At 38.2% G+C, this 44752-nt stretch carries 38 protein-coding genes (1 of these 38 running past the window's edge); 16 read left to right on the top strand and 22 right to left on the bottom strand.

Features of this window, described 5'->3' with window-relative positions; genetic code table 11:
- From ORI89_RS07465 to ORI89_RS07455, 3 genes are all read left to right on the top strand, one after another.
- Positions 1–2592, top strand: a 2592-nt coding sequence (locus tag ORI89_RS07465; protein WP_268229822.1) for a gliding motility-associated C-terminal domain-containing protein, incomplete at its 5' end; no start/stop codon positions are given.
- A 24-nt stretch (positions 2593–2616) separates the two neighbouring features.
- A complete protein-coding gene (locus tag ORI89_RS07460; RefSeq protein WP_268229821.1) occupies positions 2617–3624 on the top strand; it encodes a PorP/SprF family type IX secretion system membrane protein in 1008 nt (335 codons plus the stop codon).
- A gap of 40 nt (positions 3625–3664) precedes the next feature.
- Complete coding sequence (locus ORI89_RS07455; protein WP_268229820.1) at positions 3665–5617, top strand: OmpA family protein; 1953 nt, start codon at positions 3665–3667, stop codon at positions 5615–5617.
- A 269-nt stretch (positions 5618–5886) separates the two neighbouring features.
- Here the strand turns inward: ORI89_RS07455 and ORI89_RS07450 are convergent, their stop codons facing one another.
- The 8 genes from ORI89_RS07450 to ORI89_RS07415 form a co-directional block, all read right to left on the bottom strand.
- Positions 5887–7047 (bottom strand): MFS transporter, encoded by a 1161-nt coding sequence (locus ORI89_RS07450; RefSeq protein WP_268229819.1) that lies wholly within the window; start codon positions 7045–7047, stop codon positions 5887–5889.
- 62 nt (positions 7048–7109) lie between these two features.
- Positions 7110–7964, bottom strand: coding sequence for a helix-turn-helix domain-containing protein (locus ORI89_RS07445; RefSeq protein WP_268229818.1), 855 nt, complete (start codon positions 7962–7964; stop codon positions 7110–7112).
- 690 nt (positions 7965–8654) lie between these two features.
- On the bottom strand, positions 8655–9668 hold the full coding sequence (locus tag ORI89_RS07440) for an OmpA family protein (RefSeq protein WP_268229817.1): 1014 nt from the start codon (positions 9666–9668) through the stop codon (positions 8655–8657).
- A 162-nt stretch (positions 9669–9830) separates the two neighbouring features.
- Positions 9831–11900, bottom strand: a complete 2070-nt coding sequence (locus ORI89_RS07435; RefSeq protein ID WP_268229816.1) for a caspase family protein — start codon at positions 11898–11900, stop codon at positions 9831–9833.
- Between the two features lie 15 nt (positions 11901–11915).
- Entirely contained in the window at positions 11916–13331 is a 1416-nt protein-coding gene (locus ORI89_RS07430) for a C1 family peptidase (protein WP_268229815.1), read from the bottom strand.
- Positions 13332–13334: 3 nt separating this feature from the next.
- Positions 13335–13709 carry a hypothetical protein gene (locus tag ORI89_RS07425; protein ID WP_268229814.1) on the bottom strand — a complete coding sequence of 125 codons (375 nt, stop codon included), beginning with the start codon at positions 13707–13709 and terminating at the stop codon, positions 13335–13337.
- Positions 13710–13802: 93 nt separating this feature from the next.
- Entirely contained in the window at positions 13803–14318 is a 516-nt protein-coding gene (locus ORI89_RS07420) for an adenylate kinase (RefSeq protein ID WP_268229813.1), read from the bottom strand.
- Between the two features lie 17 nt (positions 14319–14335).
- Positions 14336–14701: a winged helix-turn-helix transcriptional regulator gene (locus ORI89_RS07415; RefSeq protein WP_268229812.1), complete on the bottom strand. Its 366-nt coding sequence runs from the start codon at positions 14699–14701 to the stop codon at positions 14336–14338.
- Positions 14702–14900: 199 nt separating this feature from the next.
- Between ORI89_RS07415 and ORI89_RS07410 the strand changes: the two genes are divergently transcribed.
- Positions 14901–15578 (top strand): YceI family protein, encoded by a 678-nt coding sequence (locus ORI89_RS07410; protein WP_268229811.1) that lies wholly within the window; start codon positions 14901–14903, stop codon positions 15576–15578.
- Between the two features lie 196 nt (positions 15579–15774).
- On the opposite strand, the gene ORI89_RS07405 is transcribed toward ORI89_RS07410, so the two are convergent.
- Complete coding sequence (locus ORI89_RS07405; RefSeq protein ID WP_268229810.1) at positions 15775–16155, bottom strand: MmpS family transport accessory protein; 381 nt, start codon at positions 16153–16155, stop codon at positions 15775–15777.
- 232 nt (positions 16156–16387) lie between these two features.
- Between ORI89_RS07405 and ORI89_RS07400 the strand changes: the two genes are divergently transcribed.
- Together ORI89_RS07400 and ORI89_RS07395 are read left to right on the top strand one after the other, a co-directional pair.
- Positions 16388–17422: a YncE family protein gene (locus ORI89_RS07400; RefSeq protein WP_268229809.1), complete on the top strand. Its 1035-nt coding sequence runs from the start codon at positions 16388–16390 to the stop codon at positions 17420–17422.
- Between the two features lie 237 nt (positions 17423–17659).
- Positions 17660–18463 carry a class I SAM-dependent methyltransferase gene (locus ORI89_RS07395; protein ID WP_268229808.1) on the top strand — a complete coding sequence of 268 codons (804 nt, stop codon included), beginning with the start codon at positions 17660–17662 and terminating at the stop codon, positions 18461–18463.
- Between the two features lie 242 nt (positions 18464–18705).
- Here ORI89_RS07395 and ORI89_RS07390 read toward each other — a convergent pair whose 3' ends face one another.
- From ORI89_RS07390 to ORI89_RS07355, 8 genes are all read right to left on the bottom strand, one after another.
- The gene (locus tag ORI89_RS07390; RefSeq protein WP_268229807.1) at positions 18706–21876 is read right to left on the bottom strand and encodes an efflux RND transporter permease subunit; all 3171 of its coding nucleotides are present in this window, start codon (positions 21874–21876) and stop codon (positions 18706–18708) included.
- 28 nt (positions 21877–21904) lie between these two features.
- Positions 21905–23029 carry an efflux RND transporter periplasmic adaptor subunit gene (locus tag ORI89_RS07385; protein ID WP_268229806.1) on the bottom strand — a complete coding sequence of 375 codons (1125 nt, stop codon included), beginning with the start codon at positions 23027–23029 and terminating at the stop codon, positions 21905–21907.
- Between the two features lie 37 nt (positions 23030–23066).
- Positions 23067–24401 (bottom strand): TolC family protein, encoded by a 1335-nt coding sequence (locus ORI89_RS07380; RefSeq protein ID WP_268229805.1) that lies wholly within the window; start codon positions 24399–24401, stop codon positions 23067–23069.
- A 1-nt stretch (position 24402) separates the two neighbouring features.
- Positions 24403–24981: a TetR/AcrR family transcriptional regulator gene (locus ORI89_RS07375; protein ID WP_268229804.1), complete on the bottom strand. Its 579-nt coding sequence runs from the start codon at positions 24979–24981 to the stop codon at positions 24403–24405.
- A 245-nt stretch (positions 24982–25226) separates the two neighbouring features.
- A complete protein-coding gene (locus ORI89_RS07370) occupies positions 25227–25655 on the bottom strand; it encodes a c-type cytochrome (RefSeq protein WP_268229803.1) in 429 nt (142 codons plus the stop codon).
- A 10-nt stretch (positions 25656–25665) separates the two neighbouring features.
- Positions 25666–26313, bottom strand: coding sequence for an SCO family protein (locus tag ORI89_RS07365; RefSeq protein ID WP_268229802.1), 648 nt, complete (start codon positions 26311–26313; stop codon positions 25666–25668).
- A gap of 2 nt (positions 26314–26315) precedes the next feature.
- Entirely contained in the window at positions 26316–26750 is a 435-nt protein-coding gene (locus tag ORI89_RS07360) for a transposase (RefSeq protein WP_268229801.1), read from the bottom strand.
- Between the two features lie 27 nt (positions 26751–26777).
- The gene (locus ORI89_RS07355) at positions 26778–27263 is read right to left on the bottom strand and encodes a DUF4442 domain-containing protein (protein WP_268229800.1); all 486 of its coding nucleotides are present in this window, start codon (positions 27261–27263) and stop codon (positions 26778–26780) included.
- Positions 27264–27363: 100 nt separating this feature from the next.
- Between ORI89_RS07355 and ORI89_RS07350 the strand changes: the two genes are divergently transcribed.
- Positions 27364–28587, top strand: a complete 1224-nt coding sequence (locus tag ORI89_RS07350; RefSeq protein ID WP_268229799.1) for an MFS transporter — start codon at positions 27364–27366, stop codon at positions 28585–28587.
- Positions 28588–28807: 220 nt separating this feature from the next.
- On the opposite strand, the gene ORI89_RS07345 is transcribed toward ORI89_RS07350, so the two are convergent.
- Genes ORI89_RS07345 through ORI89_RS07335 form a run of 3 tightly spaced genes read right to left on the bottom strand, consistent with a single transcriptional unit; the run spans position 28808 to position 31181 of the window.
- Entirely contained in the window at positions 28808–29464 is a 657-nt protein-coding gene (locus ORI89_RS07345; protein WP_268229798.1) for a uridine kinase family protein, read from the bottom strand.
- Positions 29465–29476: 12 nt separating this feature from the next.
- Positions 29477–30418 carry a LysM peptidoglycan-binding domain-containing protein gene (locus ORI89_RS07340; RefSeq protein ID WP_268229797.1) on the bottom strand — a complete coding sequence of 314 codons (942 nt, stop codon included), beginning with the start codon at positions 30416–30418 and terminating at the stop codon, positions 29477–29479.
- A 10-nt stretch (positions 30419–30428) separates the two neighbouring features.
- Positions 30429–31181 carry a hypothetical protein gene (locus ORI89_RS07335; RefSeq protein ID WP_268229796.1) on the bottom strand — a complete coding sequence of 251 codons (753 nt, stop codon included), beginning with the start codon at positions 31179–31181 and terminating at the stop codon, positions 30429–30431.
- Between ORI89_RS07335 and ORI89_RS07330 the strand changes: the two genes are divergently transcribed.
- A complete protein-coding gene (locus ORI89_RS07330; RefSeq protein WP_268229795.1) occupies positions 31165–32562 on the top strand; it encodes an NfeD family protein in 1398 nt (465 codons plus the stop codon). The two genes, ORI89_RS07335 and ORI89_RS07330, sit on opposite strands and share 17 nt — an antisense overlap.
- Positions 32563–32675: 113 nt before the next feature.
- Here the strand turns inward: ORI89_RS07330 and ORI89_RS07325 are convergent, their stop codons facing one another.
- Positions 32676–34235, bottom strand: a complete 1560-nt coding sequence (locus tag ORI89_RS07325) for an OmpP1/FadL family transporter (RefSeq protein WP_268229794.1) — start codon at positions 34233–34235, stop codon at positions 32676–32678.
- A 158-nt stretch (positions 34236–34393) separates the two neighbouring features.
- Positions 34394–35575 (bottom strand): hypothetical protein, encoded by a 1182-nt coding sequence (locus ORI89_RS07320; RefSeq protein WP_268229793.1) that lies wholly within the window; start codon positions 35573–35575, stop codon positions 34394–34396.
- A 184-nt stretch (positions 35576–35759) separates the two neighbouring features.
- Between ORI89_RS07320 and proS the strand changes: the two genes are divergently transcribed.
- The 8 genes from proS to ORI89_RS07280 form a co-directional block, all read left to right on the top strand.
- Entirely contained in the window at positions 35760–37232 is a 1473-nt protein-coding gene (gene proS / locus ORI89_RS07315) for a proline--tRNA ligase (protein WP_268229792.1), read from the top strand.
- An 18-nt stretch (positions 37233–37250) separates the two neighbouring features.
- Positions 37251–38024, top strand: a complete 774-nt coding sequence (locus ORI89_RS07310; protein ID WP_268229791.1) for an NAD-dependent epimerase/dehydratase family protein — start codon at positions 37251–37253, stop codon at positions 38022–38024.
- A gap of 95 nt (positions 38025–38119) precedes the next feature.
- Positions 38120–40030: a class II glutamine amidotransferase gene (locus ORI89_RS07305; RefSeq protein ID WP_268229790.1), complete on the top strand. Its 1911-nt coding sequence runs from the start codon at positions 38120–38122 to the stop codon at positions 40028–40030.
- 85 nt (positions 40031–40115) lie between these two features.
- Complete coding sequence (gene rplU / locus ORI89_RS07300) at positions 40116–40427, top strand: 50S ribosomal protein L21 (protein ID WP_172391566.1); 312 nt, start codon at positions 40116–40118, stop codon at positions 40425–40427.
- Between the two features lie 45 nt (positions 40428–40472).
- Entirely contained in the window at positions 40473–40736 is a 264-nt protein-coding gene (gene rpmA, locus ORI89_RS07295; RefSeq protein ID WP_268229789.1) for a 50S ribosomal protein L27, read from the top strand.
- Between the two features lie 474 nt (positions 40737–41210).
- Positions 41211–42290, top strand: coding sequence for a helix-turn-helix domain-containing protein (locus ORI89_RS07290; RefSeq protein ID WP_268229788.1), 1080 nt, complete (start codon positions 41211–41213; stop codon positions 42288–42290).
- Between the two features lies 1 nt (position 42291).
- Positions 42292–43761: a helix-turn-helix domain-containing protein gene (locus ORI89_RS07285; RefSeq protein ID WP_268229787.1), complete on the top strand. Its 1470-nt coding sequence runs from the start codon at positions 42292–42294 to the stop codon at positions 43759–43761.
- A gap of 95 nt (positions 43762–43856) precedes the next feature.
- Positions 43857–44752, top strand: partial view of a mechanosensitive ion channel domain-containing protein gene (locus tag ORI89_RS07280; protein ID WP_268229786.1) — the beginning only. Its footprint extends 901 nt past the window's final position; only the first 896 of its 1797 coding nucleotides appear in the window; its start codon is at positions 43857–43859; its stop codon lies beyond the right edge, outside the window.

The raw sequence follows: 44752 nt of genomic DNA, 5'->3' as shown, positions 1-44752 counted from the left end.
AAAGAAGTTCCTGTAACGTCTAAAGACCCTAATCCACTAGATCCTAGTGATCCGGATTACCCGGCAGAGGATCCAGACTATCCAGGCTGTACAGATTGTACGGTTACACCATTAGTGAAAGATGCTAGTATGGAAATTGTAAAAACAAGTCTTCCAGCAGCTGGATTCTTACACGCAGGTGATGTAATTAAATATGAAATAGAAGTTAAGAACACAGGTAATGTAACACTTTTTGATATTGTTGTTACGGATGAAAATGCAGATAATTTAAATGTTGGAACGATTGTAGAATTAGAAGTAGGGAAAGCAAAAGTGTTAGAAGCATTCCATACGATTACGCAAGCGGATATGGATGCAGGCTATGTTTCTAATATAGCGAAAGGTAAAGGTAAAGATCCGAAGGGTGAGCCTGTAGAAGCAGAGTCTAAATCAGGTAATCCTGTAGACCCTAATGATCCTACAGATCCGACTTGTGCTGATTGTACAATTACACCACTTCCATGGAGACCGATTACTGCAGATGATGATGCTGTTAGAGGTATAAATGGAAAAACAGGTAAAACAGATGTATTGAATGCTTTAGTGAACGATTTACTGGACGGGGTTCAGGTGTTGCCTAAAGATGTTGTAATAGCTGTAAACGGTGTGACAATTACTGATCCTGTTAAATTCTTAGATAAGAACGGAGCATTGATAGCTGGCGTTGTGTTCAACGCAAAAGGTGGTGTAGATGTTAAGCCAGGAACAGCAGCAGGTGATTATACTTTAACATATAGTATATGTGAAGTATTGAACCCGAGCAACTGTGCACAGGCTACAATAACTATTACAGTAGATGCAGCACCAATCGAAGCAGTTGTGGACACGCCACCGGCAATAAACGGTAAGGACGGTGGTAAAACACCAAGTGTAGTTGAGAACGACACGCTGAACGGTGACCCTATCGATCCGAAAGATATCGGTACGGAGGTTACGGTTACAGTTGAGACTCCGGCTACGCCACGTAATCCAGGCGAGCCTGTTCCTACACTTGATCCAAGTACAGGTATTGTAACTGTTGATCCGGCAACACCGGCAGGAGATTACGAGATTACGTATAAAATCTGTGAGGTATTGAACCCTGACAACTGTTCGACAACTACGGTTACTGTTACGGTGACACCGGCTCCAATCGAAGCTGTTGTTGACACGCCTCCGGCAATTAACGGTAAGGACGGTGGTAAAACACCAAGTGTTATAGATAATGACAGATTGAATAATAAGCCTGTTGACCCAAGTGAAGTGGTGTTGACATGGGGCAAAACTCCGAATAAAGGAATAACACCTAATCCTGATGGAACAATTACAGTATCTCCGGAAACTCCGGCAGGTGAGTATGAGGTGCCTTATCAGATATGTGAAGTGTTAAACCCAAGCAACTGTGCAACTACTACAATCACTATAGTGGTTGAAGAAGCAGAAATCAAGGCTGTAGATGATAAATTTGGGCCTTACAACGGTAAAGATGGAGATAGAACACCAAGTGTATTAGATAATGATGTATTAAATGGAAAACCGGTTGATGCGAAAGATATTAAGCTGACACCTGGAACTTCACCGCATAAAGGTATTGTGATGTATGCGGATGGAACCATTAATGTTGCACCTAATACACCGAAAGGGGAATATGTTTATACATATAGAATATGTGAATTGTTGAACCCGACAAATTGTGCAGATGCAATTGCGACTATTATAGTGGAAGCACCAGAAATCGACGCAGTTAATGACAAGTTTGTAGGTGTGGGCGGCGAGCAAGGAACGCAGACACCAAGCGTGTTGGACAATGATTTATTGAATAAAAAATCGCTTGTTCCGACAGATGTGAAGCTTACATGGTTGGATGATGCGCCAGAAGGATTGACGTTAAATATAGACGGTACGATCACGATAGCGCCAGGAACTAAAGCAGGAATACATACGATTTTCTATCAGATATGTGAGGTGCTGAATCCTTCGAATTGTGATAAAGCGACAGTAGAGCTGGAAGTATTGCCTACACCTATCAGAGCAAAAGATGATGAGCTGACAGTAGAGTGGAGTAGAGATAACAGTATTACAGCAAGTGTGTTGGATAATGACACATTTAATGAAGGAGCTGTAGATTTATCGAAAGTAACTTTACGTCCGGGAATACCGAGTGAGCCAAGCTTAACGATGAATCCTGATGGTACTATAAATGTACCAGCGTCAACCAGACCAGGTACATACGAATTCCCGTACACGATTTGCGAGGTATTAAACCCGAGCAACTGTAGTGAAGCTATGGCGCATGTGGTTATCAAATCGTCGGACTTATTTATTCCGAACGTATTTACACCAAACGGTGACGGCGTGAACGATGTGTTTGAAATTATCGGTATGGAAAACTTTGATCAGGTAGATGTATTAATCATTAACCGTTGGGGTAATGAGGTCTATAAGAGCACGAACTACCGTAACACCTGGGATGGTAAAGGTCTGAATGAAGGTACTTATTACTACATCATTACGACACACAAAGGTGGTAATTCGAATAAGATCAAAGGATGGGTATTGATTAAGACACGTTAATAAGTGATTGTTAAAAGAAACACAATGAAAAATAAGTTTAGATATTTTATTGTAGGCATGATGCTGTTGGGCGGGGTTAAAACCCACGCCCAGCAGAGCATCCAGTTTACGCAGTATATTTTCAACTCGATCAGCGTTAACCCTGCCTACACGGGTTATAAAGAGGAGTGGTTTGCCCAGACCGGTCTTCGTAGCCAATGGACAGGCTGGGAGGGAGCTCCAAAAACGGGTTCTGTATCTATTGACGGAGTTCTTGATGAGAACCGCCGGCATGGAGTTGGCCTACAGATTACGGGCGATAAATTAGGCGCGCAATCGGCTACCTCTATCTTTGCCAACTACGCGCTTCGTTTGCAGCTGGATGATGAAGATACGCAGCGGCTGTCATTAGGTGTTGCTGCTGGGGTAACGCAGTACGGCCTGGACGGCAATAAACTTCAGGCTGTTGAAACGGGGGATATTTCTATCCCTGCGGGCAAAATCAGCAACTGGCGCCCCGACATCCGCTTAGGTGTGTACTACTACAACCCTAAATGGTATGCAGGTCTGGCTGTTCAGGATCTTTTCTCCAATGCGAGTAACAACGACGAGTTTCGCTTCAACGAGAACTCGCTGGAAAGCCTTTACCGTAACGTCAGCGCTTACTTTATTGCGGGTGCACTTTTCGAGCTGGAAGAAGGCCTGAACCTGCGTCCCAGCATTTTAGTAAAAGACGACTTCAAAGGCCCAACTTCCCTGGATATTAACGCAATGTTTATTTTCAACGATAAATTCTGGATCGGCGGGGGCTACCGTACGCGTGCACGTTTGTTCAAACGTGACTACTTTGACAACTCGCCGATGAAACTTAGCGCAACGAACGCAATTACGGGCATTGCCCAGTTTTATGCTACTGATCGTTTCCGTATAGGTTACTCGTATGATCTGATGCTGAACAAAATGAGCGGTCTTCAGAACGGTACACACGAGATCACGCTCGGTATTACCTTCGGTCAGTCTCTGCGCCAGATCTTGAGTCCGCGTTATTTCTAAGTATCCCTTTAGGGTATAATTGTAAACAGAAAAGAAGAAGATGAACAAAAGATATTATACGACAGGTCTGCTCTCGATCGCCTTGCTTTTTAGCTTGGGCGATGCTGTTGGGCAGGAACAGCCGAGCTTGCGCAAGCGTGCCGAGCAGCAGTATGAGCGCTATGAATATGCACATGCGATAGATCTTTACAGCAAACTTGCCGATAGCAAGAAACCTCGTACAGCAGACTTCGAGCGTTTGGCTTCGAGCTACATGTATTTAAAGAACTATGAGCTTGCAGAAAACTGGTATGCCCGTGCTGTTCAGGCTAAGGACCATGAAGCTATTTCTTTATGGCACTATGCCGAGGTTCTGAAACAGAACGGTAAATACGCCGAGGCAAAAGAACAGTACAAGAAATATGCAGCCCAGTCGGGCAACAGTGCGGGCATCGAACTTGCTATTGCAGGCTGCGATTCAGCACAGCTTTGGATGGCTAACCCTACGAGCCACCGTATTGTCAACGAAAAAGAAGTGAACACTTCGCTTAACGAGTTTGGGCTATTCCCGACTAGCAGCGGAGCAGCTGTTTATGCTGGCGAGCCGCTTACAGTTTTTGGTAAGCGCAGCGGTATGACGGGACAGGCATACCTTAAGATCTACTCTACCGAGCGCTTAAGCCAGGAGGTGAGCCTGACCAAGCCTGTTATGATGCTGGACGTTTTCAACGAATCGGCCTACCACGTTGGCCCGATCAGTACAAACATGGCGGGTGATGTGCTGTATATCACACGTACCTACCCGGGCAGCGACACAGAGACCCATAAAGAACTTGGTCACCGTGCTAAGCGCCACAACCTGGAACTTAAGATCTACACCCGTCAGGGTGATAGCTGGGCCGAGGAAGACTTTGCTTATAACAATGTTAAAGAATATTCGCTTGGCCATGCCAGTTTAAGCCTGGACGGACAGACACTTTACTATGCTTCGAACATGCCGGGTGGCTATGGGGGTGTAGACATCTGGTATTCTGAATTACAGGCTGACGGCAGCTGGGGTGCACCCCAGAATGCGGGCAGCGAAGTAAACTCTGCCGGCGATGAAATGTTCCCTACAATCTTAGGCGAAGAACTTTACTATTCGAGCAACGGTTTTGCGGGTATGGGCGGTTTGGATATTTTCTGCGCGTATGGTGCAAAATCCTCCTTCAGCGGACGTCATAACCTACAGTTCCCGATCAACTCGGCGGGTGATGACTTCTCTTACTACGTTTCCGAAGACAACGAAGAGGGTATCTACGGTTACCTTTCTTCCAACCGTGTAGGTGGTGTTGGGGGCGATGATATCTACTCCTTCGGTTTTGTAAAGCCTAAGATCCAGATCCGTCTGGAAGGTTTGGTTTACGACAAGAAAACTGGCGATCTTATCCCGGGAGCGGGTGTTACGCTGTATACAGCAGAGCGTCAGATTGTCTCACGCAAGGTTGGTGGTGCGGATGGTTCGTTCGGGTTTGATCTGAACAAAGACACCTACTACCGTGTTCTGGCTAACAAAGAAGGCTACCATGCCGACTCTGTGTCTATAGCAGGTGTTAACCCTTTGCGTGATACTGTTATCCAGGTTGCGCTATACTTAGAGCCTGTGTTTACGGTTGGTGATAAATTTGTTCTGGAGAACATCTACTACGATTTTGATAAACACAACATCCGTAAGGATGCAGCTGTTATCCTGGACGAATTGGTTCGTACGATGCGTGATAACCCTACGCTGCGTATTGAGCTTTCGAGCCATACGGACAGCCGTGGTAGCGACAGCTACAACATGAAGCTTTCACAGCGCCGTGCCGACTCGGCAGTTGAATACCTGATCAGCCGTGGTATTGCCCGTGATCGTTTAGTAGCGAAAGGTTATGGCGAGAGCCGCTTGGTAAATAAGTGTAGTAATGGCGTTGCATGTACGATTGCAGAACACCAGGCTAACCGCCGTACGGAGGTTGAGGTTCTGGAATATTAATATATGTTTTCAACATACCGTTAAGGTATAAATTTTCATAGGTAGAGAAATAGGTGACCGCTTCCCAGGCGGCACCTATTCGTTTTTTAGAGCTATATGAAATATGGATATAAGACAGGTTTTTTAAATATGAACGACAGCGAAGCAGCATGTATACCAGTGGAAATAAAATCGTACATAACGATAATGCGGATATTCCATAGGGCAAAGAAGAGCCAAATTATATACATATGGACAAAAAAGATACAGTTGCTTGTAAAGACCTGTTTTTATTGTTTTGCTTTTATTATTAAAATAAGCATAGATATCAGCGCACTTATTGCCCCAAAAAAATAGATGGATTGATAACCATAAAGACCGGCTATTATCCCTGCAATGGGGCCGGCTATACCTAATGAAATATCAAAGAAGGCCGCATATGCGCCTAGAGCCGTTCCTCTCATTTGCGGACTGACTTTCTGTATAGCTAGGACACCAAGGGCAGGAAACACCAGCGAAAAGCCAATGCCTGTTAAACTACAACCTAGAATAGCCATAAATTCTGATGTTGCGAAAGCAATAAGTAATTGTCCTATGATTTCAATAATGAAAGACACAATGGCTACTCTATAGCCTCCGAATTTATCAGGTAAGGAAGCACAGAAAATACGGGTAAGTACATAGAAACTACCAAAAGTTAAAAATGCCCATGAGGGATTTAACCAACTTTTCTCTGTAAATAATAAAGCAATAAAAGAGGAGATACAGGCAAAGCCTATTGATGAAAATGCCAAGGCTAGTCCCTGATCTGATATTTTACTGATTACTTTGTAGAAAGGTGTACGTTGATAGGAGGGGTCAACCGCTAAATTTGGAAGACGAATTGTACATAACCAACTGATAGCTGATAGGACAATCATTAAACTAAATACATATATAGTACCCAATGTACTCGTTAAATAGATAGCTAAAGGTGCACCTAAGGCAATTCCGGCATACATGGCAATGCCATTCCAGGTCATGACTTTTCCTGATTTTTGCTGACCTACTAAACCTATGCCCCAAGTTAAGGCACCCGTTACGGCAAGGCTTTCTGATATACCGTGGGCTATTCGAGCAACGAATAATAGAAGTAAAGCTATTAAATGTAGATCTTTAAAATAATAACTTAAAATATAGATGACGCCACTTATTACGGACATAATTACTCCGTAATGTTTGGCTGTCTTAGCCCCTTGGGTATCGGCAATTTTTCCGGCGTAGGCTCTTGTTAATAAGGTCGCAATAAATTGTATGCTGATTACAGCTCCGACGATTAGTGCACTAAAATGGAGCTCGTTTTTTATTAATGTGGGAAGAGTCCCTAGCATGATACCTATACAGAGGTATATGGCAAATACCGATACAATAATCGGACTGATGGACCACATGGGTCTGTTCTGTTCTTTCATATCTGTAGAATTAATGATTTTACAGATGCAAAAATAGAAGCTATTACTAAGGCAATAATTGGCTATTGATGTTTATGATTGGACAAATCATGGTTTTTCTTTCTAAATAGACTAGCTGTAGTCCCGGTGTTTTTTTTGAAGAATCGAGAAAAATAAGTGTAGTCGTCGTATCCCAGAACAAATGCAATTTCTTTTACATCTAAATCGGTATGAAAAAGAAGACGTTGAGCTTCTAGTAATATTTCTTTTTGAATCCAATAACTTGCTATAAAACCTGTTATTTCTTTGCTCACTTCGTTTAGATATAAAGGGGTGATATTTAACTGCGAGGCATAGTCTTTTACTTGTTTTATTTCCTTAAACTGTTGTTTTATCAAGTTTCTAAAGGAATAGATTAATTGATATTTATGACTATTTGTATTTATATTGCTTTGTTGCGTGGTTATAAAAGACCGGGCGAAAAGACCCGTTAAAGCGTATACATATGAATGTATAATAGAAGAGTCAACAGTGGTTTCTTTATCGGAAATGAATTTATTTAAGATATGGCTTAAAGTATAAAGGGGGTGTTGAGGGCTGACTGTCTTGGTTTGTTGATGATGCATAAAGCTATCCAATAATAACCGGTGTTCGAGAAGGATCAGTTCGGACTCAACAAAAATAAGCCAGCCTTCTATATGTTTGTTTTTTAAGGATTGGTGGACTTGACCAGGCGCAACAAAACAAAAAGTACTGTCGACAAGCTCCCATTCTTTGAAATCAATAGTCCAAACAGATTGCCCTTTTTGCTGAAGTATAAACATGTAGTGATCATCTCGGTGAGGGATTCCCGGACCTATGGACAAATTTGTAAAAGGAACTACTTCAATACCGATGTCTCCGAGTTCTTTGTAATGTATAGGGATTTTTGTTTTCAAACTGTATGAATGTTAAACGAAACTTTTTTACGAAGCTTAAATTAACTAAAAACTACAGCTTATTTATGTTTTTTTGTCCCAAAAGTAAGTCTTTAAATTAAAGTGCCTTTTTGTTATGTACTTAAAATTAATTTGTTATCTTCGTTTATATTGAAATCAATGACCAGATTTTATTGATTTTTTTGCATTAAATTAAAAAGAGTCTCGTTCACAAACTCTGACAATAAAAACCCAAACGAGATCGATAGTTTAATGCCCGATGCGATATTTTTGTACCTTTGTACATACTATAGCACGGGCAACTATCGTTAGCCGTTTTGGGAGGGGTCAGAGCCTTGTGGAGCGGTTGATAGAAGCCCGTACTATAAACTTTCTCAACCACGTGACTCATATATAAAAAGATGATGAGTTATGAAATAAAACACATTTTCTACAACTTTTTTAGTCTATGTCGGCACTTTAAGTGGCTGAACATAAATGTAAAAGCCATCTTATCATGTTTGCTAACATAAATAAAATGGCTTTAAAAGAAATTTAAGATTCAAGCTGCTTGGCTTGTTGTTTAGTTATGCAATTTGCATTGCATGGTTGTTTAGTGGTTCAGAGTCCCGTGCCAGCGGGACTACTGGCCTAACAATATAGGAAGATATTCTTAAAATAGAAAAACTCGTGTTGATTACAATTTATAGATTAATTTGTTTTGATAAGCTCTACACGTCTGTTTTTAGCTTTACCTTCTTCGCTGTCATTCGCGACGAGAGGGCGCTCTGAACCAAATCCTTTTGCTGTTAATCGTGTATTATCAATACCGCCGCTTGTCAAAGCTTTTAAAACAGCTTCTGCTCTTTCGTTGGATAACTTTTTATTGCGGGTAGCGTCGCCTGTATTGTCAGTATGCCCTTCAATTGTGATATGAAGGGCGCTTTCTTTTTTGAGTGCTTCGATAATTTGCTGTACTACTTCTTTGCCATCATGGGTTATAACGGACTTGTCGGTGTCAAAATTGATATATAAAATAGACTTTCCTTGACTCGTAAGATCATGAACTATTTCATCAGCTGTTATTTTGGTGATAGTTTGTTCTAATATACCTTCTTTTAAAACATTTAATTTACCCCCAAAGTTGTTGGCTGTGAATTGAATGAAAATATTACCTTCTTTTTTATTTCGTATAACATAGAACTTAATGTTTTCATCAGCATAGCCTATGTCGCCCTCATCTCCTTTATTAGGGTCTTGTTTGTTGTAGCGCTCGTATTCTTCACGACCGATCTGGCCGTCGAAAACCTTAACAGCTCCAATAGAATTTAAGTATTCTTCTAAAGATCTTTCAAGATATATTTTAGAAAATTGTTCTCCTTGTTCTTCTGTAATGTTTATTTTATATAATTTTCCTTCAAATGGTGTCATGGTACCGTTGATCGGGAAAAAACAAACATCCAAATTTTTTAAGAAAGAACTGTTTATAGGCTTAAGTCCTTTTGGCAGTGTAAAGTAAGGAAAAGCACCAATGTCGGTATCGCTGACCGGTATGCTTTCTAAATCAAGTGTAGCGATGTCTTCTACCGTTTGGCTAGGAGAAGGCTGATTTTCTGATGTTGTTGTACTGCTGTTTTCGGGGTTATCACTTATTTCCTGTTTAGTTTCGTTCTGACAAGAAGAAAAAATAAGGAGAGCGACTAATAGTAATACTGTATATTTCATATGTAAATAATTATTGGTTTGTGTATATCTTTAACCGAACTCATGGATACTCCGTATTTATTTGATAAGCTCGGTTTGGTTTATCTAAAATGTTTAATTAGCCTTGCTTAATTGCGTTACTAATTTCAGTAAAACCTTGGTTATAGACAAGTTAAGTAATTATTAATTTTTTGTAAAAATAAAGTCACCACCCACGTGGCCGGCCTCTTCTAATGTCCCGTATCGAGGCTCGGTATTAGACTCGGTCATAACAGCTTCAATAATGTGGTTTACAAACATCTTTTGAGAACTTAACGACTTTTCATTATTGTTCTCTAATGCTTGAATGAGATACCGCATGAATACGGATTCATCCGGAACTTCGCTGTCGTTGCCGGAAGTGATGGCTACACGTGCTATTTTGTTGGATAGTGTCTCTGCAACTGTATTTTCTTTGTTTATACCACGGGTTCGGAATACACTGCCCGAAAAACAGGCATCTGTAATTAAAAGTGTATTTCGAGAGGTAATGTTGCCGATAAGGCTTAACATAGATTTGTTGGGAAACCAAGTGTTTTTATCGGCATAGCGTGCATCAGCCAACAACCAATAGCCTTTTTTATCCTGCTCAGACCATATACCGTGTCCGGCGTAAAAGATAACAAGATTATCATTTTCGCCTATTTCTTCAGATAACATGGTGAATACCTTCTTCAAGTCATTTTGTGATGGATTGAAAGAAGTGAATATGTTGTCGTCTTGAAAATTGTATTTCCTTTTTAGGATAAGCTTTAGTTTGATCGCATCGCCAATGGGTTTTTCTAGAGATGGAATACTGGTGTCTTCGTAGTTTTGTGAAGCGATTAGCAGACAATAGTTTTTGCCCTGCGGGGTGGTGGTTTTAGCTGTTTGAATTATTGATTCGGTTTTGGAGCTGTTGATGACTAACCATTTATCAGCGGTATTGCCTGCTAAATCTATCGCTGTTATTTTTACGGAATCGATATCTGCTTGAGGGAGGTAGTTTCCCCAAAATTCACCTGTTTCTTTAGAATAGATAGTTTTTCCGTCTATGCTGACAGACTGTATGCCCGAATCATCTTTTGCGATTCCTTTTATCATGATCTCGGTTTTGGCAGTTACAATTTCCAATCCTCGTTGCAACACTGGAGTTGTAATCTCGATAGTTGGCGGTGTTTGATCGATAGCACGATTTTCCTCCATTTTAGTAATTAAATTGGCTAAGCCTTCTTCGGCTAAGGAATAGCCGGGGTAGTAAGTTAAGGAAGCTTCATAGTTTCTTTTTGCTTCTGAGTAATTATTAAGGCCTTCGTAAGCTTTGGCTTGGAAATAATATAGTTTGTATTGATTGGAAACATCCCAACGTACCCAAAGAAGCCCCTTTGATCCTTTAAATAATTTTTTTGTATAATCTATGGTGGTGAGGTAGTCTTTTTTGTGTAATGCGATCTCAGCACGAGCTTCTTCGAAATAGCCTTCTTTCACGAAAATATGTTTTTTTAGAACTTCAATACTTTCTTCAGCTTTTTGGACATCACCGATGTGTAAATATATTCTTAAAAGGTAATCTTTTCCATACAATTTAGAGTTCATGAAGCCCAAGCCATTGGTTGCTATCTGGTTAGCTAGGTGTATTGCATGATCATAATTATTGTCAATTAGAGCTACGTATACACTTGCTAAATCTGAAACCCATTTTCCACTTTCAAGTTGTTTCGATTTTTCTTCAATTTTTACTAAAGCATCACGTCTGTTTAGTAATAAAGCTGATTCTAAATATTTGTCAATAAGAAATTGCCATGTGGTATGTTGTTTAGGTGGTTTGCCACTTTCAACGATATTGTCAAACCAATCATTAGCCGCATTAAATATCTCGTTGGGGTTGCTATGTAAATAATAGCTTCTTAGACGTACATAATGTACGTCGTATGGGAATTTTGTAGGCGAATTTTTTAAAGCTAAATTAAAATACTCTCTTGAGCCAGGGATATCATTAATATATACTTTTAGTTCAGCATATCTTGAATAAATAAGGTATTTGTAACCTTCATAACCAAAGTTGAGGGCTCGCTTGGCTTTATCTTCGGCTTGGTCATATTCTTTTCTACGAATATGATATGAAATATCTTCAAGAATAGAAAGTGTTTTGCTTTTACTAAGTTGTTTTTCTTGAGCAAGAGCAGATTGCGTTAAAAAAAAACAAGAAAGTGTTATGATTAGGTATTTAGTCATGGTTGGATTGTTGTTTTAATGATGTTTTAATTCTACAATCAAAGGAACGACGGTTTTTCCCTGACTGTTGCTGGCAAAGGAAATTGTGCTATTCTCAAAATTTATATCTTTTGGACTGACCAATTTATCGCCGAGTACTTTAAGTAATCGCTCGCTGAATGTTCCTTGTTCAAGATGTATTTTTTCGACTAGATTGTTATAGTCTATCTCATCTTTGGAGTATAAGACACAGAGTAAATCGGTGCCGGGCTGCTGGTCGAATGCAATAAAATAGTTCTCGTCGGGGATAAGGATATTGTTGATACTATCTGTTAATGCGGCACTTATTCCGTCTTCGAAAGGAAATATTTTTGTGATTTTTTGTGTCATGTCTGTGCTGATGGCGTAGACGTATGCCGGTTGGTTATTTTGTATAGCTATGCGGAATTTTGTGCCTGAGGGATAGGATTGTTTGGAGGTATAAGTGGTGAAAGGACCGTTGTTTTTTATGACGGGTACAATCTCTAAACCGCGGCTCAACATCTTTTTTTCGATAGGCATATTTTGCCCATCTTCCATTTTTAGTTCGATAGTTCCAGCCAAATCGATCGTGCCTTTTTTGGCTACTGGCAGATCAATAATTTCGTAGGCATAGCGTGTGAAGTTTGCAAAATCTTGGTATCTGATCCAAGTGTAGCCTCCATTCCCCCAGTTCGTGCTCCAACTATTTTGTACTTCGAAAGCGCCACCATACTTATTGTCGTCATAACCGATGACACACATGGCATGTCCACCATAATCTATTGTAGGGTCGTCATTACTGATCCATACTTCTTTAGCCTGCATGAAGGATGGTGGGCAATTCATGCCGAATATAACAGGCTTGCGCTCATGTATGGCTTTTTTAACCGTCTGTATTTTTATTGCTTGCGAGACATAGGGGTCAAATAAACGCATGTAATCTTTTATTTTTTCGTTTTCAGCAATTGTTAGTAACTGTTGATCTAGGGATGGTAAGCATAAATCGTTTACCAGATCAAATGCTACAGCGCCTTGAGTTTTTAGTAGCTGTAAGGCATCATCAATAACAGAACCACCGTCGCAGTCATTATCATGTGGTTTTAACTGTCTGAATAGAAAGGCTGGTGAATAGGCTTTTGCTGTTATATGGTCTTTATCAGTCCAGTTGTTTTTTATAGATTCTACTGTCGTGCGCGCTGTGTAGGCTACCGCCCATGCTGTACAAGTGCCATAATGGCTTTGATTGCCAGGGATAGGGGTGTGTTTTTTAAGACTAGCTGCAGCAGGGAAAGTGGTTAAACTCCGTGTGAGAGTAGCCTTTTTAGGAACAGCATTATACGTATTATCGCTAAAGTCCATTCCCATTCTGTATTGCGCGCGAGCAGTACAAAAGGTAATAACAGTCAAAAGTAAGGTGAAAAATATCCGCATGGCTTATTGTTTGTTTTTTTGAAATATGTAGTCTCCGCCAATATGACCTGCTTCCTCCAAAGTGCCGTAGCGTGGTTCTGTTTCAGTGCTGTTCATGACTGCTTCAATAATGTGGTTTACAAATAGGTTTTGAGCACTGACGGTCTGTTCTTTGTTGTCCGAAAGGGCTTTAATAAGGTATTTCATGAATATAGATTCATCCGGTACTTCGCCTTGTTTTAGTGCAGTGATGGCTTGATCGGCTAATGCTACAGCGTTATTGTAAGTCTTGTTTTTTGAAGGCTCATTGATTGTTTGGAATTCCTGTGCAGATATTTTGCTCGTTAGGAACAGTAGAGGCAGTATACTGTAGAGGATAAAAAGCAGAGAATGTTTCATTCTCAAAAATAAGCCTTACTGTTTTTTATAAAAATACCTAGTACTAGGTATTTTTATAAAAGTATATGCTCGTAAAGAAGTAGAGGATGTGTTTTAAAATAGATCCAGATCTATGTTATAGTTATCTGTAATGAGTATATAATTACAGTCATGTTTTTTGCACATGGCTAAGTTATGGGCATTGTCATGCAGGACAGATTCTATTGTGCAGTAATTATCATCTAGTCTGTTTTCTATAACACAGGCAAAGTCCTTAATCTGTGCGAAATGATTGTTTATATATGTTTCTGACAGGATGAGACAGTAATGTTTTATATGCTGTAGATACTTGTTTTCAAAATCATCTTTCCAGCTAAAGGGTATATAAATGCCTTCCACAATAAGATTTTGATCGTTTTCAATAGCTGTTTTAATTATTTCACTGACAATAGGCCATAAGTAAGCTTGTAGTTCGCTATCATCTTCGGGCGTTAGAGTGGTTTGACCGCTTCTTATCAGCCCCATTTTTAATAAATCAAGAGAAAGAGAGGAATACTTGTATTTTTCTACTAGTTTCTGCGCTAAAAGTGTTTTTCCAGTATGGGATGCGCCTGCGATTAAAATAATCATATTACCTGTTGCACCCTTTAATCGTCCGATTTGTGAAGCGCTTCACGATAGGCAGCACCCCATTGTGCGATTTCGTCAATAATGGGCTCTAATGTACGTCCGTAGCTTGTAATTTCATATTCAACTGTTATTGGCTTTGTATTTAGCACAGTACGAGTAACCAATTGATTCATCTCCATGTCCTGAAGTTCTTTAGATAGCATTTTAGAACCAATACCTTCTACTTCACGTAGCAGATCCATAAATCGCATTTTACCACCTATAAGTAATGTGCCTATGATATGAAATTTCCATTTGCCAGAAAGAACCTGCATGGTGTCATTTATGGCTATGATTCTATTTCTGCAGAACTCTGTATTTGTTAATTTAGCTTGCTTTTTCATTTGTATACTATGATTTACTGCTTTATCTATTTAAAGTGAATGAGCTAAACTGCTCTCTTGCACAAAATTAGAAATTAAGCTGTAAATAACGCATGTAGTTTCTTTAAGGAAACTAGTGTCTAATTGGAAATTGATGGTGTAAATATACTTACTGTCGGTTATTTTTGCACAGATTTTAAGAAAAAGTAAATTTTATAGCATGAAAAAATTATCATTTTTAGCCGTTTTAGCATCTTTCGTTTTATATTCCTGTGGTGGAGCTACTGGAGATAAAGCAACAACTGGAGCAGCAGAGCAAGTTGCCGAGCAAAGTGGCGCTACGTATACAGTAGACTCTTCATCAAGTACATTGAAGTGGAAGGGATACCATAAAGGGGGCTTTGATCCGCGATTTGGTACCTTAGCTACTACAGGTACAGTATCTGTAGAAAACGGTACGCTGACTGCAGGATCTTTCATTATTGATATTAAATCCATCGTAACAGATGCAGCTTCTGTTGATACATTAAAAACTGGTGGTAAAACATCTTTAGATTTGGATAACCATTTGAAAACCGCTGATTTTTTTGACGCAGAAACCTATCCAACAGCTAAATTTGAAATTACTAGTGTAGTAGATTTTGATGCTGCTAATGATGTAAGTGTTGTAGAAGGTGCTACACATATTATTAGTGGAAACTTAACTATTAAAGATCAGACTGTAAATGTTACTTTCCCTGCTAAAACTACAATTGCGGATGATGCTGTAACTGTAGCTTCTAAATTTACGATTAATAGACAAGATTGGGGCTTGACTTATGGTACAGAAGGTGACCCAAAAGATTGGATGATCTCGCAGGAAGTAGATATAGAGTTGAATATTAAAGCAAATAAATAGTCGCTTCTATTTTAAAATTTGGTATATGAATGAGGAGGTGTTTAAAAAACACTTCCTTTTTTTATGGTTCATAATATCATCAATCTTTTCTATAGAGCCGTCAACTTTATTAAATAGGATAGGCGATATAGTAATTTTTATCTAAATTGTTGTGATAAGACAAGAGCCTAACTATTAATGGTTAGGCTCTTGTAGATTAGTAGTAGGAAGCACTTGTTTGTAGAACTTTTCCTGTTGAATTTGGACTTTCTTTAACCACTTTGCCATCTACTAGAATCTGAGCTTTTAATGTCGAAGCATCACTAGTGCCAAGTGCATTAGCTGAAATAAGGGGTGTTTTACTGCTGATAGTACCCTCACTTGTCCATTCACTTCCAAAACTGCCTGTTTTTGTAACAACATTATCTCCATCGTAATAGGCAATTGTACTTATTTTCACATCGGATGAACCAATAATTTTGTATTGTACTTTTACTAAACCACCAGCACCAGGAGCGGGGTCTTTGTCTTTACTACATGAGGATAAAATAAATGCACCAGCTATTACAGCTAAAAAAAGGAACTTAATGTTTTTCATGAAAAATAGTTTTAATAAGGTTTCCCTAAGTCAATAATTATGCCGTTTTGTAGAAATAGGAAGAGGAATATTCTTTAGTATTAATTTTTTTAAACTCGGTTATTGACCGAAATACGAGCGATTTAAAAAAAAGAGTGAAGTTAAATTCTTTTGTTACTTCGGTATATACGTAGGTAAGGCTACTCTATATTAAGAGCTTATTAAAAATAAGTCTAAATTAAATAATACAAAAATGAAGCAAATATTATTAGGGACAGCCCTTATTTTAAGTACATCGTTTGGATATAGCCAAGAAAATAAAGCTAGTTTTAAAATTGATCAGGTACAAAAGTTGCCCAATGAGCTGTATCAATTAGTTTATAATCCGACGAATAGTTTAGTATATGTGGCGGGCCCGAAGACAGGGTTTGACAGAGAAGTTGAAAACTTTGTCTATGTGCTAGACGGAGAAACTTTGGCTGTAAGGGATTCGATCTCGTTGGGAACATATCTTCCTTTTGGAATAGCGTTGAATAGTAAGACGCAAACACTGTATGTAGGACATTCGCTGCAGAATGCGGTAAGTGCTATTGATTTGAGTACAAAGAAGCAACACATTATATCCAGTGGAAAAGATAAATCTAAAATAAGAGAAATTGTGGTTGATGAGATTCGAAATAAAGTATACGTTTCTGACCATGGAAATCCTTCAGTGTGGGAGATCGACGGGACAAACAATACGTTTGTACGATCGTTTGATAAATCAGATGCTTATCTTTTAGGGTTGAATGTTGATGCGGAGAAGGGGCGTGTATACGCCACAGATGCACAAACTATGGAAGGTAATATTCTCGTTTATAACAGCGAGTCGGGGGTATTGGAAGGGCAGTACAAAACTTGGTCTTATTGCCCGATAAATATTGCTTTAGATAAAGGAGGAAACAGAATATTTGTGAGCCAATCTAATGATAATAATGTTACAGTTTTGGATGCACATACAGGAAATATTGTGCAGAAAGTATACTTAGGTTATGATGCATCTCCAATAGGACTGGTGTATGATGAAAATAGTGGATTATTGTATACAGCTAATAGAAATAAACAGGAAGTGGCCGTTATTGATATGGAAAACTATACGGTAATGGAACGTATCCCTACAAAAGGCTTACCGAACACAATTACGTTAGATTCGGTGTCAGGAACTATATATGTGACAAATAAACAGGCTGGTAAAAAGCAAGAAACCGTAGAAAATGCAAATACGGTATTAAAAATCAGTAAAATTTAAGACGTTATTTCATTGTTTAGATAGGGGCGCTGCATCGAAGATGGGCGCTCTTTTTTTTTGAATATTTATGTAGTTATTATAATGTCAGATTGACGATGTAGATATATATCTGTGATTTTGTATTATAGAATATATTAATGTTTTATAGGGTTTAGGGAAAATAATAATATATGATAGATTTTTTAAAAAAAAGTAGAACTTTATACCTTGCATAGTATGTGGAATGAACGATAATGTATGAAACCTGAACATAATTATATAGAGATTAATAGACACTCCTGGAATAACAGAGTAGAAACACATTTAAAATCGGATTTTTATAATCATGATAGTTTTATGAAAGGAGCTACATCGCTAAATCCTATTGAGATGGAGTTGCTGGGAAATATAAAAGGTAAAACTATTTTGCATTTGCAGTGTCATTTTGGACAAGATAGTATCTCGTTAAGTAGATTAGGGGCTGAGGTTGTAGGTGTCGATTTGTCGGACAAGGCAATAGAAACTGCCAGGGAAATAGCAAAAGAGACCGGATCGAATGCGCAGTTTATTTGCTGCGATCTATACGATATAGAAAATCATCTCGATAAACAGTTTGATATTGTGTTTACGAGCTACGGCACTATAGGCTGGTTGCCCGATTTAGATAGGTGGGCAAATTTAATATCTCGTTTTTTGAAACCTGAAGGTAAGTTTGTGTTTGTGGAGTTTCATCCTGTAGTTTGGATGTTTGACGATAATTTTGAAAAAATAAATTATAATTATTTTAATGTAGAACCCATAATTGAAACTGAAAGTGGTACCTATGCAGACAAAAATGCAAGCATTGTGCAATCGTATGTTAGTTGGAACCACAGTATAAGTGAGGTCCTGACCAGCTTGCTAAATAATTCTTTAGATCTTAAGGATTTTAAAGAATATGATTATTCTCCTTATAATGTTTTTAATAATATGATTGAGGTTGAGCCAAAGAAGTTTAGAATAAAGTATATAGAAAACAAACTTCCTTTGTTGTATTCTATTGTTGCAGAGAAGCGCAGGTAGGAAGGCTTAAATGAGGTAGATAAGATCTTTATTATATGCTAAAAGGAGAAAAGCATATTCGAAGCAAGATTTTTAATTTGTAATAGTCTTTTTTATTTTCCTTCTCGAGAGTAGTAAAGCAACATCCTGTCAAGTTTATTTTTAGACTGGTGAAATAGGGATTTAGAGGAATAAGAAAATGCTGCTCTATAAAAAAAGGATCGTACAATACGATCCTTTTTTTATATGTAGAAATTAGTTTTCTAGTGCGAACTTAAGTTCTTTGCTTTCTCTTCGTCAAAAGAAGCTTCTAACTCAGCAAGTTTTTTCTTGCCGTAAGAGAATTTCGTAATAACGTAAAATAATACGGGAACGAAGAAGATTGCTAACATAGTTGCTGCCATCATACCACCGAATACAGTCCAGCCGATAGTTTGGCGAGAAATTGCACCCGCACCGCTTGAAAGCATCAAAGGAATAATACCTAAGATAAAGGCAAACGATGTCATGATAATCGGGCGGAGACGTAGTTTAACAGCGTCTAATGTGGCATCCAATAAAGGCATACCGATATCAACACGTTCCTTCGCAAATTCTACAATTAGAATAGCGTTTTTGGCTGCTAGACCAATAATAGTAACGAGACCGATCTGTGCATAGATGTTGTTGTCTAATGAAGGTATTAACATTAGTGTTAATATGGCTCCGAAAATACCCAAAGGAACGGATAGTAAAATGGAGAATGGTACAGACCAGCTTTCGTAGAGTGATGCAAGTAATAGGAATACAAACACAATACATAGAGCAAAGATCATGACAGTCATGTTGCCTGATTGTTTTTCCTGAAGGGATAGCCCCGAGAAGTCGTAGCCATAACCATTTGGTAGCGTTTGTGCAGCGACCTCTTCTAATGCACGTAAAGCATCACCCGAACTATAGCCAGGAGCCGCCGAACCACTAATCTCTATACTTCTGAAGATATTGTAGTGGTTGATGATAGAAGGGTTTTGAACAAGTTCCCAGCTTACTAAAGTGCTCAAAGGAACAGATTCGCCACGAACGTTATTGACATAAAGTTTGTTGATGTCTTCGATGTTCATGCGGTAATCTTCATCAGCCTGTGTGACTACACGGAAGTTACGTCCGTAGCGTGTAAAGTCGTTAATATAGGCAGAGCCTAAGTAGGCGGAAATTGTACTATAAACGGATGAGACCGGTACAGCCATTTTCTTAGCCTGTTCTCTATTGACCGATATTTTAAAGTTTGGTGAATTTGAGTTGAATAGGGTATAAGCCATACCTATTTCAGGACGTTGATTGGCAGCTCCTAAAAATTGACCGACTACTGCTTCAAATTCTTTAATATCCACAGTTTCGTGGTCTTGAATCATCATCGAAAACCCACCCGAAGTACCCAAGCCTGGAATAGCAGGGGGAGTTACTGCTAAAACACGGGCTTTAGTGTAACCCGCATATTTACGCATAATACCGCCTGTTATTTCACCTGCCGTACGTGTACGCTCTGCCCAAGGCTTAAGTGAAATAAATAGGGTTGCACCGTTAGATTTGAATGATCTGTTCAGAATATTGATACCTGATATTAAAGTTACGTGTTGAAGCTCAGGATAGTCTGCGCGAAGATCAGCTTCGATTTCGGCAAGAACTTCGTTCGTACGGGCAGCGGATGCACCCTCTGGTAGTGTAACGCCAGCGAAGAACATACCGTTATCCTCTGTAGGTATAAAACCAGTAGGTTTTACTTGGAACATGTATCCCGTACCAACAAATATACAGATCAAGATGATGAGAACTAAGGTAGCATAGCGGATGCATGATTTTACACCTTTTGAATATTTATGCGTAACCCGCTCAAACCACACGTTGAATTTATGGAAAAACTTATTCAACCCTTTACTGTCTTTACCTACCACTGTGCGCTTTAGCATAATGGAACATAAAGCAGGAGTAAGGGAAAGAGCTACGAAAGCCGAAATCATAACCGAGACGGCAATTGTAATGGCAAATTGCTGATAAAGTTGTCCAACCATGCCTGGAATAAAACCTACAGGGACGAATACAGCTGCAAGGATTAACGCAATAGCGATAACGGGCGCTGTAATATCTTTCATCGCTTGGGAGGTTGCCTGCTTAGCAGTCATATCGTAATGATCAATATAATGCTGTACAGCCTCTACCACAACGATGGCGTCATCCACAACAATACCGATTGCCAGTACGAAGGCTAGCAAAGTAAGGTTGTTAATGGAGAAGCCAAACATAGTAAAGAATATAAACGTACCGACAATGGATACAGGTATAGCCAAGACAGGAATTAATGTTGCCCTCCACGATTGTAGGAAGAAGAACACTACTAATGTAACAAGGATAAGGGCTTCGATTAGTGTGGTAACAACCGATTTTATCGAAGCATTAACCACAGACACAGTTTCGTAACCTACAACATAATCCACATCTTCAGGGAATGCTTTTTTTAGGTTTTCTAATGATGCGTAAATACCTTCTGCTGTTTCTACAGCGTTTCCTCCTGGTGTTTGGGCAATCATCATACCTGTAGATATCATACCGTCAACCTGTGTGGTGGTTGAGTAGTTAAACTGCCCAAGTTCTACACGAGCAACATCTTTTAGTAAAACGATAGAACCGTCACTGTTGGACTTGACAATGATCTCTTCAAAATCTTCGACAGAGGAAAGGTCAGAGTCGGTAATGACAGGGTATTCAAAAACCTGAGAATTGGCCTGTGGAGGAGAACCTACAGAACCGCCCGGTATACGTAAGTTTTGCTCGGCAATAGCGTTTGATACTTCGGTAGGTGTTAACCGTAAGGCGGTTAGTTTATTTGCATCTAACCATACACGCATAGAGAAAGGCTGCCCAAATGCTGTAACATCACCCACACCTTTAACACGCATAATTGCGTCTTTAATGTATAGGTTGGCATAGTTGGCCAAGAATTTATCATCACGTGTGCCTTTGGGTGATACCAAAGAAACAAGCATTAGAATATCGGTGTTTGCTTTACGGGTTGTAACACCTAGACGACGTACAGCTTCAGGCAGTGCCGGCTCGGCAATACCAACACGGTTTTGTACATCTAATGTAGCAATATCAATATCAGTACCTACTTCGAAGGTTACTGTTATGGAAGACTGTCCGTTGGAAGTACTGTTAGAGGACATGTAAATCATGCCCGGAGTACCGTTAATCTGGCTTTCAATAGGCGTTGTAACGGTTTGTTCGACAGTCTGTGCATCCGCTCCTGTATAGTTGGCCGTTACAGTAACTGTAGGAGGTGCAATGGACGGGTATTGACTGATAGGCAATGTCATTACGGAAATCGTACCTACTATCATCAAGAGGATAGAGATCACGATCGCAGTGACGGGCCTTCTTATAAAAACTTCTGAAATCATATGTTAAATCTGTTTAGGGCTTGAACAACTATTGTTTTGGTGCGTTTTCAACGACTTTAACTCCTGTTCTGACGTTCATGATACCATCAACCACAATTTTATCTCCTTCGTTAACACCTGAAGTAACGACTACCTTGTCGTCTACTTTTAAACCTAAAGTAACGTGTTTCATTTCTACACGGCTACTATCGTTGATGACGTAGACGTTGTAAACACCTAGCTGATCTTGCGTACCTTTGAAAGGAATGATAAGTTGCTCTTCGGTAGAATTGCTTTTTACATTCATTGTTAAGTTCATACCGGCTCTTAGATCGTTTTCAGCATTTGCAAAAGTAGCGCGAACTTTAATGGTACCTGTAGTAGGGTCGACTGCGCGGTCCAATGTAGAAATTTTACCGTTTTGACCATATACTTCGCCGCCAGGCAGGACAACGTTAATATCTGTCGTCATTTTACCAGTATGGTAGCCGGCAAACTCATTGATTTCTTTTTCGCTGATTTGGAATTCAACAGCAATAGGGTTGATCGAACTGATGGTGTTTAATAAGGTGGTACCTGGGCTAACCAGCGCACCGGTACGCACTTGAGAAATACCGACAGCACCAGAGAAAGGAGCGCGGATAATTGAGCGCTGCATATTTGTTTGTGCCGTTGTAACAGCAGCTTGAGCTGCTTGAACTTGTGCTTTCTGATTGTTTACGTCTGTGAAAGCATAGTCTAAGGTTTGTTTTGCTATCGCATCCTGATCGGCTAGGGTTTGGTAGCGGGATAGATCCTTTTGTACACGCTCAAGATTAGCTTTGGCAATTTCTAAGTTAGCTTTAGCTTGATCGACAGCAGCCTGATAGCGGATGCCATCAATTTCGTAAAGGGCTTGACCTTGACTCACAGTAGCACCATCGGCAACATATATTTTAGTAATATAGCCACTTACTTCAGCACGTATCTCCGTCTCTTGAAGAGGTACTACACTAGCTGGGTAGCTTTTAACACCTGTAACAATTTGTTTTTCGACAAGTGCAGTAGAAACTGGAACGACCATTTCTGCAGGTGCTGCTTGTTGTTGCGTAGCGGCACCGTCCTTGGAACCGCAGGATTGCCAAAGTAATCCTGAACTTATGAGTAGGGCTGAAAATAAATATTTCTTATTCATGTTCGTGTATATTTCTTTTATTGATAGGGTGAGTAGTTTAGTTTGTACTTACAGTACCTAGTGCTTTTTGTATATCTAATTTACTTGATAATACAGCGTATAAAGCATTTAAATAGTTCAGTTGACTTGTTTTAAGATCTGTTTCAGCAGTCATCAATTCCAAGTATGTCTTGACACCAGCATCGTACTGTAGCTTAATGGTATTATATACTTCTTCGGATAAGTCCATGTTTTCTCTATAGTTACGCCAATCGTTCATGTTTGCGCGGTAGCTAGCCATAGCAGCAGAGTATTCAGTACTAATGACGTTTTCTAAATTCTGGATATCCAGCTCGATGCGTTCTTCTTCTAATTCTGATTTACGTATCTCTTGAATACGTTTTGTACCAGTAAAGATTGGAAGCGACAAGGATAGACCTACAGAGGAACTAGGATAATTGTTGTCAAAAGTTTTACTGAACTTATCGTGTCTGTAGCTTAAACCGTAGTTGGCGTAGGCACTTAAGCGAGGTAGAAAGTTCCATTTTTGATATTGGGTATTGAGCCTCTGAAGCTGTTTCATAGTTTCTAATTGCTTAAACTCAACCCGATTGGCAATACTTAAAAGCTCTGTGGTATCGAGTAAAATATTAGCTTCTAGAGCTTGATTCTCAAAAGAAAGACTAACATTTTCTTCAATATTCATACCTAATAGCATTTTTAGGTAATCGTATTTGTAATTACGTGTCTCGGTAGCTGATTTAAGTTGAGCTTTGGCATTGTTTAAGGAGATTAAAGCTCTTTTAAAGTCTGTTTTATCAACCAGCCCCGTTTCGTAACGAGCGGTAGCTTCTTTGTGCTGTCTTTCTAAACGCGTAATATTTTCGTTGATAATTTTGATGGATTCTTCAGATGTAAGTATATCGTAATAAGCTTTGCTCACATCAACTACCGTATTAATACGAGTATTTTCGATAGAGAGATTGTTGTTCTCACGGATATACTTTGCAGCTTTAGAAGCTTGCATAAGTTCAGGACTTAGCAGGTTCTGATCGGCTTGGAATGTTAAACTACTGTTGTTTTTCTGACCTAAAGTGATGTTTTGATCACCAAAGGCAGTGGTGGGCAGTTTAAGATTGTAAGCATAGCTTCCCTGTGCACTGATTTGAGGGAACCAGCCAGATAGGGCAGAGGCGATCTCGCGTTCGCCGATTTCCTTATCAATTTCTACCTGTTTAAGCTCAATCTTATTGCGCAGTGCATAGTTGATGAGTTCGTCGAGAGTAGCATTGCTATTTAAACTTCCACTCGCTTGTGAGGAAGTCTGGGCCTGTGTAAGGTTGAATACACAGGCTGTTAGGAAAATAAATAGAGCAACTTTTCTAAAGTTCATATTATTGATTTTTAACACCATTCCAAATAATTTCAATTAAATCTGAACGATCCTTCTCGTCGGCTTGGTAAAGACCGTACTGGTTGGACCGGACTAGAAAGGTAAGTGTGCCGATAAAAGCAGAAATAAAACTATAAAAAGTAATATTTCTGATCTCTTTGTTAGCTATACCTTCCTCAAAAAAACGCATCATCTTGTCTGCATTGAAGTCTTCAGTGATTTCTTTGTTTTTTACCAATTCTGAATAAGGAGAAGAGTAGAATTGTTCAAAAAATGAAAATACATCCTGATGATCGGCATAGTACTCTAATAAGCTGTTCCAAATATGGAAAAAGCGCTCTTTGTAAGAAAAGCCTTTGTCTATTTTGAAAACATGCTCTCCCATTTTTAGACGACAATATTTAAATAGCTCCACAATTAATTCGTCCTTGGACGAAAAATAGTGATAAATAGTACCGGTAGCTACATTTGCATGTGTGGCAATCTGACTCATAGGCGTGCCGTGAAAACCGTGTTCCTTAACTAATTTTAAGGTGCTTTCGAATATAGCTTCTTTTTTATTTGACAACTGAACGTTCATTCGGTTGCAAATGTAAGTAAAAAAGACGGACGAAAATGTCAGGTAGATGTTAAATAAGTATGAAATATTTATGTCTAAAGACTTATTGTGTAAAAATATTAATACATGTGGCCTGTATGCACTATTTGTCAATTTTTAGATTGACTATTTGTAGGCTTTATTCAGGTGTTCTAAGAAAAATAGCTTACAGAATAGCCTAAATACTATTCTGAAAATTAGGAATAAGGGAGTAGGAAAATAAGGGGCTATTGGTGCCCCTTTAAACTTTCTTGTACTTCTTCTTGTGTGTAGGTTTTAGTGTCCTTACCGAAGGTAGTAGTTACGTAAGTGAGGATATACGCAATTTCAATGTTGCTTAATTCTTTGATGCCTGGCATGGCATTGTCGAATGTTTTGCCAGCGACTTCTATAGCTCCCTGCATGCCAAATTTAACAATTGAAGCTAATTGATGGCGGTTTTGCCGTAGGTATGTGCTGTCTGTAAGGGGAGGGTATAATGTCCCTAATCCTTCACCTTTGGCACCATGGCAGTTTTGGCAGTGCGTTATATACAGTTTTTGTCCATTTACAGCATACTGCGCTGTTTCAATGCTTACATTGGGTTGACAAGAAACAATAAGTATGCTAAGGAGCATACTTATTGAGAAACTGATGATAAGAAAATGCTTTTTCATCAATTTGTTTTTATTGTTCTTTTAAAAGGACTTCCATATCGGCGAGCAAGAGATCGATTTGATCGATCAAAGTGCCGTCATACGCACCTCTGATGTGCTTGTTTTTGTCAATCAGCATAAAATACCCCTGATGATCGTAGCCACCGGGTGCGGTTTCGTCTTCTTTTGTATAGACGAAGTAGCTGTCGGCCATACCATATATGTCTTTTTTGCTTCCCATAACAAACTGCCAACGATCGTCTGTAACGCCCAATTTTTCTGCATAAGATTTCAGAACAGCAGGTGAGTCGTATTTAAAATCTATGCTGTGCGAAAGAAATGCAACACGATCATCATCCTTGTACTTTTCGTATACCTGTAGAAGGTTACGTTGCATGGTAGGGCAGATACTTGGACAGTTTGTGAAGAAAAAATTAGCAATAAATATTTTGTTTTCGAAGGTTTTGTCTGTTATCATGACGCTATCCTGGTTGAGAAAACTGAAGCTCGGTATAGCATAAGGGATAGTATCAGTGACCGTCTGCCCGTCTACTGTTTTTTCATTCACCGTGCTTTCTCCTATATAAGGTAGTTTTTTTTCATTGCCGTTAGATGAGCAACTGATTAGAAAAACGGAGATTGCAAGCGCAATAAAATTGAACTTTAAATAGGATTTCATAGTTATTTGTTAAAGGGAGATAAAGCTTTAGTTGCTTCTTGATTTACAGTGTCAAATTCGTTTTTTAAATCAGAGATGCGCTGAATTTCTGCTTCTTGATAAGAGACATCTGTGTTGTCCATGCTGTATTCTTTCATCCAGACCATCATTTTATCTGTAGCTGTTTCTAAGTTAGCTTTTAAGTTAGATAGATCATGACGGCTGCTGGTTGTGTCCAAGTCAGGAGTTTGTTGCTTGATCAATGCCAAATTGTCCAATATCGAATCAATAAGTACGGTGTGTTTATTGAAGGTTGATATCTGAGGCATAATTTCGTCATGTATTTCAATGGCTTTTTGGGAAAGCAATTTTGGATCTTCGCTTTGCTTTTCATTGTTCTGGCAAGAACTGAAAATTATTGCTGCAGTAGCTAAGCTCGTGTAAATGATCTTTTTCATGGATGTTGTTAAATTAATGAGTATGAATTATTGTTTTATGACTTGCATATTAAAATCTAAATCGCGTATGTAAATTTCGTTGTAGGATTTAGCACATAGGAGTCCATGGGAGTCAAAAATATCTATTTGAAAAGTTTTTACAACCTTACCGGTATTATACACTTCCTGTAGAGCGTCCTCGATTTCATGATCATGGAGGATGATGGAGAAAAAAAGGTTCTTGTGGGCCGGTTTCAAATATTCGATATGGGCTGATTTTAACCAGGTAACTGTTCTTTTAACACCGCGACGGCGAATTATTTGATCAAATAATAAGGTGTGAATAGGGTCGACAGATGAAAAAATAGTACCTCCGAATATACTTCGGTTGCTATTTATATTAAATATACTTTTGATAACCTTAATATCCACCCGTTTAAAATCAGCATGAACTTTCTTAATCCAAATTTGTTGAAAAAAGAATGGAGGATAAATCCGTAGCACCCATTTTAGGGCTTTAGGAGATAGTAACATGATACAAAGATAAGACTCTTATCGGCTAATGTAAATAGACATTGTTTTATTCTTGTAATAATTGTAAATCAGTTGTAAATTGCTTGATATACTTAACCTTGTGGATAATAATAAAAAAAGTAAAAATGTAGGCTTATTGGTGTTGGTTGCATCTTTAGGTTATTTTGTAGATATCTATGATTTGATCATATTTTCAATTGTGCGGATAGCGTCGTTTCGTGATATAGGTGTGCCGGAGGAACTGATGCGTTCGAAAGGAGAATATGTGCTCAATATGCAAATGATGGGACTTTTATTGGGTGGTATTATTTGGGGTGTTATTGCGGATAAGTTTGGTCGTTTGAAGGTTCTGTTTGGTTCGATTTTATTGTATTCTTTGGCTAATATTTATAATGGTTTTGTGCAGGATGTAGTGACTTATGGTATTGTGCGGTTTATTGCAGGAATTGGTTTGGCAGGTGAGTTAGGTGCAGGCATAACACTGGTCGCTGAGACAATGAGTAAAAATAAGCGAGGATACGGCACGATGATAGTAGCAGGGGTTGGGGTGCTGGGAGCGATATTAGCATACTATATCTCAGAGTGGTATGACTGGCGAACGGCTTACTTTGTAGGTGGAGGGATGGGGCTGTGTTTACTGTTGTTGCGTGTGGGAACTTTTGAGTCTAATTTGTTTAAATCGGATGAAAATCGGGATATAGAAAAAGGAAGTCTACGTTTGCTTTTCAGTAATAAAGAACGGGCACTACGTTATTTATATTGTTTATGTATAGGTTTGCCTATTTGGTTTGTGGTAGGGGTATTGATAACACAGGCTCCTGAAATAGGGAAAGCTTTAAATGCCGTCACAACATTAAGCGCAGGAAAGGGTGTCATGTTTACGTATTTGGGCATTTCACTAGGTGATTTTCTGGCAGGTTTATTGGCGCAATGGTTTAAGTCGAGAAGGAAAGTGGTATTGATTTATCAGCTTTTTACGGTTTTGTTTGCTGTAATTTATCTGTCTAGTGAAGAAATTACGGAGATTCGTTTTATGGTTTTAGCTTTTTTATTGGGGTTGGGTGTGGGTTATTGGGCTACTTTTGTAACAATTGCTGCGGAACAATTTGGGACAAACCTAAGAGCTACCGTTGCGACAACTGCTCCTAATTTTGTGCGAGGAGCATTAGTCCCTTCGACTTGGCTTTATGGGTTTTTAGTAGGACATATAGGTGTGTTATATGCAGCGATTTCTGTTATTATATTGCTTACTGTAATTGCTGTTTTTGCTTTAGTTAAGCTGGAAGAGAGTTTTGATAAGGATTTAAACTTTACCGAAGAGTAAAATTAGACAACCTGATATTATTAACGGTCTGGACATTTTTTGCAGCGTTTACCTCTTTTGTATTTTTTACAGCATTTTTTAAATTCAAAGCAGCCCAGATCAGGGCTACAACGTAAACCTGGTTTGCAGTCTTCGGTGAAAAAGTGCAACCGGTCTTGACTGCTGTTATGTATATCCTTCAAATCCATTGCGGATACAAATATAGTTATTTAGATTTGATTTAAATAAGATGTTGATCTTTTTTTTCTGATTTAAGAATTTCGGAAATCTTATGAGTAGCGTGATCTATTATCTTAGGGTCATTGTTGTTATTTATAATGACAAGGTCACATTGATCTTTGTAAGGAAGCAGGTATTCTTGATAAGATGGGACAACATGGTTAATCCATTTGTACATCACATCGTCATGATCGTAGCCCCTTTCGATTAAATCTCTTTTTAGGCGGCGGTCTAGAGCAATTTTTTCTTCGGCGTCTATGAATATTCTATAATCAAGTAGCTGATTTACCTCTTCGTAATGAAATATAAATAAACCTTCTACTATGAGTATAGGGGCCGGTTTGATTTCTAGTGTTTTGGGGGTGAGTAAAGGGTTGTTAAAGGTGTATTCTTCTTTGAAGATGGTGTGACCATCGAATAATCGTTTGATATCGTGGTAAAACGATTCTCTGTTTATAGAAGTAGGTAAGTCAAAATTGTATAGGCGATTTTCTTCCTGCGTTTTGGTGTTAGCTGGAATGTAATAGTCGTCTTGCGATATTAGTGTAACGGCGCTTTCTTCAAAATGGTGGAGAAAGCTTTTGAGGAAAAATGTTTTTCCAGATCCGCTACTACCGGCAATGCCTATAACATAAGGTTTTTTATCCGTGAATTTCAATTTGCAATCTTTTTATTCTATAGGAAGCCCATATGTTATTTCTATTAAAAATCGGCGGTCCAGTGCGCCTATATAAGAAGCGGCTGATTTGGAAAGGATAACGATTGCGTCTTGGGTGTCGGCGGTTTCGTTGAATTTACCAACTACTTTAGCGTAAGTGACATTTTTCGTCATCGGATTTGTGATTTTTAAAATAGTACCTACAGGTGCAGTTTTGTGTAAGGCTAAATTGCTTTTGCCGTCAGTTTCTAAGTTTTCCATCCATACGCCTATACCTTTTTCTTGTTTTTCGCGTATTCCGTAACGATTTGAATCGAAGCCTAACGCTCGTTGAGGTTCTTCAATGACTGTTACAGGCGTGGCAACCGGCTCGGGAGTAATGATTTCGGGCTCGGGCTCGTGGTAATCAGAGTTTGGGATATTTAACATTTGTCCTTCACGCACACTGTCCGAAGTTAGTTTATTGAGTTTTTTTATCTCATCAACGCTGGTGTTGAACCGTCTTGATATTGCATAAAGAGTTTCCCCATTGCCCACTTTGTAGGCTGTTAATATAGGGTTTTGATCTTCTTGGGGTGTGGCTGTTGGAGCTACTGTAGTACTAGGTGTTATTTCTGTAGCTACAATAGTTTCAGTGTTAGCTTTTTTACCCGTTGGTATTTTTATTATATCACCCGGTCTTAATGTCTTTTTGTTGTTATTAGCCATAATCTGGTTGACCTGGGCTTTATATTTTCTGCCTAATGCATAGTAGGTTTCTTTGGCTTCTACACGGTGGAGAATATAAACTTCACCTTTAATGACTTCTGTGCCGATAGAATCAGGGGCTAAAGTATAAGAAGTTATAGGGGTTGTCAAATTACTTGCTGCAATAGCTATTTGGCTAAAAGGTGTGTACAAAATACCGATTAGACCCAGTTTTATATAAGTTGAGATTTTATTAGAATTTATCATACGAGTGCAATTATACTAAATACGAAACAATTTCTTGTTTATTATATGACATTAAAAATATTTGATCGTTTATTTTAAAATAATGTTGCGGAATTATTTTTTCCATATTAAGGAGGATTGTTGTCTTTTCTAAAATTTTAAAACGATCGGAAATACAGATATGAAGTTGGTAAAATTCCTGCTCTTTGGTGTGGTAAGACCATAAGTAGCGATTGTCAGATATTTTATTTAATAGAAGGCTATCGATAAGGTATGTTTCTTTTAAAAAAGGAGGAAGCTGCCCTGTATAGCGAAGAGGAAATTCAATGGTCTGGCAGTAAGATAATTGATTGGGATCAATATTTTTTGCTTTGCTGCCATCGATAATCTTTATAAACTCTTCCATGCCAGATTGGAAGTTGCGGTGTCTGATTTTGATGAAGTCTAAATAGGTGTCAACCCACGTGTGTTGTTCGGAAAGGTATTGCAGTTGACCGTAGAAGTCTATGATTTGAATGCCTGCCCCTATAGGTGTTTGTGTACCGACACGTTTGAGGATGATGTTGTTATGCTGAATGCCTTCTAAAGTCCATTCTTTATCTTTAATTTGAAATGGAGTATGTTGGATATTTCCTTCGAAATCAAGTATATGTATCGTTGGTGCAGTGCTGTCTGCATCTCTGGTTTCCAGTGCGATAAAACGCCCACGTGCATCAACAGCTATTTTCCATATTTTAGAAGAGAATTGTCTTTCAAATGCTTTAATTATGGTATATTTATTCATTATTTTTTTACAAAAGGAGATTGTTTTTGCTATGAACAAATTTACAAAAAGCTTTTATGCTTTTCTTTTATCATATATTCTTTATATTCCTTTTACGTTAGGGCAAGGGGTTTATAAGGTAGATGTGAAAGAAGATATTGGACCCAATGCTTGGCGTACAGTTAATTTGGCGTATAATAATGCGGTGGCTAATGGTGCTAATGTGTTTTTTGTAGAGCTAAATACTTTTGGTGGCGCTGTGAACTTTGCAGACTCTATACGAAGCCAATTGTTGAGGGCCGAGATGAAAACTGTAGTTTATATTAATAATAATGCAGCTTCGGCTGGAGCGTTAATTTCTTTGGCTGCTGATGATATTTATATTCAAAAGGGGGGAAGTATAGGGGCTGCAAGTGTTGTGAACCAACAGGGGGAAGTGATGCCTGAGAAATATCAATCGTATATGAGAGGTTTAATGAGGGCAACAGCAGAAGCTAAAAACAGGGATCCTAAGATAGCTGAAGCTTTTGTAGACCCTGAGGTGTCTGTGAGTGAATGGAAACCGGATGGTAAGTTATTGACGTTAACAGCTGCAGAAGCAGTGAAAGCAGGGGTGGCAAATAAAGAAGTGGATAATTTGATGGCTGTATATAAAGCAATAGGAGCAAACAAAGAAGATGTTACGCAGCATAAGATTACAATGATTGATAAAATCATAGCCTTGTTGATTAATCCCATGGTTAGTGGCTTGTTGATTATGGGGATTATAGGTGGAATATATTTTGAATTACAATCTCCAGGGATAGGTTTTGCTTTGGTAGTGGCATTAATCTGCAGCGCATTGTTTTTTGCTCCATTGTATTTGCAAGGGTTGGCTGATAATTGGGAAATTGCTCTTTTTGTTTTAGGAGTTATTTTAATGGCGTTGGAAGTATTTGTGATACCGGGCTTTGGTGTGGCTGGTGTGCTAGGTCTTACTTTTATGTTGTGTGGCTTAGCGTTCTCTATGGTTGATAACGATTTCCTTGATTTTAAATTTACTAAACCGGGTTTATTAATGAATTCATTTTTGATAGTCATTGGAGCTATAACATTGGCGATTACCGTCATGTTTATTTTTGGGAAAAATATCCTTCGTTCTTCGTTGTTTAGGCGCTTAGTGTTACAGGATGAACAAACTGCTGAGAGTGGGTATACTTCGTCGCAGAAGAAAATTGACCTGATTCATAAAAATGGTATCGCACGTACTGTATTACGTCCGGCTGGCAAAATAGAAATTGATGGTGTTTGGTATGATGCGGTGGCGCTAGACGGATTTGTGGAAGCGGGTGAGCAGATATATGTGGAAAAGCATGAAAACTACAACTTGTTTGTACGTAAGATGTCAGATAAGCCGCAGTAATTTCATGCGAGAGGCATGCGAGAATGAATGTGCTAAAAATAAAACGTCCGCTAACTTTAGTTAGCGGACGTTTTATTTTTTGTATTGTATCGTGATTTTGTTTTGACGTACTTTTAGAATTTAGCACCTAATGTTAGGACTGCACTAGTACGTTGTAATTTTACGTCAGCGATAGGACTAGGAGATTTCCAGTGAGTTTCATCAATGCGATAAGGGCTTGTTTTGTAGTCGTTCACAAGGTGTACAACCGCTAAGTCTAAATACATTGTATTGCTTAATTTGGCACCTAAACCGACGCTTCCACTGTACTGTTCGTTATCGGCATTTTTGTAGGGGTTGCCATAATAATTAAACCCGGCACGCGCACTTAATATATTGGTCATTAAGATTTCTCCCCCTATCTTGAAGTTGAAAGCACCTTGGTAAGAGTTTTTTACCTCTGCATCCCATTCACGCTCTAGAGAACTGTTGTGGTAACCTCCAGATGTGCGAACTTTTATGCTGCTATAATCGATGTATTCCGCGTCAGCAGTAATAAGACCACGGCTGAAAAATTTGGTTAAACCTAAACTAAATCTCCATGGTGAGATGGTGCGGTACTGATCGTCAGTACGTCCATTGTCTACTGTCTTTTTTAGAAAAGGGCTTGTAGCTTGTTCATTATCAAAATAGTCAATAGCTATAAAGCTATCGGTATAGTCATCGATAGTCATCCAAGTTGGAGATTGAATGGTAGCACCAATGTTCCAGTCAAGTGTAGGTTTGTAAATTGCACCAATTTTGAAATCTACTCCAGTTCCTTCGGATACTTGAAGGAAATCATCTAATAGCTCATAATTAGCTTCTACAAGAGTATAGTCGTCGTGATTAGGGTCTGCTATATTAGAGTTTGGGTTTTGTGCAATGATTTCAGCTCGGTTTTTAGTCCAGCCTGACTCTGAAAATTGTTGTGAAGTTTCGTAACGAAAGGCGGTAAAGCCTACGTTCATACCGATGTAAAATTTATTGTTGTAGTTTGCGCCAAAAGCTAATGCAGATCTCGAGTTGTAGCCGTGATTTAAAACATCACTAACCTGATATTTATCCCCTTTTTCACTTAATATAGGAAAAAAAACATTCTTGTCGTTCGCTATATTTTCGGCAATGCCGGTATTATACATAGCTTTAGACCAATCTGAGCCTGGATCGTTGGTCATCATATCAGCATAAGCATTTCCAATAGTGTTTAATGGGTTATTGCCCTCGTAACGAATGTTTTCATGGAAAATGTTTGTATTTTCGTAACTGAAACCAATATTGAAGTTTTGCCAACCGCTTGCTTGTCCGTAACTGGATGGAAAGTGGAAAACAACACCAGCATGGTCGATACCAAAACGGTCTTTATTGCGGGAAACACGGTTGCCAAAATAAGTGCCTTTATTGTTGGCGTTGTTGTAGTTGACAGTAATAGACATATCAGACTGTCCGAAAAAGCCTAAGCCAGCAGGATTTCCTGTAATGGAGCTTATGTCGCCTCCTAACGCTGTTTTAGCATTTCCTAAACCTTTAAATCTGGCAGTTCCTGCATTGTTTTCTTGCGAAAATCTAAAGGCATCGCCTACGAACTGCGCATCGGCCGAAAAGCTCAGACCTGTTACCAGTAGTGATGTGAAAAGTATGTTTTTAAGTTTCATATGTAATATAGTCTGCTTCAATAATTATAAGAAATAGTCATGTATCTTCTGATACCTGCGGAAAACATGACTATTTCACCCTATGTTTCGGTTGAGTAAACAGCCCGTGTTTTTTACCTATGGAAAGGTTTTTTATACAGGCTGTTTAAAGTGTGTTTTTATCTTCTGCTGCCAGCTCTTGAGCTACTTGCGCCTGAACTGCGTGAAGCTCCTCCGCCACTACTGCCTCTCGACATAGAGCTACCTGAGCTTCTAGATGTTCCCATAGAAGAACCTGAGCTTCTGGATGGAGTGGAAGTTCTAGTAGCAGGTGTACTGCGTGAAGTTGAGGGTGTGCGAGATGTTGAGGTAGAAGGACGAGTCGTTGATCTAGTGCGGTCTACTCCTGTGTTGCTACCTGACTGCGTTCTAGAAGTACCAACTCTAGAACCACCATTGTTAACAGGCCGCGTTACGGTACCTCTATTGTTTGTGCCATCTGTGCGTGAACCCACTCGTGATCTGTTGATATCTCCAGTAGTCCCACTTGTTACTCGGGATGAACCTGTTCTTGAAACAGTGCCATCTGAATTTCTAACACGACCATTTGTACCTGTTGTGGAGGTACGGTTACCTACTCTTGAACTTGAAGCTCTAGAGTTGGATACGCGAGAATCACGACCAGTGACAATACGTCCATTATTATCTCTCGCTATGGAATTACCATTTACACGTGAAGATGTGCGTGAGTTGTAGTTTGTTCTTGAAGCAGATCTTACTGAGCTGTAAGCAGGTGTTCTGGTACGACCGTAATAATAATGATTGTTATAGCCATAGTAAGGATGGCCCCACGAGTTGTAGCCCCATCCACCATAGCCCCATCCACCGTAGCCGTAACCATAGTAAGGACGATTCCATCCACCATAACCGTAATGGTAGGGACTACCCCACCCCCAACCGATACTAAATGACCAGCCCGGGCTATAGCCCCAGTTAGACCATCCTAGACCGAAACCCATTCCGGAATAACCGTACCAAGGGTTAAACCAAGGATCATAATAGGTCATCCCTGGGCTAGAATAGTAAAATCTGTTGATGCGATTTGCGTATTCTAAATCATTATCATAACCTTCGATATACTCATCATCAGCATATTCGTCGGTGTAATAATCGTTTTGAGCATACTGTTGGTCTGCTTCATCTGTGTAATAATAATCGGGACTCTGGTAAATTTGAGGAGCTTTTGCCTGATTATTATATACATCGTCTTTATAGGCAACTTGTCTACCTGTCGAACAGGCGCTTAGCGAAATTACTGCTAAGAGTGCCAGACTTCCGAATAATAATCTATTTGTTTTCATGATATCCAATACAAGTTAAACTTTCAATAATACAGTCTTAATTATTATCTTAGACCCGTGTTTTCTGAAAGGGTTTAATCTACTCGGCCAAAAATATAAATAATCTTTTAGTGTACATATCTCTTGTATAGAATTATGCGCTGATATTACATGTATTGTTACATAATAAATTGAAATAGAAGTAATGGGAAAAGGAATAACCAGTCGTAGCGAGGATTACTCGCAGTGGTACAATGATTTGGTGATTAAAGCTGATTTGGCAGAATATTCTGCTGTAAGAGGATGTATGGTGATTAAACCTTACGGATATGCTATTTGGGAACGTATGCAAGCTATCTTGGATAAAAGGTTTAAAGAAACAGGCCACTCGAATGCTTATTTCCCTCTATTTATACCCAAGTCTTTCTTTTCAAAAGAAGCGTCGCATGTGGAAGGGTTTGCTACAGAGTGTGCTGTAGTAACACACTATCGCTTGAAAAATGATGGACAAGGTAATATCGTTGTTGATGAAGATGCTAAGTTGGAAGAAGAACTGATTGTTAGGCCGACTTCAGAAACGATTATATGGAATACATATAAAGGGTGGATAGAGTCGTATAGAGATTTACCTATTTTAGTAAACCAATGGGCAAATGTGGTGCGCTGGGAGATGCGTACAAGGTTGTTTTTGCGTACAGCAGAGTTTTTGTGGCAGGAGGGACATACAGCACACGCAACGGCAGAAGAAGCTATTGAAGAAGCTAAGACCATGTTGGATGTGTATGCTGAATTTGCAGAAGGTACTTTGGCGGTGCCGGTGGTGCGAGGGAGAAAGACTGAAAATGAGCGTTTTGCAGGTGCAGTTGATACCTATTGTATAGAGGCGTTGATGCAGGATGGAAAAGCTCTGCAGGCAGGTACGTCGCATTTTTTGGGTCAAAATTTTGCGAAAGCTTTTGATGTTAAGTTTACAAGTAAGGAAGGTAAGCAAGAGCATGTGTGGGCGACATCATGGGGAGTGTCAACTCGTCTAATGGGGGCTTTAATTATGGCACATTCTGATGATCAGGGTTTGGTACTGCCGCCAAAGTTGGCGCCTATACAGGTGGTTATCGTACCAATTTATAAAACAGAAGAAGAGAAGGTGCAATTAGATGCGTATGTAAACGCCTTGACTGAAGAGTTTAAAGCAAAGGAAATATCTTTTAAATATGATGACCGCGATACACAACGCCCAGGCTTTAAGTTCGCAGAATGGGAATTGAAAGGAGTGCCTTTGCGAATCGCTTTAGGGGCTAGAGATATGCAGAATGGGACGGTAGAACTTGCTCGTAGAGATACGCAAACAAAGGAAACTGTCAATCAAGCAGGGTTATCGGATAAAGTTGAGAAGTTATTGGCGGATATTCAGGAAAATATTTTTGAAAAAGCATTGACCTATAGAGATGAGCATATTACAGAAGTCAATTCCTATGATGAGTTTAAAGAAATGTTAGAGTCGAAAGGTGGATTTTTACTGTGCCACTGGGATGGAACAGTAGAAACTGAAAAGCGTGTAAAAGAGGAGACGAAAGCGACAATACGTTGTGTGCCTTTAGACGCTAAACAAGAAGAAGGGGTGTGTATATTTACAGGTAAGCCATCGAGTCAGCGTGTGTTGTTTGCTAAGGCCTATTAGTATCTTAATATCGTAAAGTTGAAAGTACTTATTATAGGTTGCGGCTGGGTAGGTGAAGCTTTTGCGAAAAAAATGTTAACCTTAGGACATGAGGTGTATGCGACGACTACAAAAGAAGAAAAGTACCATCGTTTGAAAGACGATGGTATTTTTGTTATAAAAGCCGATTTTGATAAAAAAATAGACATGAAGGTCTTTCCTAAGGACGTTGATTTTATATTGAATAGTGTGCCGGCTGTAAAACGCTTACAGAAAGAAGACCTGCTTGGGCGATTTGAACAACTTCGGACTGTCTTGTTAAATATAAAATATAAAAAGCAAATATTTTTAAGTTCTATAGGTATTTACCCAGATAAGGATGGTGATTTTTATGAAGATAGTGAAGTGGAGGAAGGAAATTTGTATGCTGCGGAATTGATGATGATGAAATTAGACAATACACTTGTATATAGATTAGGAGGACTTTTTGGTAATGAAAGAATATTTGCAAAATATTTTGAAAATAAAGTTTGTTATACAGGAGAGCAGTTGGCAAACTTTGTTCATTTAGAAGATGTAGTTGAGCTCCTTTTTAAAGGTCAGCAACAAGATATGAAGGAGAAAGTCTATAATGTGGTTGCACCTAAACATCCATTGAAGAGGGATGTAGTTGAGGTTTCGGCTGAAAAGTACGGTTATTTAAAACCTTTGAAATATGAAAATAGAGAGGTGTTTTATAAAAAAGTGAACAGCGATAGGATTGTAAAGGAGTTGACTTATACTTTTAAATACCTATGTCCATTAAGTTTTTGACCTAAATATTTTTTAATCGAGATCAAATCAATCTGAAAATTTGGTGTATTTATTTTCATAAATATTTTTTTACCTTTGCAGAATCAATTCAAGCTATGAGTGACGCAATAAAACATGAGTGCGGTATTGCACTCGTTCGATTACTAAAACCCCTGTCTTATTATCAAGAAAAGTATGGTACGCCTTATTATGGTATTAATAAGATGTATTTGCTGATGGAGAAACAGCATAATAGAGGGCAGGATGGTGCTGGAATCGCTACAATTAAGTTCGATGTTAAACCAGGACATCGTTATATTTCAAGGTATAGGGCTATGGGCTCTTCTGCTGTAGCGGATATTTTTGAATATATACAGAAGAAGTTTGCTGCTGTAAATAAAGCGTACCCCAAGGAGTCTAAAAACACACAATGGTTGAAAGAACATGTAAGTTTTACGGGGGAGGTGTTACTTGGACATTTACGCTACGGAACACATGGTAAAAATAGTATAGAAAGCTGTCATCCGTTTTTGAGACAGAATAATTGGATGAGTCGAAATTTGGTCTTGGCAGGAAACTTTAACATGACCAATGTAGACGAGTTATTGCAACAGTTGTATGAATTAGGGCAGCACCCTAAAGAGCAGGCTGATACAGTTACCGTTCTGGAGAAAATAGGACATTTCTTAGATGATGAAAATCAGGAATTGTTTGATAAATTTAAGCAAGAGGGGTATTCTAATATTGAAATAAGCGCCTTAATAGCTAAAAGTTTAGATGTATCGAAAATACTGACCCGTTCTGCTAAAACTTGGGACGGAGGATATACAATAGCAGGTATTTTTGGTCATGGGGATGCTTTTGTGATGCGTGACCCAGCAGGAATACGTCCGGCATTTTATTATAGAGATGATGAGGTTTTAGTCGTTGCCTCGGAAAGGCCGGTTATCCAGACTGCTTTTAATATTCCTTTGGAAAGTGTAGAAGAGATTAAGCCAGGGCATGCACTTATTGTGAAAAAGGATGGTACGATAAGTGAAGAAATGTTCCGTGAACCGGTTGAGCAAAAGTCATGTTCATTTGAACGTATTTACTTTTCTAGAGGTTCGGATGCTGATATTTATAAAGAACGGAAAGAGTTGGGGCGTCTTTTGTGTCCGCAAATTTTAGAGTCTGTTAATTATGATATTAAGAATACTGTATTTTCTTTTATACCGAATACAGCAGAGGTGTCTTATTACGGGATGATGGAAGGTGTTAATACCTACGTACGGGATTTTCAAAGAGAGGCTTTATTGAATCGTACAGATAAGATATCGGACGGAGAACTGGAAGAGATGATCAATATTACTCCGCGATTTGAAAAGCTGAATGTAAAAGATGCCAAGCTAAGGACTTTTATCACGCAGGATGCGGATAGAACCGATATGGTACAGCATGTTTACGACACTACATACGGGATTGTGAAAGATCATCAAGACACTATTGTTGCTATTGATGATTCTATTGTTAGAGGAACAACATTGAAGCAGAGTATTCTTACGATCTTGGATAGATTGCACCCGAAGAAAATAGTCGTTGTGTCATCAGCCCCTCAGATTCGTTACCCAGATTGTTATGGTATTGATATGTCTAGGATGGGAGAGTTTGTCGCTTTTGAGGCAGCTATTTCTCTCTTGAAGAAAAGAGGACTTGCGCACGTGGTGGATGAGGTGTATCAGCGATGTTTAGCTTCTACTACTATGCCTAAAGATTTGGTTGAAAATTATGTAAAAGCTATTTACGAGCCCTTTACGGATGAAGAAATTTCTGAAGAAATTGCACGTATTATACGGCCGCATAATTTAAAAGCTGAATTAGTTGTTGTGTACCAAACATTAGATAACTTACATAAAGCTTGTCCGGATCATTTGGGAGATTGGTATTTTTCAGGAGATTACCCTACTGCAGGAGGTAATACAGTAGTGAATAGAGCATTTATGAACTGGGTGGAAGGAAAAAATGTGAGAGCCTATTTTAGTAGGTAGTAGAATTTATATATTAATTTTAATTTAATAAATCTATTTATTATCTTTGCAATTCATTAAATATTAACATATATTATTTATAACAATGTACGCAATAGTAAATATAGCAGGACAGCAATTTAAGGTTGCAAAAGACCAATATCTTTTTGTACACCGCTTACAAGGAGACGAAGGCGCTAGTATTGAATTTGACAATGTATTGTTAGCAGAGGACGGTGGTAAATTTACTGTAGGTACACCAAGTATCTCAGGAGCTAAAGTTTCAGCTACGATTTTGTCTCATTTGAAAGGTGATAAAGTAATCGTTTTTAAGAAAAAACGCCGTAAAGGTTACAAAAAGAAAAACGGTCACCGTCAACACTTTACTAAGATACAAATCACAGGTATCAGTTTATAATAGAATTTTTAATCAGACTTTTAAAGTCATAAATTAGATAAAGAAATGGCACATAAAAAAGGTGCGGGTAGTTCCAAGAACGGTCGTGAGTCACATAGTAAAAGATTAGGTATCAAGATTTTTGGTGGACAGAAGGCTATTGCCGGAAATATCATTGTTCGTCAACGTGGTACACAGCATAATGCTGATGCAAATGTAGGAATCGGTAAAGATCATACGTTATATGCACTAGTAGATGGTACGGTAGTTTTTCGTAAGAAAGCGAATAATAAATCATACGTATCTGTTCTACCAGTTGAGCAAAATTAAAATATTAGCTTAGCCTTTAGTATAAAACGCAAAACTATAAGTTTTGCGTTTTTTTTGTACCTAGTGATAAAAGGAATTATTCTCCAAGATTTCTTTAAAAAGCCTTTTGTGTAGTATGTAAGCTACAAATAAAATAATATAATTATAATGCTCTCGATCTTTTGAGGCAAAGACTTAGATTTGTTTAAGGATTGACAGTGAGAAGATTGCTGTATTCGTAATGCCTCAGTATTGACTTTATTATATCTGGATTTGAAGTGTATTTCTCCATTTGTATAACGAGGGTAGCGGTAGATGTAAGGTGTTTTTTTGGAAGGGATTTACGTCGATAGTCTCTGCCTAAAAAAGATTTTGATAAGGGTTTTTATTAAGAGTTAAAAGAGGCATTGCTATTTTCCGGTTAGACCATTTGTTGATTTTATTTCTGTTTTAAGTATTTGTTATATAGTAAAATGCTAAATAGCTATTAAGTAAATGGAGTTTATATTCTTATACTCAAGTACAATTATTACGACTTTTTTAAGCATTTATCTCTACTTTATTTTGCCCGTAGTTGGTAGGTTTGATAAAATTGTCTTTGTTTTTTTAATTGTTACTGTACTACATTATAGTAATGCTTTTATTTTTATAGAACTGTTAGAAGGATATCAGTATGTAGAAAAAGCCTCGCCATTTGAACTTTTATACGGACCATTGTTTTTTTTAAGTTATTTAACTACAAAAGAAAAAAGGTTGAATACAGAAGTCTTCTTTTATCATGGATTACCTTTTATAATATTTTTGACCATATATTTCGTTTTTTTAGCATCGCCCACTTTTCGTGTAGAGTATAGCGTTTTGTATTATAGGTTATTGCATCTGTCGATGGTATGCTCGATGGCATATTATGGGTTTAATGTGTTGTATAAGGGTGTAGCTATGCGGTTTTTTCCAAATTCTATATCTAGGTATACACTTGTTTTGTTTTTTATTTTTGTTTCGTTATTAGTATCAGTTGTTACACTTGGCTTATTAGCACAAGATAATATTGGTTCTGATGTGTTTTATTTGTTAAAATTCTTGCTCTTGTTTATCACGGTACTACTATCTTATATGTATTTTTTAGGACGTGTCCGCTTGTTAAATAAGGGTGGTGTTCTAGAGAGTAATGAGGTAACTATAGAAAATAAGATAGCGAACAAGAAGGCTGTCTTAATAAAGAAAAAGATAGCTAGTAAACATCTTCGCCAAATAGAAAATTATATGAAAGGGCACCCTTATTTGAGAGCTGACTTTAAACAGGAGCAAATGGCGATGGAATTAGGATTACCTAAATATGTGTTGTCCAAATACTTTATAGAAGTACATTCGGGGGGATTTTTGAAAGTAATTAATGGTTTGAGAATTGATTACGCTTGTAAAATGTTGGAAGATGAAGAGTTACTTTATACAATGGATGAATTAGCGGTGTTATGCGGATTTAGTTCTAGGGCATCTTTTTATCGTAATTTTAGTAATCAGGAAAATTGTACACCAATGGAGTATCGTGAGAGATTAATGACACTAGTGAATTAGTATGAAGTTTTTTTTCACCTTATTTGTTTTATTGTTGACTATTTCAGCTTCTGCTCAACGTAGTTTTGAAGAAGCCTATCAATTTATATATAGTGATAAAATTGCATCTAATGTTGTAGAGGCACATCTTATGGCCGACTCCTTGTTATTAGTCGCTCGTAGCGATTTGGAACGAGTGAAAGCGCATATGCTTTTGGGAACAATAGAACAGAGTATAGGGCATATTGTACCTTCCTTAAATCATGTGTTTAAAGCTCTCCAGATTGCTGAACTTTGTGGCTTTGTAGAGTGGCAATCTCGTGCTAATGGTTTTTTAGCAACTGCTTTTAGGCAAGCAGGTCTATACTCTGAGTCATTTAAATCAATTAATAAATGTGAACAACTTAATGAGTTAAACCCTAGACGAGAGGGTTATTTATTGGTGAAAATTAGCATATTACAGGAGAAAGCGCTTTATAATATGGATAAGGGTCAGCATAGTAGAGCTATTGCTTTTATTGAGAAAGCGCAAAGTCTTGTATCGGAGGATTCCACAGTTGACCCAAGATCTATAATAATTAAAGCGACAAATGATCAATTGCTCGGAATAGCATATTTAAATTTAGGGCTATTAAAAAAGGCAGATTCATTGCTGAATAGTTCATTGACAAAATTGGGTAGTCAGGAAAGTAACTTAAGACCTTATATTTATAGAGCACTAGCTGAAAAATCGATGAAAGAAAATGATTTTGTACAGGCAAAGTCATATCTTGATCAAGCTGCTCCTTATCTTGAAAGCGCAAACCGTATGGAGTTAAAGATGCTTTTATACCAGTCTTATATTAATTATTATACAGAAATTGATATAAAGCAGGTGAAAAGCTATACTGAAGGGTATAATGATTTACTTAAAAATAAGCTGATTGTAGAGGGGGAGATTGCAGATCAACTTTTGTCAAAAAATAACAAGAAAATTCAAAATTTTGAACGCTGGGTAATAGGTGTGAAATATTTGGGCTTTGCTGCGTTAGCTTTTTTCTTTTTATTAATCGTTTTTTTTATCTGGAAATTCTTTAGTAATCTGGGACGATCAAAAGATAGGTTATTGGGGATTGATAATGATGATTTTATTGCTGGTGACACAGCGAAAAGATTGGTTTTGAAGTTGGAAGACCTTGTTGACGAGCAGTTCTTTTTGGATCCAGAATTGTCACTTTCAAAATTAGCCATTAAAATGGAAACGAACCCAAGGTATGTGTCTTTCGTTATTAAAAGGCATACAGGTAAAGATTTTTATGAGTATATACAAGGGCTACGTATTGCTTATATAAGAGAACGCTTATGTAAAGAGTTTGAACTTTTAGAATGTAAAATTAGCTATATAGGAAGCTTATGCGGTTACCTTTCACCGAGTAAATTTTCGAGAGCCTTTAAAGCAGAAACTGGGGTCCTACCATCGGTTTATATACAGAAGCTCCGTCTTACTAAATAGGAAGAAATAAAACTGATTGGTAATTATAAAAACAACATTATATTTGCGGTACAGTTAAGTAGATTGTGGCTTTTTTTTATTTATTTTCATTGAATATGGCAAATTTAACCTACCGATTGGTCACGTCTTTTTTCTTGCTTTTTTTGTGCGTATTTGCGACTGCTCAGAAAAGTGATTCTTCGGATTACCAGGGAGAAGTGAATTTATTGCAAGTGCTTCAAACTTTGCGTCAGCAGCAAATCATTGATTCTTTGGAGAGAAAGAATTTGAGGGAGGAACTCAATAAGATTAAAGTTAAAACTGACGAAGATAAGCTAAACTTAAAGAAGCATGAAGAAGAGCTTGAATTGGTAAAAGAGCAGCAGAGTAAACAGTTTAAGGAACGGGTGGATTCTATACGTGCTAATTCTAAAGGATATGCTGTTGCTCCCTTTAACGATACGTTGTTCTATGTGTATGCGAAATTAGGATCAACATTACCTATAGATCGTGCTTTCAATGTTAAAAATAGAATTCAAAAATTGGCTGATGATGATCTTGCTAAAGTGGATTCTTTTAAGATTGAGAAAAATGAAATCAGTGTCGATATAGTTTATAATGATTTAATCATTACTTCGGTAACAGATTTAGACGCTCTATTTGAAGGGCTATCCAAAGATGAGGTAGCAGAAGATTATTTAAAGCTAATAAAGGATAGCGTTACCCAGGAAAGAGAAGATAGTAGTATACCCAAACTATTAATACGCATAGGGCTAGTAGTTGGAATATTATTGTTGTTCTTCTTATTTATAAAGCTTTTGCTACGATTGAAAGGCAGACTTATTACGAAGGTCGTAACAGAGCAAGAAAGACGATTAAAGGATATAAAAATACGTAATTACGTTATTGTTAGCTCTGCGCAGAAGGTACAGGTGTTGAAGCAGGTTTTTCGATTGCTTTATTGGGCTATTGTTTTATTGGTCGCGTTTTTAATGCTTCCTGTTATTTTTAG

Source organism: Sphingobacterium sp. UT-1RO-CII-1 (genome assembly GCF_026711005.1).
Taxonomy (GTDB): Bacteria; Bacteroidota; Bacteroidia; order Sphingobacteriales; family Sphingobacteriaceae; genus Sphingobacterium.
This window is presented reverse-complemented; position numbering and strand designations above follow the sequence as displayed.

Bases quoted from the DNA above. Each gene is read 5' to 3' on its own strand.
- ORI89_RS07460 (WP_268229821.1), top strand. From the start codon at position 2,617: ATGAAAAATAAGTTTAGATATTTTATTGTAGGCATGATGCTGTTGGGC.
- ORI89_RS07455 (WP_268229820.1), top strand. From the start codon at position 3,665: ATGAACAAAAGATATTATACGACAGGTCTGCTCTCGATCGCCTTGCTT.
- ORI89_RS07450 (WP_268229819.1), bottom strand. From the start codon at position 7,047: ATGAAAGAACAGAACAGACCCATGTGGTCCATCAGTCCGATTATTGTA.
- ORI89_RS07440 (WP_268229817.1), bottom strand. From the start codon at position 9,668: ATGAAATATACAGTATTACTATTAGTCGCTCTCCTTATTTTTTCTTCT.
- ORI89_RS07435 (WP_268229816.1), bottom strand. From the start codon at position 11,900: ATGACTAAATACCTAATCATAACACTTTCTTGTTTTTTTTTAACGCAA.
- ORI89_RS07430 (WP_268229815.1), bottom strand. From the start codon at position 13,331: ATGCGGATATTTTTCACCTTACTTTTGACTGTTATTACCTTTTGTACT.
- ORI89_RS07425 (WP_268229814.1), bottom strand. From the start codon at position 13,709: ATGAAACATTCTCTGCTTTTTATCCTCTACAGTATACTGCCTCTACTG.
- ORI89_RS07420 (WP_268229813.1), bottom strand. From the start codon at position 14,318: ATGATTATTTTAATCGCAGGCGCATCCCATACTGGAAAAACACTTTTA.
- ORI89_RS07415 (WP_268229812.1), bottom strand. From the start codon at position 14,701: ATGAAAAAGCAAGCTAAATTAACAAATACAGAGTTCTGCAGAAATAGA.
- ORI89_RS07410 (WP_268229811.1), top strand. From the start codon at position 14,901: ATGAAAAAATTATCATTTTTAGCCGTTTTAGCATCTTTCGTTTTATAT.
- ORI89_RS07405 (WP_268229810.1), bottom strand. From the start codon at position 16,155: ATGAAAAACATTAAGTTCCTTTTTTTAGCTGTAATAGCTGGTGCATTT.
- ORI89_RS07400 (WP_268229809.1), top strand. From the start codon at position 16,388: ATGAAGCAAATATTATTAGGGACAGCCCTTATTTTAAGTACATCGTTT.
- ORI89_RS07395 (WP_268229808.1), top strand. From the start codon at position 17,660: ATGAAACCTGAACATAATTATATAGAGATTAATAGACACTCCTGGAAT.
- ORI89_RS07390 (WP_268229807.1), bottom strand. From the start codon at position 21,876: ATGATTTCAGAAGTTTTTATAAGAAGGCCCGTCACTGCGATCGTGATC.
- ORI89_RS07385 (WP_268229806.1), bottom strand. From the start codon at position 23,029: ATGAATAAGAAATATTTATTTTCAGCCCTACTCATAAGTTCAGGATTA.
- ORI89_RS07380 (WP_268229805.1), bottom strand. From the start codon at position 24,401: ATGAACTTTAGAAAAGTTGCTCTATTTATTTTCCTAACAGCCTGTGTA.
- ORI89_RS07375 (WP_268229804.1), bottom strand. From the start codon at position 24,981: ATGAACGTTCAGTTGTCAAATAAAAAAGAAGCTATATTCGAAAGCACC.
- ORI89_RS07370 (WP_268229803.1), bottom strand. From the start codon at position 25,655: ATGAAAAAGCATTTTCTTATCATCAGTTTCTCAATAAGTATGCTCCTT.
- ORI89_RS07365 (WP_268229802.1), bottom strand. From the start codon at position 26,313: ATGAAATCCTATTTAAAGTTCAATTTTATTGCGCTTGCAATCTCCGTT.
- ORI89_RS07360 (WP_268229801.1), bottom strand. From the start codon at position 26,750: ATGAAAAAGATCATTTACACGAGCTTAGCTACTGCAGCAATAATTTTC.
- ORI89_RS07355 (WP_268229800.1), bottom strand. From the start codon at position 27,263: ATGTTACTATCTCCTAAAGCCCTAAAATGGGTGCTACGGATTTATCCT.
- ORI89_RS07340 (WP_268229797.1), bottom strand. From the start codon at position 30,418: ATGATAAATTCTAATAAAATCTCAACTTATATAAAACTGGGTCTAATC.
- ORI89_RS07330 (WP_268229795.1), top strand. From the start codon at position 31,165: ATGGTATATTTATTCATTATTTTTTTACAAAAGGAGATTGTTTTTGCT.
- ORI89_RS07335 (WP_268229796.1), bottom strand. From the start codon at position 31,181: ATGAATAAATATACCATAATTAAAGCATTTGAAAGACAATTCTCTTCT.
- ORI89_RS07325 (WP_268229794.1), bottom strand. From the start codon at position 34,235: ATGAAACTTAAAAACATACTTTTCACATCACTACTGGTAACAGGTCTG.
- ORI89_RS07320 (WP_268229793.1), bottom strand. From the start codon at position 35,575: ATGAAAACAAATAGATTATTATTCGGAAGTCTGGCACTCTTAGCAGTA.
- proS (WP_268229792.1), top strand. From the start codon at position 35,760: ATGGGAAAAGGAATAACCAGTCGTAGCGAGGATTACTCGCAGTGGTAC.
- ORI89_RS07305 (WP_268229790.1), top strand. From the start codon at position 38,120: ATGAGTGACGCAATAAAACATGAGTGCGGTATTGCACTCGTTCGATTA.
- rplU (WP_172391566.1), top strand. From the start codon at position 40,116: ATGTACGCAATAGTAAATATAGCAGGACAGCAATTTAAGGTTGCAAAA.
- rpmA (WP_268229789.1), top strand. From the start codon at position 40,473: ATGGCACATAAAAAAGGTGCGGGTAGTTCCAAGAACGGTCGTGAGTCA.
- ORI89_RS07290 (WP_268229788.1), top strand. From the start codon at position 41,211: ATGGAGTTTATATTCTTATACTCAAGTACAATTATTACGACTTTTTTA.
- ORI89_RS07285 (WP_268229787.1), top strand. From the start codon at position 42,292: ATGAAGTTTTTTTTCACCTTATTTGTTTTATTGTTGACTATTTCAGCT.